The 57,671-nt window shown below is 46.7% G+C and carries 59 protein-coding genes, 2 tRNA genes, 2 rRNA genes, 1 pseudogene and 2 riboswitches (2 of these 66 only partly in view); of the genes and pseudogenes, 7 read left to right on the top strand and 57 right to left on the bottom strand.

Annotated elements, in window-relative coordinates:
• The 43 genes from QFZ78_RS23410 to QFZ78_RS23200 form a co-directional block, all read right to left on the bottom strand.
• On the bottom strand, window positions 1–812 hold the 5' portion of the coding sequence (locus QFZ78_RS23410) for a flagellar hook-basal body protein (protein WP_307551107.1). The gene continues 82 nt to the left of window position 1, outside the view; only the first 812 of its 894 coding nucleotides appear in the window; its start codon is at window positions 810–812; its stop codon lies off the left edge, out of view.
• 28 nt (window positions 813–840) lie between these two features.
• Complete coding sequence (mreB, locus tag QFZ78_RS23405; protein WP_029195639.1) at window positions 841–1,839, bottom strand: rod shape-determining protein; 999 nt, start codon at window positions 1,837–1,839, stop codon at window positions 841–843.
• A gap of 167 nt (window positions 1,840–2,006) precedes the next feature.
• Complete coding sequence (spoIIID, locus tag QFZ78_RS23400; protein WP_047682268.1) at window positions 2,007–2,297, bottom strand: sporulation transcriptional regulator SpoIIID; 291 nt, start codon at window positions 2,295–2,297, stop codon at window positions 2,007–2,009.
• A 269-nt stretch (window positions 2,298–2,566) separates the two neighbouring features.
• Window positions 2,567–3,301, bottom strand: a complete 735-nt coding sequence (locus QFZ78_RS23395; RefSeq protein WP_307551104.1) for a M23 family metallopeptidase — start codon at window positions 3,299–3,301, stop codon at window positions 2,567–2,569.
• Window positions 3,302–3,383: 82 nt separating this feature from the next.
• Window positions 3,384–4,436, bottom strand: coding sequence for a stage II sporulation protein D (gene spoIID, locus QFZ78_RS23390; RefSeq protein WP_307551102.1), 1,053 nt, complete (start codon window positions 4,434–4,436; stop codon window positions 3,384–3,386).
• 226 nt (window positions 4,437–4,662) lie between these two features.
• Window positions 4,663–5,982: a UDP-N-acetylglucosamine 1-carboxyvinyltransferase gene (gene murA / locus QFZ78_RS23385; RefSeq protein ID WP_307555856.1), complete on the bottom strand. Its 1,320-nt coding sequence runs from the start codon at window positions 5,980–5,982 to the stop codon at window positions 4,663–4,665.
• A gap of 198 nt (window positions 5,983–6,180) precedes the next feature.
• Entirely contained in the window at window positions 6,181–6,441 is a 261-nt protein-coding gene (locus QFZ78_RS23380; RefSeq protein WP_246321231.1) for a DUF1146 family protein, read from the bottom strand.
• Between the two features lie 19 nt (window positions 6,442–6,460).
• A complete protein-coding gene (locus QFZ78_RS23375; protein ID WP_307551100.1) occupies window positions 6,461–8,989 on the bottom strand; it encodes a S8 family peptidase in 2,529 nt (842 codons plus the stop codon).
• Window positions 8,990–9,306: 317 nt separating this feature from the next.
• A complete protein-coding gene (locus tag QFZ78_RS23370; RefSeq protein ID WP_307551099.1) occupies window positions 9,307–10,818 on the bottom strand; it encodes an NADH-quinone oxidoreductase subunit N in 1,512 nt (503 codons plus the stop codon).
• A 4-nt stretch (window positions 10,819–10,822) separates the two neighbouring features.
• Entirely contained in the window at window positions 10,823–12,445 is a 1,623-nt protein-coding gene (locus QFZ78_RS23365; protein ID WP_307551097.1) for a complex I subunit 4 family protein, read from the bottom strand.
• A complete protein-coding gene (nuoL, locus tag QFZ78_RS23360) occupies window positions 12,435–14,366 on the bottom strand; it encodes an NADH-quinone oxidoreductase subunit L (RefSeq protein WP_307551095.1) in 1,932 nt (643 codons plus the stop codon). Before nuoL ends, QFZ78_RS23365 begins: the two co-directional genes overlap by 11 nt.
• A gap of 15 nt (window positions 14,367–14,381) precedes the next feature.
• Window positions 14,382–14,693, bottom strand: coding sequence for an NADH-quinone oxidoreductase subunit NuoK (gene nuoK, locus QFZ78_RS23355; RefSeq protein ID WP_029195649.1), 312 nt, complete (start codon window positions 14,691–14,693; stop codon window positions 14,382–14,384).
• Window positions 14,694–14,695: 2 nt separating this feature from the next.
• Complete coding sequence (locus QFZ78_RS23350) at window positions 14,696–15,226, bottom strand: NADH-quinone oxidoreductase subunit J (RefSeq protein WP_307551093.1); 531 nt, start codon at window positions 15,224–15,226, stop codon at window positions 14,696–14,698.
• A complete protein-coding gene (nuoI, locus tag QFZ78_RS23345; protein ID WP_029195651.1) occupies window positions 15,219–15,671 on the bottom strand; it encodes an NADH-quinone oxidoreductase subunit NuoI in 453 nt (150 codons plus the stop codon). Before nuoI ends, QFZ78_RS23350 begins: the two co-directional genes overlap by 8 nt.
• A gap of 101 nt (window positions 15,672–15,772) precedes the next feature.
• Window positions 15,773–16,777 carry an NADH-quinone oxidoreductase subunit NuoH gene (nuoH, locus tag QFZ78_RS23340; protein ID WP_307551091.1) on the bottom strand — a complete coding sequence of 335 codons (1,005 nt, stop codon included), beginning with the start codon at window positions 16,775–16,777 and terminating at the stop codon, window positions 15,773–15,775.
• Entirely contained in the window at window positions 16,777–17,877 is a 1,101-nt protein-coding gene (locus tag QFZ78_RS23335) for an NADH-quinone oxidoreductase subunit D (protein WP_307551089.1), read from the bottom strand. The genes nuoH and QFZ78_RS23335 overlap by 1 nt, the downstream gene beginning before the upstream one ends.
• Before the next feature lie 3 nt (window positions 17,878–17,880).
• Window positions 17,881–18,624: an NADH-quinone oxidoreductase subunit C gene (locus tag QFZ78_RS23330; RefSeq protein WP_307551087.1), complete on the bottom strand. Its 744-nt coding sequence runs from the start codon at window positions 18,622–18,624 to the stop codon at window positions 17,881–17,883.
• 302 nt (window positions 18,625–18,926) lie between these two features.
• Window positions 18,927–19,445, bottom strand: a complete 519-nt coding sequence (locus tag QFZ78_RS23325; protein ID WP_189020038.1) for a NuoB/complex I 20 kDa subunit family protein — start codon at window positions 19,443–19,445, stop codon at window positions 18,927–18,929.
• Window positions 19,430–19,795, bottom strand: coding sequence for an NADH-quinone oxidoreductase subunit A (locus QFZ78_RS23320; RefSeq protein ID WP_307551085.1), 366 nt, complete (start codon window positions 19,793–19,795; stop codon window positions 19,430–19,432). Before QFZ78_RS23320 ends, QFZ78_RS23325 begins: the two co-directional genes overlap by 16 nt.
• A gap of 229 nt (window positions 19,796–20,024) precedes the next feature.
• A complete protein-coding gene (locus QFZ78_RS23315) occupies window positions 20,025–20,429 on the bottom strand; it encodes a F0F1 ATP synthase subunit epsilon (RefSeq protein ID WP_307551084.1) in 405 nt (134 codons plus the stop codon).
• A gap of 78 nt (window positions 20,430–20,507) precedes the next feature.
• Window positions 20,508–21,905, bottom strand: coding sequence for a F0F1 ATP synthase subunit beta (gene atpD / locus QFZ78_RS23310; protein WP_307551082.1), 1,398 nt, complete (start codon window positions 21,903–21,905; stop codon window positions 20,508–20,510).
• A 45-nt stretch (window positions 21,906–21,950) separates the two neighbouring features.
• The gene (gene atpG, locus QFZ78_RS23305) at window positions 21,951–22,808 is read right to left on the bottom strand and encodes an ATP synthase F1 subunit gamma (RefSeq protein ID WP_307551080.1); all 858 of its coding nucleotides are present in this window, start codon (window positions 22,806–22,808) and stop codon (window positions 21,951–21,953) included.
• 128 nt (window positions 22,809–22,936) lie between these two features.
• The gene (gene atpA / locus QFZ78_RS23300) at window positions 22,937–24,451 is read right to left on the bottom strand and encodes a F0F1 ATP synthase subunit alpha (RefSeq protein WP_307551079.1); all 1,515 of its coding nucleotides are present in this window, start codon (window positions 24,449–24,451) and stop codon (window positions 22,937–22,939) included.
• Window positions 24,452–24,469: 18 nt separating this feature from the next.
• The gene (locus QFZ78_RS23295) at window positions 24,470–25,012 is read right to left on the bottom strand and encodes a F0F1 ATP synthase subunit delta (protein ID WP_307551077.1); all 543 of its coding nucleotides are present in this window, start codon (window positions 25,010–25,012) and stop codon (window positions 24,470–24,472) included.
• Complete coding sequence (gene atpF / locus QFZ78_RS23290) at window positions 25,009–25,494, bottom strand: F0F1 ATP synthase subunit B (RefSeq protein WP_307551075.1); 486 nt, start codon at window positions 25,492–25,494, stop codon at window positions 25,009–25,011. Before atpF ends, QFZ78_RS23295 begins: the two co-directional genes overlap by 4 nt.
• Window positions 25,495–25,579: 85 nt before the next feature.
• Complete coding sequence (gene atpE, locus QFZ78_RS23285) at window positions 25,580–25,795, bottom strand: F0F1 ATP synthase subunit C (protein ID WP_025850351.1); 216 nt, start codon at window positions 25,793–25,795, stop codon at window positions 25,580–25,582.
• Between the two features lie 85 nt (window positions 25,796–25,880).
• Entirely contained in the window at window positions 25,881–26,654 is a 774-nt protein-coding gene (gene atpB / locus QFZ78_RS23280) for a F0F1 ATP synthase subunit A (RefSeq protein WP_307551069.1), read from the bottom strand.
• Between the two features lie 26 nt (window positions 26,655–26,680).
• Complete coding sequence (locus QFZ78_RS23275; protein ID WP_307551067.1) at window positions 26,681–27,052, bottom strand: ATP synthase subunit I; 372 nt, start codon at window positions 27,050–27,052, stop codon at window positions 26,681–26,683.
• Complete coding sequence (locus tag QFZ78_RS23270) at window positions 27,045–27,269, bottom strand: AtpZ/AtpI family protein (protein WP_307551066.1); 225 nt, start codon at window positions 27,267–27,269, stop codon at window positions 27,045–27,047. The genes QFZ78_RS23275 and QFZ78_RS23270 overlap by 8 nt, the downstream gene beginning before the upstream one ends.
• Window positions 27,270–27,482: 213 nt before the next feature.
• Window positions 27,483–28,619, bottom strand: coding sequence for a non-hydrolyzing UDP-N-acetylglucosamine 2-epimerase (gene wecB / locus QFZ78_RS23265; RefSeq protein WP_307551065.1), 1,137 nt, complete (start codon window positions 28,617–28,619; stop codon window positions 27,483–27,485).
• Between the two features lie 95 nt (window positions 28,620–28,714).
• Window positions 28,715–29,344, bottom strand: a complete 630-nt coding sequence (upp, locus tag QFZ78_RS23260; protein ID WP_029195667.1) for a uracil phosphoribosyltransferase — start codon at window positions 29,342–29,344, stop codon at window positions 28,715–28,717.
• A 220-nt stretch (window positions 29,345–29,564) separates the two neighbouring features.
• Entirely contained in the window at window positions 29,565–31,388 is a 1,824-nt protein-coding gene (locus tag QFZ78_RS23255) for an ABC transporter substrate-binding protein (RefSeq protein WP_307551061.1), read from the bottom strand.
• A 138-nt stretch (window positions 31,389–31,526) separates the two neighbouring features.
• On the bottom strand, window positions 31,527–32,777 hold the full coding sequence (locus tag QFZ78_RS23250; RefSeq protein ID WP_307551059.1) for a serine hydroxymethyltransferase: 1,251 nt from the start codon (window positions 32,775–32,777) through the stop codon (window positions 31,527–31,529).
• 65 nt (window positions 32,778–32,842) lie between these two features.
• On the bottom strand, window positions 32,843–33,448 hold the full coding sequence (locus tag QFZ78_RS23245; protein WP_373461134.1) for a TIGR01440 family protein: 606 nt from the start codon (window positions 33,446–33,448) through the stop codon (window positions 32,843–32,845).
• A gap of 40 nt (window positions 33,449–33,488) precedes the next feature.
• On the bottom strand, window positions 33,489–33,947 hold the full coding sequence (rpiB, locus tag QFZ78_RS23240; RefSeq protein WP_057303723.1) for a ribose 5-phosphate isomerase B: 459 nt from the start codon (window positions 33,945–33,947) through the stop codon (window positions 33,489–33,491).
• Window positions 33,948–34,050: 103 nt separating this feature from the next.
• Window positions 34,051–34,131, bottom strand: a riboswitch (ZMP/ZTP riboswitch).
• A 76-nt stretch (window positions 34,132–34,207) separates the two neighbouring features.
• Complete coding sequence (locus QFZ78_RS23235) at window positions 34,208–34,801, bottom strand: low molecular weight protein arginine phosphatase (protein WP_307551055.1); 594 nt, start codon at window positions 34,799–34,801, stop codon at window positions 34,208–34,210.
• 58 nt (window positions 34,802–34,859) lie between these two features.
• Window positions 34,860–35,420 carry a manganese efflux pump MntP gene (locus tag QFZ78_RS23230; protein ID WP_307551053.1) on the bottom strand — a complete coding sequence of 187 codons (561 nt, stop codon included), beginning with the start codon at window positions 35,418–35,420 and terminating at the stop codon, window positions 34,860–34,862.
• A gap of 64 nt (window positions 35,421–35,484) precedes the next feature.
• Window positions 35,485–36,558, bottom strand: coding sequence for an L-threonylcarbamoyladenylate synthase (locus QFZ78_RS23225; RefSeq protein WP_307551051.1), 1,074 nt, complete (start codon window positions 36,556–36,558; stop codon window positions 35,485–35,487).
• A 62-nt stretch (window positions 36,559–36,620) separates the two neighbouring features.
• Window positions 36,621–37,385 carry a stage II sporulation protein R gene (gene spoIIR, locus QFZ78_RS23220; RefSeq protein ID WP_307551049.1) on the bottom strand — a complete coding sequence of 255 codons (765 nt, stop codon included), beginning with the start codon at window positions 37,383–37,385 and terminating at the stop codon, window positions 36,621–36,623.
• A gap of 138 nt (window positions 37,386–37,523) precedes the next feature.
• On the bottom strand, window positions 37,524–38,405 hold the full coding sequence (gene prmC / locus QFZ78_RS23215; protein ID WP_307551047.1) for a peptide chain release factor N(5)-glutamine methyltransferase: 882 nt from the start codon (window positions 38,403–38,405) through the stop codon (window positions 37,524–37,526).
• Complete coding sequence (gene prfA / locus QFZ78_RS23210; RefSeq protein WP_057303717.1) at window positions 38,405–39,481, bottom strand: peptide chain release factor 1; 1,077 nt, start codon at window positions 39,479–39,481, stop codon at window positions 38,405–38,407. Before prfA ends, prmC begins: the two co-directional genes overlap by 1 nt.
• Before the next feature lie 34 nt (window positions 39,482–39,515).
• Complete coding sequence (ychF, locus tag QFZ78_RS23205; protein ID WP_307551044.1) at window positions 39,516–40,616, bottom strand: redox-regulated ATPase YchF; 1,101 nt, start codon at window positions 40,614–40,616, stop codon at window positions 39,516–39,518.
• 78 nt (window positions 40,617–40,694) lie between these two features.
• Window positions 40,695–41,429 carry a PilZ domain-containing protein gene (locus tag QFZ78_RS23200; RefSeq protein WP_307551042.1) on the bottom strand — a complete coding sequence of 245 codons (735 nt, stop codon included), beginning with the start codon at window positions 41,427–41,429 and terminating at the stop codon, window positions 40,695–40,697.
• A 103-nt stretch (window positions 41,430–41,532) separates the two neighbouring features.
• A riboswitch (cyclic di-GMP riboswitch) is annotated at window positions 41,533–41,619 on the bottom strand.
• Window positions 41,620–41,898: 279 nt separating this feature from the next.
• On the opposite strand from QFZ78_RS23200, the gene tadA reads away from it, so the two are divergent.
• On the top strand, window positions 41,899–42,336 hold the full coding sequence (tadA, locus tag QFZ78_RS23195) for a tRNA adenosine(34) deaminase TadA (RefSeq protein WP_307555854.1): 438 nt from the start codon (window positions 41,899–41,901) through the stop codon (window positions 42,334–42,336).
• Between the two features lie 138 nt (window positions 42,337–42,474).
• Here the strand turns inward: tadA and QFZ78_RS38630 are convergent, their stop codons facing one another.
• Window positions 42,475–42,555, bottom strand: a complete 81-nt coding sequence (locus QFZ78_RS38630; protein WP_373460450.1) for a DUF1697 domain-containing protein — start codon at window positions 42,553–42,555, stop codon at window positions 42,475–42,477.
• 167 nt (window positions 42,556–42,722) lie between these two features.
• On the opposite strand from QFZ78_RS38630, the gene QFZ78_RS23190 reads away from it, so the two are divergent.
• A tRNA-Arg gene (locus QFZ78_RS23190) sits at window positions 42,723–42,796 on the top strand.
• 104 nt (window positions 42,797–42,900) lie between these two features.
• Here the strand turns inward: QFZ78_RS23190 and QFZ78_RS23185 are convergent.
• Window positions 42,901–43,593, bottom strand: a complete 693-nt coding sequence (locus QFZ78_RS23185) for a stalk domain-containing protein (protein WP_307551040.1) — start codon at window positions 43,591–43,593, stop codon at window positions 42,901–42,903.
• 537 nt (window positions 43,594–44,130) lie between these two features.
• Here QFZ78_RS23185 and QFZ78_RS23180 point away from each other — a divergent pair.
• The 5 genes and pseudogenes from QFZ78_RS23180 to QFZ78_RS23165 form a co-directional block, all read left to right on the top strand.
• Window positions 44,131–45,138, top strand: a pseudogene (locus QFZ78_RS23180) (MFS transporter); the annotation flags it as partial.
• Between the two features lie 28 nt (window positions 45,139–45,166).
• Window positions 45,167–45,340, top strand: coding sequence for a hypothetical protein (locus tag QFZ78_RS38625; protein WP_373461061.1), 174 nt, complete (start codon window positions 45,167–45,169; stop codon window positions 45,338–45,340).
• A 132-nt stretch (window positions 45,341–45,472) separates the two neighbouring features.
• Complete coding sequence (locus tag QFZ78_RS23175; protein ID WP_307551036.1) at window positions 45,473–46,003, top strand: sigma-70 family RNA polymerase sigma factor; 531 nt, start codon at window positions 45,473–45,475, stop codon at window positions 46,001–46,003.
• A complete protein-coding gene (locus QFZ78_RS23170; RefSeq protein WP_307551035.1) occupies window positions 46,000–46,446 on the top strand; it encodes a hypothetical protein in 447 nt (148 codons plus the stop codon). The genes QFZ78_RS23175 and QFZ78_RS23170 overlap by 4 nt, the downstream gene beginning before the upstream one ends.
• A 22-nt stretch (window positions 46,447–46,468) precedes the next feature.
• Window positions 46,469–47,680, top strand: a complete 1,212-nt coding sequence (locus QFZ78_RS23165; protein WP_307551033.1) for a hypothetical protein — start codon at window positions 46,469–46,471, stop codon at window positions 47,678–47,680.
• A 265-nt stretch (window positions 47,681–47,945) separates the two neighbouring features.
• Here QFZ78_RS23165 and QFZ78_RS23160 read toward each other — a convergent pair whose 3' ends face one another.
• The 12 genes from QFZ78_RS23160 to QFZ78_RS23105 form a co-directional block, all read right to left on the bottom strand.
• Entirely contained in the window at window positions 47,946–48,113 is a 168-nt protein-coding gene (locus QFZ78_RS23160; protein WP_307551031.1) for a small acid-soluble spore protein P, read from the bottom strand.
• Window positions 48,114–48,275 carry a hypothetical protein gene (locus QFZ78_RS23155; RefSeq protein WP_307551030.1) on the bottom strand — a complete coding sequence of 54 codons (162 nt, stop codon included), beginning with the start codon at window positions 48,273–48,275 and terminating at the stop codon, window positions 48,114–48,116.
• Between the two features lie 20 nt (window positions 48,276–48,295).
• The gene (locus QFZ78_RS23150; RefSeq protein ID WP_307551029.1) at window positions 48,296–48,643 is read right to left on the bottom strand and encodes a hypothetical protein; all 348 of its coding nucleotides are present in this window, start codon (window positions 48,641–48,643) and stop codon (window positions 48,296–48,298) included.
• A gap of 129 nt (window positions 48,644–48,772) precedes the next feature.
• Window positions 48,773–48,859, bottom strand: a tRNA-Ser gene (locus QFZ78_RS23145).
• Between the two features lie 83 nt (window positions 48,860–48,942).
• Window positions 48,943–50,223, bottom strand: a complete 1,281-nt coding sequence (gene serS, locus QFZ78_RS23140) for a serine--tRNA ligase (protein ID WP_307551027.1) — start codon at window positions 50,221–50,223, stop codon at window positions 48,943–48,945.
• A gap of 94 nt (window positions 50,224–50,317) precedes the next feature.
• Window positions 50,318–50,896 carry a pyridoxal 5'-phosphate synthase glutaminase subunit PdxT gene (gene pdxT / locus QFZ78_RS23135; protein ID WP_261303411.1) on the bottom strand — a complete coding sequence of 193 codons (579 nt, stop codon included), beginning with the start codon at window positions 50,894–50,896 and terminating at the stop codon, window positions 50,318–50,320.
• Window positions 50,896–51,777: a pyridoxal 5'-phosphate synthase lyase subunit PdxS gene (gene pdxS, locus QFZ78_RS23130; protein ID WP_307551025.1), complete on the bottom strand. Its 882-nt coding sequence runs from the start codon at window positions 51,775–51,777 to the stop codon at window positions 50,896–50,898. The genes pdxT and pdxS overlap by 1 nt, the downstream gene beginning before the upstream one ends.
• Window positions 51,778–51,898: 121 nt before the next feature.
• On the bottom strand, window positions 51,899–53,245 hold the full coding sequence (locus QFZ78_RS23125; RefSeq protein ID WP_307551023.1) for a D-alanyl-D-alanine carboxypeptidase family protein: 1,347 nt from the start codon (window positions 53,243–53,245) through the stop codon (window positions 51,899–51,901).
• 116 nt (window positions 53,246–53,361) lie between these two features.
• Window positions 53,362–54,819 (bottom strand): IMP dehydrogenase, encoded by a 1,458-nt coding sequence (guaB, locus tag QFZ78_RS23120; RefSeq protein ID WP_307551021.1) that lies wholly within the window; start codon window positions 54,817–54,819, stop codon window positions 53,362–53,364.
• A 163-nt stretch (window positions 54,820–54,982) separates the two neighbouring features.
• Complete coding sequence (locus QFZ78_RS23115; protein ID WP_307551018.1) at window positions 54,983–56,185, bottom strand: putative glycoside hydrolase; 1,203 nt, start codon at window positions 56,183–56,185, stop codon at window positions 54,983–54,985.
• A 104-nt stretch (window positions 56,186–56,289) separates the two neighbouring features.
• Window positions 56,290–56,406: ribosomal RNA gene (rrf, locus tag QFZ78_RS23110) — 5S ribosomal RNA — on the bottom strand.
• A gap of 68 nt (window positions 56,407–56,474) precedes the next feature.
• Window positions 56,475–57,671, bottom strand: a 23S ribosomal RNA gene (locus QFZ78_RS23105) (it continues 1,723 nt past the right edge of the window).

The following is a 57,671-nucleotide window of genomic DNA, read 5'->3' as shown; positions in this document are numbered from 1 at the left end:
CGAAGCGCTGACATCATATCGACCATCGATTGCGCGGAGTCGACATTAGAGCGTTCTATGAAGCCTTGACGAACCTCTACTTGGTCACCTACAGCAACCTGCGTTACAGTCGCTTCGTCGCCTGGATTAATGCGCAGCAGCCCGTTACCTTCACGCAACAATAGATTCGGATTCTCTGCACGCGAGAGCATCAATCCTACGGGTTGGCCAGTCGGCCCCAGAAGCGGAAGACCATTCCCGTCAAGGAACTCACCCTTGTCTGTCACCTTGAAAGAGTGAATCGGCTGACCCGCTCCATCAATCAACAGCAGGGGTTGTCCATCTCGGCCTAGCACAAGGTTCCCGTTGGCATTAACTAGCTGGCCTGCAGTATCAACGGTGAACTTTCCGTTCAAGGAATACCGCTGCTCACCATCCGCGTTCAACACCGTAAACAGTGCCTGCGGCTGGAACATGCGTTCTCCGTCCGGACTCACGAACTTACCTGAAGCATTAAAAGTCATACCAGGCACTTGTATGTTCGAAACAAGGGCAAAATCGAAGGGGTTTTGCGTTTCCTGCAAATCGCCCTGCGCATGAATGGAGATACTCTCCTCGGAGAATACACCTAAACTCATCCTCCCAAGGGGAGCTGTCGAGGCACCTTGTCCACCGCGAATCGTCGATATCAGCATCTCCGGGAACGATCGAGACAAAGCATTGCCTTGTTTAAATCCTGGGGAATTAATGTTGGCAATATTATTCGTAATGGTATCGTGTCTGCGCTGTTCGGAGATCATGCCTGCCGCCGCGGTATACAGTCCTCTTAACATCTCTTCACCTCTTGGGTAGTATGTCTAATTAAAATTTACGTTTGGTAACCTTATCTAAGTTATCGAGCATAATGCCTGTTCCTTTAACGACACAGGACATCGGATCTTCCGCAATTAATACAGGTACTTTCAGTTCGTCCGCCAGCAGTTGGTCGAGCCCATGCAGCAAAGCTCCGCCACCTGTCAAAATAACACCGCGGTCAATAATGTCTGCCGATAGCTCTGGAGGTGTTCGCTCCAATACACTCTTCGCCGCAGTCACGATGGAGGATACTGGATCCCACAGCGCTTCCTGAACTTCACTGGAGTGAATCGTGATTGTAAGTGGTAAACCGGATACCATATCTCTACCGCGAATATCCATCTCTTGATCTCTACCGTGTGGATATACCGTTCCGATTTTCAGCTTAATATCTTCGCTCGTCCGTTCACCAATCAGCAGCTTGTACTTATTTTTGATATATTTCGTGATCGCAATATCGAATTTGTCGCCTGCAATCTTAATGGAGGAGGAGGTGACGATGTCACCCATGGATAACACAGCCACATCCGTCGTCCCTCCGCCGATATCTACAACCATATTGCCGCTAGGCTGGAAGATGTCCATGCCGGCACCAATTGCTGCTGCCTTCGGTTCTTCTTCCATGAATACCTCTCGGGCACCGCTGCGCTCAGCTGCTTCGCGAATCGCCTTCTGCTCAACCGAGGTGATGTTGGTAGGGGCGCAGATCAGTATTCTCGGATGAGAATACCAATTCTTGCCCCCTACTTTTGCGATAAAATGCTTCAACATCATTTCCGTAATATCAAAGTCCGCTATAACGCCATCTTTCAATGGACGAATCGCGATAATGTTGCCTGGAGTTCTACCCACCATGCGGAAAGCTTCTTCTCCAACAGCCAGCACGCGTTTCGTATCGCTTTCAATCGCTACTACGGAAGGCTCATCGAGCACGACACCGCGTCCTTTTACATGAATAAGCACATTTGCCGTGCCGAGATCTATTCCAATATCCTTGCTTAACATTTCTAGTTAATCCTCCCTAAACCTACCGTCCATCCCGTGAAGAATCGGCGCTCTTGTATATAGTTCTAATTATAAGCTAAATTCGCTATAAATGCATTAATTCCTCTTTTTGTGTGAAATTTCGACACGGGAAGTATGAAGGAAACCTATCGGGATGAAGGGTACTTTTAGGACTTGACCGTGACCAGGTTTTCGGAAAGCTTCGGATTTCGAGTTTTTCGGTACTTAATTTTCGTCGCTTCTCCTCCCCTAAGGTGCCTGATGGATTTGTGATACTCCAGAATGTGCTTCACCTGATTGGCCAGGTCCGGGTTGATTTCCGGTAGTCTTTCCGTCAAATCCTTGTGCACCGTGCTTTTGGAAACGCCGAATTCCTTCGCAATGGTGCGAACCGTATTCTTGGTCTCGACGATACAGGTACCAATCTTAATGGTTCGCTCTTTGATGTAATCGTGCACTCCCCTCGCCTCCCTACTCGAGATAGTTTGGTAAAGTATATGAGGGGCATGCCTAGATATTCTACGTAGCCAAGCCTGACAAGCCCATTTCCCATATTTATTTTCAAAATAATCAAGAATAATCGTTTCTGGCGTCCTTCGGACAAGCATTTTTGGTAAAAGTGAAGCGAAGCAAAGCAAAAACTACTCCCATATCCATGCAAAAAAGCAGCAGGATGTACCCGCTGCCCTTATTTCTATGTAGGCGGTCGCCTACGCCTCGAAACTGATTACTGCTTAGCGTTTAAAAGTGTTTCTGGATTAATCGCTGCATTATCGCTAACTTGGCGGACTTCAAAGTGCAGATGCACGCCTTCCTCTTTCTCGAACTCGTTGCGTCCTGCTTTTGCGATGATGTCGCCTTTTTTCACTTCAGCGCCTTTGGCTACTTTCACCTCGGACAAGCTTTGGTAAACACTGATCAAACCATTGCTGTGCGTAATTTCAACGAGACTGCCAACAACCGGATTCTGTTCAACCGCTGTCACCTTGCCACTCAGAGCAGCTAATACTTCGAAGGCAGCGCCATCTTTGGCTTTCAAGTCAATAGCAGTATGCGGCGTCAATTGATCGTTATATTGGATCATTGCCGTCTGCTTCACTTCATTCGTTGCATTCGTGTCATAGAAGGGGATGGAGACATCGACCAGTGTTCTGTCTTTAACAGGCCACTGAATCGTTTCGGTTTGTGCGTTGACCGCGACCGCCCCGTCCGGTGCTTTGGTAGTGTCTGTCGCTTTGTCGCTGCTAACCTTAATGCCCAGATCTTCTTGGCTGACTGTCTTCGTCCCGGCGTCCTGGTACACCCACATTAAGGTTAAGATAATTGCTGCTGCTGCCATATACGTTGCTGGGAATACCCACTTCTTAGCAAGCAACCTCTTCCATGTGGATGTCGTACTTTGCGCTCCTTGTGCAGTTTTAGGAGCTTCTTCGTTTTGAAAACCTTTGTTTTGATCATTCATGGTTATCACCTCATCAACCATTCTTGACACATTTAAAGGTTTTATACTTGAAAAAAGATATTTTTATAGAAACGTTAAAGAATTACGATTTTCGGATAAAAGGTGTCGCTTTTTCGATAGAGATGCCTGTGTAATAGTAGGTTACGATTTGCTCCGCGGTTTTACCTTCCTTCGCCATACCATTGGCGCCCCATTGACTTAAGCCAACACCGTGGCCATATCCGTAGGTGGTAATCGTGATTTTGGAGCCTGACCATTTCCACGTAAATTGAGAGGATGCTAGTCCTAGCTTCTCTCGTACTTCACGACCTGAAAATATTTTACCGCCAATAGTTATGGTTTTAATCCGGTGGCCGGCCGACCACGCCAGCACTTTCATATTTTTGGTGCTCGTACCTGTTGTTGCTATACTCGTAACGCCTAGCTTCTGAAGCATACTCTTGTAACTAAAATCAACGGTTTCTTGATAGCGAGAAGATAGCTTTAAATCCCAGGGGCTTGGCACACTGCGCAGGTAGGGACTCTTGAACGGCCAGTAATCTTCCGAGTTTTCGGTGTATCCATTACTTGTCGAGAAAAAGGTGGCGTTGATAGGTTTATGCTCATAAGTGAGGATTAGATCTTTCGTTTCGTTCACGGCTCTATCGATTTTGGCCATATTCGTCTCGTAACGCTTGTCCCATCTGTCTCTTAGCTCTTGTTCCGTGAGATAAGCTTGATGCGCAATTGTGTCAGTCACAAGTGCATCGCTAACCGGCATGTTGCTGTAATCCTTCTCTAGCACTCTACGCACGACATAAGTCCTAGCCGCCATAGCCTGCGCTTTGAGCGCCTCCAGTTCGAATTCAACTGGCATTTCGGCGGCAAGCACACCTTTCACATACTGTTCCAGCGGTACCGTCTCAATTATTGCTTTCTTGGTCAGATACACGGGTATCATTAGGCCTTGTTCGTTGATTGTTTCCTTGGTCAGTCCGTTTTTCGCAATTTGGATGGGAGGTATCGCGCTGCCATCCGGAATCTTCTTAACTAGCAATCCTGGAACAATAATAGTCACACATAGCATGGAAGATAGGCAAACAGCCATCCAAAGGATGACCCCTTTGCCCAGCACGCGTTTCTTCTTGAACATCATCTAAGCAGCCTCCATAAGCGCGTTTACTAGCACGTAGTTGATATGACTTAGCTTATGAGAGGGATTGCTAGAATAGAACAATGGACTATCTGGTAAAATGCGATGCTAGAGCATTCGGCGTTCAGCAGCTTCGTAAAGTAGACGTGATATAGTAATTACCATGTTGTAATTTCTACAACAAAAAAAGAACCATCGGAGTTCCCCCCAATGGCTCTTCGAACCAATCCTAAGCAAGCGTCGGCTGGATGTTGAAAAAACCCAACTCCGCAGCTTCCTGCTCCACTTCTTGCGGCACCGATCTGTAAATATCGGCACCTAGCTCACGCAGTACGTCGGTAATATCAACATAGCCGCGATCAATATGGTGAACGCCTGTAATCTCGGTTTCACCTTCTGCAGCTAACGCCGCTAGAATAAGCGCCGCCCCTGCACGCAGGTCTGTTGCGCATACTTTCGCACCCTGCAGCTTGGCATTACCACTCACGATAGCTGTACGGCCATCGACTTTGATATGAGCGTTCATGTTCGAGAATTCCTCGACATGCATGAACCGATTCTCGAACACGGTCTCAGTCACGAGACTCGTGCCGTCTGCCACCATCAGCAGCGCCATCATTTGCGACTGCATATCGGTTGGGAAGCCCGGATACGGCAGCGTCTTCACATCAACCGCGCGAAGCGGCCCCGAAGCGCTGACACGAATACCGTTCTCATCTTCTTCGATGATAACGCCCATTTCTTGCATTTTAGAAATAACAGGTCGGAGATGGTCGCCAATAGCGCCCTCCATATACAGTTCACTACCAGTAATAGCTGCGGCAATCATATATGTACCCGCTTCTACGCGATCCGGAATAACCGTATGTACAACCCCACGAAGTTTCTCTACGCCTTCTATGCGAATAACACCTGTTCCTGCCCCACGAATCGTTGCGCCCATGGCATTCAAGTAATTCGCCAAATCGACAATTTCCGGCTCTTTAGCAGCATTCTCAATGATGGTTGTGCCTTCAGCGAGCGTAGCTGCCATCATGATGTTCTCAGTTGCGCCTACACTGGCTACATCGAGATAAATCTTGGCACCCTTCAGGCGCCCTTTCACTTTAGCTTCGATATACCCTTGACCCAGTTCAATATCGGCACCCATTGCTTCAAAGCCTTTGAGATGCTGATCAATTGGCCTAGTGCCAATCGCACAGCCGCCAGGGAGCGAAATTCTCGCTTGACCAAGCCTTGCTAACAAAGGACCCATCACGAGGAAAGAGGCTCTCATTTTACGGACTAGATCATAAGATGCTTCACATGTGTTAATGTTGTGAGCACGAACTCGAATAACCTGACGGTTATATTCCACTTCAATACCTAAGCTTTGTAATACTTTATTAATGACTAGTACATCGTCAAGGGGAGGCGCATCATGGATGACGCTTTCACCTTCCGAACCCAGAATGGAAGCTGCAATAATCGGTAGAACCGCATTCTTTGCTCCGTTGATTTTCACATTGCCAGCTAACTTTCGGCCACCGCGGACGATAATTTTGCTCATCATGGTCCCTCCGCGCACTTATTTTAAATTACATGGTTTTGCACATTTCCTAAGTTTATCATTTCAACCCTTACAGTTACAACTGTGTTCTTTTGGTATTCCAACAGCCCTACATAGAGTTCGGATAAGGTTTCGTTTTTCATTCCGTTCTATTATCCATTGTTGACAACAAACTTGCGCATTATTCGAAAAATGTGATTAAAACATCTTACCAAAGCCCATGGACAGGCCTAAATATTGGATGAAAAAGCTCGCGACCAGATGTCCGAGTGCAATAGAAAGCAAAATTTGCAGCATAATCGCTTGTGCGGCCTTAGGCCTTTTGAGCAGGACATCGAAGCGGAACGCTTGCAGCGCCCACCACGATAGGCCAATACACATGATGTAGACAGCAATATCCACCATATTCATCATCGAAGCATATTTCGCCGCTTCATTCCATTTGTCTGTATCTGCCATAAGTCACTCCTCTTCGGGTTTACCGATTGATTACTTTAGCGAGCAGTGTTACGAATTCAGCTCGTGTTGCTTGCTCATCAGGCCGGAAGGTGCCGTCCGAATAGCCGCTTATCCAACCATCCGCCGACATTTGCTTCAGGATCCCCACACCCCAATACGTATCGTTCACATCGCTAAAAGGTGAGTTGCCCCGTTTTTTCCCTGTCATATTCATGCTGCGTGCAAGCATCTGTGTCATCTCCATACGTGTAAGCGTACGGTCAGGCCCGAATGTTCCGCCTGGGTAGCCGTCCACAATATTCGCTTGAACCGCTTTGGCTACGTACTCGTAAGCCCAATGCGAAGCATCCATATCGCTGAAACGCAGCTCCTGACGCTTAGACAGCTTCAAAGCTCGCGTCAATACCGTTGCTGCCTCCGCACGTGTAATGGGCTGATTTGGAGCAAAACGATAGTTCCCATAACCGCTAATCACACCTTGCTCTGTAAGCTGGCTAATGGCGTCCTGTGCCCAGTGCCCCTCAATATCGACAAATCCACTCACCAAGGTGTAACTGTCTACTTTAAATCGATACATTTGACTCATAAACCATTGATTGGCTTGAAGTTTAATGTAATAGGTGCCTGCGGGTAGGGTTTTCTCGATAAAAAATTGGTCAGAGCCATAATCATTTCTATAAAAACCTTGTTCCTTCAAAGAACTATCATATAAGGTTGCATACAAAATGCGAGATGTCGGAATGTTCGTTAAACGCACTTGAGCTAAGCTGTCTTTGCTCATGCGGAATTCGAACCAATCAAAGTCATCGTTTTTGCTAAATACACCCTCATACACGGAATTCATCGCAGCAAAAGTAGCTTGGTACGATTTATCATTCGGCTCATTCGGATCGATCAGCTTTGGCGTGTATTCAATTTCTAGCGTGTACTCACCCGTAATCGGCTCCGAGTAATCCTTCACATTGCTTATACGAATGTAATAATGACCTGGAAGCAAATCCATTTGCGAGCTGACTTCGAGACCTCCGTCACCGGCTTGGTCAATCGTAATCGACTTCTCCCCTTCTTTCTGAAAAAGGATCATTGGATCTATGCGCCCTGTATCTACGGATAGCCTTACGCGCATTGCACCTGAGTGTTCTAAGGGTATTGCAAACCAATCCAGGTCTCCTTTTTGATGAAAAGTACCACGGATAGATTGACTCCGGTCAGGTAAAACGAATGCTTTATACTGCTTATCATTATCCTCAAATGGATCCTTATAAATAGCAAAATCCGTTCGCATCGAGTAATTTAAAGCTGTCTTGCGGGAACGATCCACCGTCTGCAGCTGCACGTACGTGCGCCCTTTGGTCACAGAGACCATGAAAGGCTGACTTCCGTCCGAGGTACTACTCGCGATAAACGTTTCTCCGGAATCAAATCGCACTCGGACACCCGAGCTATCTGCACTGTTCAACCATAATTTAATAAACCCATCAAAGGGCGCATCAATAGCGTACCAATCTTGGTCTTGTGCCGAGCTAATTACAGCTTTAACAGCCGTATGAACCGGCAATTTGGCAGCCTGATTCATATTTTCGTTAGGCTCAAAGTAATCCTCAACGTACGGCTTCGTAAGTGCCAAATCCACTCTTAACAAGCCATAGCCCGTTTTGGAATCCCAGCCCCCTGACGCCAAGTCTTCTGCCGTCTGCTCGAGCTGCGCGCGAACTTGATACACGTTCATACTCGGGTACTTGCCCCTTACCAAAGCTGCTGCTGCTGCAACCTGTGGTGCAGACATGGAGCTTCCATCTTGATACTGATAGCCGCCCCCGAGTGCTGTTGTGTATACATCCCAGGGCGCCACAAGATCCAGCTCCGGCCCAAAGTTCGAACGAGGGTCAGCAAGCCTTTCTGAGTTAACGCCCCCTACAGCTAGAACAGTTGGATAGGCCGCAGGGTATTTCACACTTGTACTTTCATTGCCAACAGCGGCAACGAGCAGTACATTACGATCCTCTGCATACTGCACAATGCCTGCCATATAATCGGAGTATTTGTTCAGCCCTAGGGAAAGCACTACGATTTTCGCGCCGTGATCCACTGCGTACTTGATGCCTTCACCAAGCTTCGCTTCGCCGCCTGTTCCGTCGGCCTCCAACGCTTTGATTGGCATAATCTTGGCATTAGGGGCTATGCCTGCAATCCCTTTATCGTTATTGAACGTGGCCGCAATGATACCTGCTACGTTCGTTCCATGTCCATTATCATCTTGAGGCTTTTTCGAAGGCTGAAGCAGGTTCACGCCATCTACTAAATTACCTATTAAATCAGGATGTACAAGATCAACGCCCGTATCGACGACCGCAACTACGATGGGCGTCCGGGAATCTCCTGCTGCAGCCCATGCTTGATCGATGTGAATCATGTCCAGATAGGTTTGTTTCACCCTCATAGGATCCGTCGACACCGGGTAGGCTGCTTCTACTTTAGTTATCATCCCTGTAAGTTCCACAACAAGCATCATCAGTACGATGAGCCAAAGGTGTCGAGTACGTTTCATGAATTCACAGGTCCTTTTTCTTGTATGATCTTTTTTCCTTCTCTATCTATACCACATTACCCGTCTTCTCGATACATATAACGGTTTTTCGTCGCAAAAAGTTCAGATCTTTGAGAAAAATATTTTTGTACGTAGGTACGGGACGGTGGTCAATCATTCTCCTGTATATTGTACATCGAAATGACAGACCGTGAAGCCTATGGAATTATTTGCTGCAAAAGTGCCAAATGTCTCATTCATCTGTAATCAGCCGATTCATTTAAATCCAAAAAAAAGCCTTCCCCCGCTTTTAAGCAGGGAAAGGCTTAATCATACATTTACATAATCAGAAAATCCTTCGTCAAACTGAAAATGGCTTCAATACCTTTCAGTACAACGTGTGGAACAACGCCCAACGCCACGCTGATGAGAGCACATAACCAAACCGTTATCCCTAACGGAATCGATACCTTAATCTCGGCAGGCTCGTAATCGCTGCGCATAAACATTTGGCGTACGATGCTGAAATAGTAGTAGAAGGATACCACGCTAGTAGCGATCATCAGTGACCCTAACCAATAGTGTTGGGTCTGCATCGTTCCCAGGATGATGTAGAGCTTCCCGAAAAACCCGCCAGATAAAGGAATACCGGCCAATGAAAGCACGATGAGTACCATGGCTACGGCTGTTATAGGGGCCCTGTAATAGAGGCCAGCGAAACCCTTCGCTTCGGTATGGCCTTCTGCCTGCTCAATAATCATCAGCACAGCGAAAGCTCCGATATTCATAAACAAGTACGCGATCAGATAGAAAATAAATTCAGAGAAGTTCGCGTAATGGGTACCGGAAAAGTAAGTTCCGATCGGAACGAGTAAGTAACCTGCATTGGCAATTCCTGAGTAGGCCAAAAGCCTTTTCATATTTGTTTGCTTCAGTGCAATGAAATTACCGGTTACCATCGCGATGGCAGCCATCACCGATATGGCCAGGAACACATCCGATTGAAAACTGCTGTCTTCAAAGCTGCTAAACCCAAACAACACGTAGAATACGCGGAATAGGATGGCGAAGCCAGCACCTTTGGACACGACAGCCAAAAATGCCGTCACTGGCGTCGGTGCGCCTTGGTACACATCCGGTGCCCAGCTGTGGAACGGAGCAGCGGCGATTTTGAAGCCGAAGCCAGCTAACAGCATGAAGAATGCTACATAAAGCAGCGGCTCGTAAGCAGTTACGAGTGATGGAAGCGCAGCACCAATCTGCGATAAATTGCTGGAACCGACCATCCCGTATAAGAAGGACATGCCATACAAGATGATCGCAGATGAAATACCGCCCATGACCAAGTACTTGAAGGCACCCTCGTTAGATTTGTTATCTTTCTTCTTCATAGCCACAAGCAAGTAAGAAGTAATACTCAACAGCTCCAACCCAACATACAGCGTGATAAGGTCACCCGAGGATGACATAATCATGGCACCGAGCGCGGCGGGCAGATAGAAGTAGTAATACTCCCCGACATGTGGAATGGCCTCTTCTTTGATGAAGCCTAAGCTCATCAAGACAATGAAGCCAGTACCTAATAAAGTGAACAATTTGAGCAGATTCGAGAAATCATCCACTCTGTAGCTATTATTGAGCAGCCCAATAGCCTCTTCTGGATTCAACTGTAGAATAACGAATACCGCAGAAATAGCGATGCCAACCAACGTCAGCCATCCAATGATGGAGCGACTAAGCCTGTTTGGGAGGACCAAATCCAAGAGAGATAGGATGATCGCGGTGGCAACCAGCGAAAGCTCAGGGAGCAGATGCACTAAATCAGCGACATGGAGTCTTATCTGTTCCACTGGTCTAACCTCCTATCTTCCCGGCTACGCTGTGGATCAATTGATCCAAGCTGCCTATCGTTTGCTGAAGCGGCTGACTCAGCACGCTTGGATATACACCGAGCAAGAGAATGAACGCCACCAATGTAATCATCGGCACCGCCTCAATTAATCTGGCGTCGCGCATGCCTTGCAGCTGCAGATTCGGCTGTTTAGGGCCGAACGTGATATTCAGCACCCCGCGCAGCACGTAAACCGCGGTGAGAATGATCCCGAGTGTACCGACTATCGCGTACACTCGGTGCGTTTCGAAGAGTCCGAGAAACGCGAGGAACTCACTGACGAAGCCGGATAAGCCCGGCAATCCGAGCGATGCCATACCAGCGACCAGCAGAATGCCGCTGATAAAAGGTATGGACGACGCGAGACCGCCTAGTTGGTCGAGCTGCGTCGTTTGGGTTCGCTCGTAGATGCTGCCTACGAGCAAGAACATCAGGGCCGAGATGAGGCCGTGTGAGATCAGTTGGAACACAGCGCCCTGCAGGCCCGATACGTTAAACGCGGCGAGACCGAGAAGGACGATGCCCATGTGGCTAATACTCGAGTAGGCCAACACGAGCTTGAAATCCTTTTGTACCATGGCGAGAATCGCGCCGTACACGATGTTAATGACGCCGAGGAGCGCCAGCATCCACGCCATCTGCTTGGCTTCCCCCGGGAAGAACAGAATACCGAATCGGATGAGGCCGTAGGCCCCCATTTTCAGCAAAATCCCGGAGTGAATCATAACAACAGCAGGCGGAGCCTCTGTATGTACTTTGAGCATCCACGTATGGAACGGGAAGATCGGCAGCTTAATGCCGAAGGCGACCAGCAGCATAATGAACACGGTCCACTTCATGGCCCTGCTAAGGAAGAACGGTGTTCCTTCTTGATTTACATAAGCGGCGGGATCTTGCAGCAAATTATGTGCAATCGTATGGATGTCGCCGCTATAGTAAATGACAGCTTCTGTCTGCGAAGGCACCTGGTTGAATCCAGCCGTACTGACGAGAATTAAGAACGCGATCAGCATGATCGCCGAGCCAAGTCCATTGTAAAGCAGGAAGCGATTGGCAGCTTGCTCCCGATTCATATACCCCCAAATACCAATTAAGAAGAACATCGGTACGAGCGTAATTTCGAAGAACAAGAAGAACAAGAATAGATCCTGTGATAAGAAAACTCCGAACATGCCGGTTTCAAGCAGCAAGAATAGAATGTAATACGTTTTCCAGCGTTTCTTAATATACACCGAAGCTAAAGCAGCCATTGACGATACAAGAGCGGTTAGAAACACGAGCGGCAAGGAAATGCCGTCAACCGCCAACGAATACTTAAACTCGAAGAAATACGAAGTAATTTGCTGAATTCCCTCGTGATTAAGCGGAACTTTGATCCAGTCGAGCTGTTCTTTATACTGAATCGGATCACCCTGATAATTGTAATCACTATACAACCACGCCGCCAAAATAAGCGGGATCAGTGTCGTGACAATACCAATTGTTTTAATCAAACGGCCTTGGTCACCACGGATGAAGAGCAAGACCAGAACGCCAAGCAGAGGCGAGAAGGCGATCATACTTAGGATGGGTATACTAGCCAGCATGGATGAACCTCCTTCCTGCGATGGCGAGTACCAAAATCAGCATCCCCAAAATCATGATGACACCATAGGTTTGTAGTTGACCATTTTGGAGACGCGAGCCTAGACGACCTAGTCCGACCACAGTGAAGGCAACCAAACGCACAATACCGTCAACGATATACACATCAATCAGTTCGAGTATCCAGCCTAAACCGCGAAGCGGTTTTACAATGACACCGTCGTAGATTTCATCAATGAAATATTTGCGATTCAGCAGCGTATACAGCCACGGCATTTTACCGGAAACCACATCGCGCGGAATGGAACGTTTGAGATAAATGAGATAACCGAGACCAATACCAAGCACACCAGCTAGTGTGGACAAAATAATGACGGTCCAATTGGCCTTCTCATCATGTTCATGTCCTGTCAACCACTGACTGAGCCATTCGTTAAACGGCGTATTCACAAAGCCTGCAACAATAGCAAGCACTGCAAGTACAATCAGAGGTGTCGTCATCGTTGCCGGAGATTCATGGGGTTCATGAGCGGTATGTGCTGCATGTCCATGATCATCGTGACCATCATCAATAGTCTTTGCTTTGCCTCTAGGCGAGCCCATAAACACGAGGAAGAATAGACGTGACATATAGAACGCTGTGAAGAAGGCAGCAATGACACCGACCCAGAATAAAAGCTGATTATGCTCGTATGCTTCTGTCAATATCATATCTTTCGACCAGAACCCTGCGAAAGGGAAAATACCTGAGAGTGCCAGCGTGCCTATCGCGAATGTCAAGGTTGTGATTTTCATTTTGCGGGATAAGCCGCCCATTTCGTTAATGTCTTGCGTATGAACAGCGTGAATCACACTGCCTGCGCCCAAGAAGAGCAGCGCTTTGAAGAAGGCGTGCGTGAACAAATGAAACATTCCTGACGTATAGGAGACACCTATCCCCAGCGCCATCATCATATAGCCAAGTTGACTCACCGTCGAGTAGGCGAGAATGCGTTTGATATCGTTCTGAGCAATACCAATTGTGGCCGCAAAGATCGCTGTGAAACCACCCACATAGGCAACAACAAGCAAAGCATCCGGCGATGCGTGGAAAATGTCAAAGGTACGCGCAACGAGGTACACCCCAGCGGCAACCATCGTTGCTGCGTGGATTAGCGCACTTATCGGCGTTGGACCTTCCATGGCATCTGGCAGCCACGTGTGCAGCGGGAATTGACCAGACTTACCCATCGCCCCGATGAAGATCAGAATAGCAATCCATGTGATGATCGTTGGGTCGATTTTACCCGTTGTAAAAGCATTATGAATAGATGTGAAATCAAGCGCATGCCCTGGCATGTACCAGTAAAGCAGCAGAATAGCAATAAAGAGGCCCACGTCACCGATACGGGTAACGATGAATGCCTTTTTCGCAGCAGCCTTCGCCTCTGGCTTAAAGTACCAGAATCCGACGAGCAGGAAGGAACATACCCCTACAAGCTCCCAGAAGATGAACAGCTCCAGCATATTTTCTGAGATGACAAGGCCAAGCATGGAGAAGGAGAACAAAGCGATATAGCCAAAAAACACATGAATTCGCTCGTCGCCTTTCATATAACCTTTGGAATAAATATTCACCAGCAAAGACACCAGTGTTACAATCACGAGCATCAAGGCGTTCAAATTGTTAACCTCAAAGCCCATATTCAGCGTGAAATCGCCCACTTGCAGCCAATTCAGCTTATTCCACGTGTAATCTTCCACTTTACCGCCAATTCGTTCAACGAAAATCAGCAAAGCCACGATAAATGATGCCAGCATGGCGAAAATACTGATGTAAATACCTAGATCTTTTAATTGACGTCCCATAGCCGTAAGCGCTAGAAAAGCAAGCAGCGGAAACAACGGAATGAGCCAGGCGTACTGTGAATAGTCCGATACCATATCCTTGTTAGCCTCCTAGCGCTTCATAGAATCCAAATCCGTAACTTCTACTGTCCCTTTATTTCTGTAAATGGTAATGAGAATCGCGATCCCGACAGCCGCCTCAGCAGCTGCTATGGTGATGTTGAAAAGCGAGAATATTTGCCCGGTTAGAGCAGGATGATCACCAAGCTTCGAAAAGGCAATCAAATTCAAGTTCACCGCATTCAGCATTAGCTCAATCGAAAGCAGGACGATAACCCCGTTCTTCTTCGTTAACGCACCGTATAAGCCGATGCAGAACAGGATTGCCGCCAGCGTGAGATAGGGAGTAATAATATTGCCCACAGCTAATCCTCCTCTCTCTTCGCGACCACGATGGCACCGATAAAGGCTACCGTCAGCAGCACCGACATGATTTCGAAAGGAATAACGTACTCGTTATAGAGCAGTTTTCCGATTTCTAGTGTGTTATCCTTGCCAGCATCCAGAGTACCTGAAGCGACGAAGGTCGTTTTTTGAATGGCATAAAATAATACTCCGAACAATCCCAAAGCACCAATAATCGCTAGGCCTTCATGCCAAGGACGCTTAGGCTCTTCTTCTTCCCCTTGTCTGTGCTTCGTCATCATGATTCCAAAGATCATCAGAATGGAGATCGCACCGGCATAAATCAACACCTGCACGAATGCTACAAACTCAGCCTCCAGAATGACATACAACCCCGCCAAACTAATAAAGGTAAGGGCAACGGCAATGACCATATGAACGACTTTGGTAAATGAAATCATGAAGATGGCTCCGCCAATTGCAAGTAGAGCGAAGACGAAGAAAGCCCAGCTTGAACCGTTGGATAAGAAATCACCAATTCCGCTAAACATCTTTTTTGGCCCCCCCTTTTGGCAAGGCTGAGTTGTTCTCTTGACGGATATTTTGCGTGTTCTCGCTTAACCACTGCATATTTTTGAACAGATCATCACGACTGTAGGTACTCAGCTCAAAATTGTTCGTCATGACGATCGCTTCCGTCGGACATACCTCGGTGCAGAGATCGCACAGGATACAAATTTCGAAGTTAATATCGTACGTATCGATAACCTTCCCTTTTTTCTCAGGGTCTGGATTCGCTTTACCCGTTAAAGTAATACACTCTGTCGGGCAAACGCGCGCACATTGATTACAGACTATGCATTTCTCTGGATCAAAATATTGAATACCGCGAAAGCGGTCCGGCATTTTAATCGGGACGTCAGGGTATGCGTACGTTATTTTTTTCTGTGTCATACTTTTAAACGTTACGCCTAAACCTTTCATTATGCCCTTCATTCGTTTCCCTCCTAAGAGTTTTGCTTTAGCAAAACTGGCTTCGTAAGCGTGGGCTTAGAGTTTCCGTAGGAAACTTGCATCGTAAGCTTGCTTTATAGTTGCTACATGATGGTCATTACGATCGCCGTAATCAGCATATTGACCAGTGCTAGTGGAAGCAGCACTTTCCAGCCGAATCCCATCAGTTGGTCTACCCGTACCCGAGGCAGCGTCGCGCGCAGCCAGAATAGGAAGAACACAACAGAAGAGAATTTCAGCAGGAACCAGATAATACCCGGAATGAAATCAAGGAATGGGAACGGCGAGTGCCATCCGCCCAGGAAAATCAAGCTCGTAAGGGAAGCAATGACGAACACGTAAACATACTCTGATAGCATGAAAAAAGCGAAGCGGAAACCACTGTATTCCACATGGTAACCAGCAACAAGCTCAGACTCCGCTTCCGGTAAGTCAAACGGCGTTCGATTGAGCTCCGAGACCCCGGCTATAACGAAAATGATAAAGCCTAGAATCTGGGGAATGAAATTCCAATGCCAGAAACCGCCTGTTTGATGATCAACGATTGTATGTAGATTTAAACTGCCTGTCATCATGATGACACCAATAACGGAGATGACGAGCGGTACCTCATAACTAATCATTTGAGCCGCGGAACGCATACCGCCTAGCAGCGCATATTTGTTATTCGATGCCCAACCGCCGAGGATGATACCAATCGTAGAAATCCCCGTTAGGGCTACATAAAAGAGCAGACCAACATTCAAATTCGCATTAAACAACCGATCCGAAAATGGAATCGTCGCAATAATCGTGAACGAAGGGATAAACGTGATGATAGGCGCCAGAATGAATAGCTCGCGCTCTGCTTTTTTAGGAATCGTATCCTCTTTGATTAGAAGCTTGAAGACGTCCGCAACACTTTGCAGAAGCCCAAAAGGCCCCGTTCGGTTCGGTCCGATCCGCATCTGCATCCAACCGATAACTTTACGCTCGAAATAGATCGCATAGGTTACGAAGCCTAGGACCAGCATCAGCATAACGATGCCCCAGAACAGGAAAACGAAGAAGTTCGTCCAAGTTAGACTCTCCTCCAATAAATTCACCATTAGGCATCCACCTCCCCAACGACAATATCGATGCCGCCTAGAATCGTTATCAAGTTGGTCATCGACTCACCGACAAGCAGCTTGGGCAAAATTTGCAGATTCACAAAGGAAGGTCTGCGGAATTTCAGACGGAAAGGCTCTGCTTTGCCCCTGGAAATAATATAGCAGCCAATTTCCCCACGCGGAGACTCGATAGCCGAATACACTTCCCCTTCTGGAGGACGAATGACTCTAGGTACCTTGCCCATGGTTTCGCCTTGCTCAGGAAACTGCTCCACAGCTTGCTCCAGGATACGAAGCGATTGCTTAACTTCCTCCATCCGAAGCAAGTAACGATCATAGCAGTCACCGCCGCTGCGAACAGGTACGTCGAACTGGAAGCGGCTGTATAGGCTGTACGGCTGCGTTTTGCGGATATCCCAATCTACACCCGTACATCTTAAGTTAGCGCCGCTAAGGCCATACGCAATGGCTGTATCAGCATCATACTTGCCTACACCCTTGATACGGGACAGAAAAATCTCATTCCCCGTTACTAAAGTGTGATACTCTTCCAATTTACCGTACATATAAGGAATAAATTTTTTAACCTTATCGATCCAACCTTCTGGAGCATCCCACTTCACCCCGCCTACACGCATGTAGTTGTAAGTTAGACGAGCTCCGCATAATTCATTGAACAGATCAATGATAATTTCCCGATCACGGAACGCATATAAGAACGGGCTCATCGCACCGATGTCCAGCAAATAAGTACCCCACCACACCATGTGTGAGGCGATACGTTGAAGCTCCATCACGATTAAGCGAAGGAACTCCGCTCGTTCTGGCACTTCAAGCTGCATCATTTTCTCTACGGCATTCACAAGCACGTAGTTGGTTGTCATCGCCGATACGTAATCCATGCGGTCCGTGTAAGGAATAATTTGTGTATAGCTAAGGTTCTCAGCTAATTTCTCTGTTCCTCTATGTAGATAACCCATCACGGGTATTGCTTCTCTAATAACTTCTCCATCAAGCTTCACGATCACGCGGAAAACCCCGTGCGTACTAGGATGCTGTGGACCAACGTTCAACAGGAGTTCTTCTGTCCGTAACACGAGCTACACCTCCGGGTCAAGCGGTTCGTAATCTTTGCGCAGTGGATGGCCGACCCAATCGTCAGGCATCATGATTCTTACTAAGTTAGGGTGACCTGGGAAATCGATACCCAGTAGGTCATACACTTCCCGCTCATTCCAATCCGCGGTAGCCCATACTGGAGCCACAGAAGGAATGCTCGGTTTCTCTCGATCTGTTTTCACTTTCACACAATATTCCTGCTTGTTTGTGAGCGAAAGGAGATGATAGGCCACCTCTAGGTGAGTCTCTTGGTCCACACCCGAGAGATTGCGCAAGTAGTTGCAGCGAAGCTCTTCATGATCCCTGAGCGTCCGTGCAGCCTGCAGCCAGCGTGAGCTGTGAATGACCACGTAAGGGCGATGCGCGTCCCTTTCGTTGATGAAAGCGTCGACGACGGTGTCTTCGCCAACGTCGGCTTTCAAGATAGCAACCAGCCGATCAAGCAGCGGCTGGTTCGGTGAAGGCTCCTTCGGCGCTTCAGGCTCCGCCGACTCCGTCTTCGCCCCGCGCGCGCTAGCTCGCGCAGCGCGTGCTTCTGCGGCGGCCTGTGCTTTGGCCGCCTTCTCGTCGTCCCCAGCTTCCGCAGACGCTGGGGTTGGTGCTTCTGCCGACGCGGGCTCGCCCGTCGGCTCAGCGGCCGCCCGCGCAGCTTGGCGGGCGGCTCTCGCCGCGGCACGCTCCGCTGCCGCGTCACTGCTTGGCGCTGCTAGCGCGTTGGCGCTCACGGCTGCATCGCTGCCCTTTGCTGCGCCCGCGTCACCGCTTCTTGCAGCTTGCTCTGCGAGCTCAGCCGCAGGCGCGTCGCTCGGCTCGCTCGTCGTCTGCGCAGCCGGGTCAGCCGCCTGTATCTCCGCAGCGCGATCTACCGCGGCCTGCAGGTCCGCGCTAAGCGGCGTCTTACTCGCGCGCGCCTCCGGCGTAAGATCGCCCACTTCAGCGATTGCTTCCTCTAAGGGCGATTCATTCACTTTCTTACCATCAGCAGTTGGAGACGGGCCTACCTTCTCCTCCAGCTTCTTCTCATCACTCATCGATTGGTCACCTGCTTCCCAGTCTTCGCTTCATAGCGAATCTTCTCCTGAAGCTTGTTTATCCCATAAATGAGTGCAGCCGGGTTCGGTGGACAACCCGGAATATAAACATCAACCGGAACGATTTGGTCAACTCCCTTAACAACGGAATATGACTTTATATAAGGTCCACCTGCCGTAGCGCAGGACCCCATCGCAATGACCCACTTTGGTTCAGGCATTTGTTCGTAAAGACGGCGCAGCAAAGGAGCCATTTTCTTCGTTACAGTCCCCGCCACAATCATGACATCAGATTGTCTAGGAGACGTACGGAAGATGACTCCGAAACGGTCTAAATCATAGTGAGATCCGCCTGTACCCATCATTTCGATGGCACAACAGGCCAGACCGAAAGTTAACGGCCAAAGCGAATTACTGCGAGCCCAAGCTTTTACTTGCTCCAGTGTCGTCATAAAGACATTGCGATTTAATTCTTCCCGTTCTTCGGGAGATATTGACTCTAGACTGAAGTCCATTGCAGCACCTTCTTCTTCCAAGCGTATATTAATCCAATGGCTAGCAAGGCTACAAAAATACACATTTCCACTAAGGCAAAAAGTCCAAGCTGGTTAAACGCAACAGCCCACGGATATAGGAACACGGTCTCCACATCAAAGATGACAAACATCAAAGCAAATAAATAATAACGAATGTTAAACCGGATTTGTCCCTCACCTACAGGCTCGTTTCCACTCTCATACGTCGTATACTTCTCCTCGACAGGTTTACTCGGTCTTAACCATTTGCCTACCGTTAGCGCTACCACAGGGAGAAGAATACCTAACCCTAGAAAAATCGCTACTATAACATAGTTATTTGTATACATGTGAATGTAACCGCCTCCATTCGTATTTGCTTTTCTTGTGTGTCCTGTTAGTTTTGGTAATATTCACCTACAATATTATAACAAAAAGCCTTTTGGGCGTCGATGACTAATTCCAAACCCCACTTTTCATTCCTAGTGAGTAGATTTTCCATAATTATCTTTAATTAATCTTCCTGTTCGAAAAAAAGCGGAGGAACCTAAGTTCCCCCGCTTTTCGTTCAAACATCTATTATTTCCCGGACACACTGATACGATTTAATGCTCTTTGAAGAGAGGCTTCCGCACGTTTGAAGTCAACGTTGTCTTGCTTAGTTTCAGCAAGACGTTTCTCCGCACGTTCTTTCGCTGCTTTCGCACGATCGATATCAATATGTTCTGGTAGCTCGGCGCTTTCCGCCAGTATAACCACCTTATCCTTGCGCACTTCCATGAAACCGCCATTCACTGCGATAACTTCGTCTTTAGAGCCCGTTTTCTTCACAGTAATCGGTGCAATTCGCAATGGAGTGACCAGTGGAATGTGATTCGGCAGAATTCCAAGCTCCCCTTCAACACCCTTCACGCTAACCATGTTCACTTCTTCAGCGTACACTTTGCGTTCCGGGGTAACAATTTCCAGTAGGAATGTACTCACTTGGATTCTCCTCCCTTAGCGTTTACCGTAGGTAAACTATCTTCGTAAGCGTTGCCTGATCGTTTTGCTCGGCAAAAGTTACAGTGTTTTTGCTTTCTCGATAGCGTCCTCGATCGTTCCCACGTTGTGGAAAGCAACTTCAGGAAGATTGTCGTGCTTACCTTCAAGAACTTCTTTGAAACTGCGCACGGTATCCTTCAATGGCACGTACAAGCCTGGGAATCCGTTGAATGGCTCAGCAACGTGAAGCGGCTGGGACAGGAACAGACGGAGACGACGCGCACGAGTAACGACCAATTTGTCCTCATCAGACAACTCATCCATACCCAAGATCGCGATGATATCCAGAAGCTCTTTGTAACGTTGAAGAACTTGTTTAACGCCTTGTGCTACTTTGTAATGCTCTTCGCCAAGTGTTTCTGGCGTCAAGATACGGGAAGAAGATGCAAGTGGATCTACCGCAGGGAAGATACCTGCTGCAGCAATACTACGCTCCAAGTTCGTTGTTGCGTCCAAGTGAGCGAAAGCCGTTGCAGGAGCCGGATCCGTATAGTCATCGGCAGGAACGTAAATCGCTTGAATAGAAGTAACGGAACCTTTTTTCGTGGACGTAATACGCTCTTGTAGTTGACCCATCTCTGTTGCTAGAGTCGGTTGGTAACCTACTGCTGATGGCATACGGCCCAGCAAAGCGGAAACCTCAGAACCTGCTTGTGTAAAGCGGAAGATGTTATCGATGAAAAGAAGAACGTCTTTGCCTTCTTCATCACGGAAGTACTCAGCCATTGTCAAACCGGACAAAGCTACGCGAAGACGCGCGCCTGGAGGCTCGTTCATTTGACCGAATACCATCGCTGTTTTTGCAATAACGCCGGAGTCTTTCATCTCGTGGTAAAGGTCATTACCTTCACGAGTACGCTCACCAACGCCTGCAAAAACGGAGATACCGCCATGCTCTTGTGCAATGTTGTGGATCAACTCTTGCATTGTAACGGTTTTACCTACACCCGCGCCGCCGAAGAGACCGATTTTACCACCCTTAACATAAGGAGCCATAAGGTCGATAACTTTAATTCCTGTTTCAAGAATCTCTGCTTTTGTCGACAAGTTGTCGAAAGCTGGAGCTTCTTTGTGAATGCCGCTTGTAAATGTACGGTCAACGCCTTCGATACCATCGATTGGCTCTCCCAATACGTTAAACACGCGACCAAGTGTTGCTGCGCCAACCGGAACGGTAATTGCAGCTTTAGTATCTTCAGCTACTGCTCCACGTACAAGTCCATCAGTCGAGGACATTGCGATACAACGAACCAAGTTGTCACCAAGGTGAACTGCTGCTTCGACTGTCATAGTGGATAGTACGCCATTATCATTTCTTTCAATCTTGATGGCATTCAAGATTTCAGGGAGTTGTCCGCGTTCGAACTCAATGTCGACGACTGGCCCTGTAATTGTTACAACGCGCCCTTTGCTCATGGTTTCCCTCCTAAGAAAAGCTTTGCTTCCGTAGAAGCTTTAATATCATGCGTTCGCGCTCGCTCCGGCAACAATTTCCGATATTTCCTGGGTAATCGAAGCTTGACGCGCACGGTTGTAGGCTAATGTGTAGCCGCTGATCATTTTCGTTGCATTCTTCGTAGCGGAATTCATCGCTGTCATTCTCGCACCGAACTCACTTGCTTTACCTTCCAATACTGCACTGTAAATAAGCGTTTCGGCATATTTAGGCAGCAATACTTCCAGTACGCCTTCCGGTGATGGCTCATACTCATAACTAGCAGCAGCCACGCCAGTAACTTCTTCCATAGGAAGCAGGCGGATCATGGTTGGAATTTGGGTAATCGCATTTTTGAATTGGTTGTATACCACGAACAACTGGTCGTACGTACCGTCCTCGAAGTTCTTCACTGCTGCAGTAGCTACAGCTTTGATATCCGCGAATGTTGGTGAATCCGGAACACCTGTCACTTCTTCCACAACTGGCATGTTGCGTTTGCGGAAGTAATTACTACCTTTACGTCCGATTACAAAAATCGAATATTCAGCTGTTGATTTATGGTTTTCACGAATCTCGGTCATGACCTTCCGCAACACGTTAGCGTTGTAGCCTCCAGCCAATCCACGATCCGAGGTGATTACTAAATAGCCTGTCTTCTTCACTTCGCGTGACTGCAGCATCGGATGTTGGATCCCTTTGCTTCCAGCTGCAATGCTTTGAACGACTTCTTTTAACTTATCGGAGTAAGGACGTGCTGCTTCCGCAGAACGTTGTGCTCGTCTCAAATTCGCTGCAGAGACCATTTCCATCGCTCTCGTAATTTGTTTCGTGTTTTGTGTGGACTTGATTTGGCGCTTAATCTCGCGCATTCCTTTTGCCATACCTGCTCACCTCTCTTTTGAGGCTTAGAAAAGCCTTCATTCGAAGACCTGAATTCAGGCGATCAGCCTGCCCAGGATTAACACGGTAGGCAGAACTTCACTTCAACAGGAAGCTCTGCCATCATGATTTATACAGAAGCTGCGAAGCTCTTTTTGAATTGAACAATTGCTTCTACCAGCGCTTTATCGTTATCCGGAGTGATGTCCTTCGTATCACGAATGCTGTGTAGAATTTCTGGACGGTTCGATTCCAAGTAAGCCAAGAATTGACCTTCAAAACGCGTTACGTCTTGAACAGGAAGATCATCCACATGCCCTTTAACAACCGTGTAAAGGGAAGCAACTTGCTTTTCCAAAGACATCGGTTGGTGAACACCTTGTTTCAAAATTTCAAGCGTACGAACACCACGGTCCAAACGCGATTGAGTAGCTTTATCCAAGTCAGATCCGAATGCAGCAAATGCAGCAAGCTCACGATATTGTGCCAAGTCAACACGTAGTGTACCGGCAACTTTCTTCATCGCTTTCGTTTGTGCAGAGCCCCCTACACGGGATACAGAGTTACCAACGTTAACCGCTGGACGCTGACCTGAGTAGAACAAGTCGGATTCTAAGAAGATTTGTCCGTCCGTAATCGAAATTACGTTCGTAGGAATGTATGCTGAGATATCGCCTGCTTGTGTCTCAATGAAAGGAAGTGCCGTCATGGAACCGCCACCTAACTCATCATTCAGTTTCGCAGCACGCTCTAGAAGACGGGAGTGCAAGTAGAAAACATCCCCTGGATAAGCTTCACGACCCGGTGGACGACGAAGCAAGAGAGACAACTCACGGTAAGCAGCTGCTTGTTTGGACAAGTCATCATAGACGATCAACACGTGCTCGCCTTTGTACATGAAGTACTCACCCATTGCGCAACCTGCGTACGGAGCCAACCAAAGCATTGGTGAAGGCTCAGAAGCAGAAGCTGTTACAACGATTGTGTAGTCCAAAGCGCCAGCGTGACGAAGTGTTTCAACAACACCTACGACTGTGGATTGCTTTTGACCGATAGCAACGTAGATACATTTAACGCCGTTGCCTTTTTGGTTGATGATCGAATCGATTGCGATCGCTGTTTTACCTGTTTGACGGTCACCGATGAGCAACTCACGTTGTCCACGGCCAACTGGTACCATCGCGTCAATCGCTTTGATCCCTGTTTGCATAGGCTCATGTACCGATTTACGGGCCATAACGCCTGGTGCTGGGGATTCGATTGGACGGAATCCAGTTGTTTCGATAGGACCTTTACCATCGACTGGTTGACCCAATGGGTTAACAACACGGCCGAGAAGCCCATCACCTACAGGAATTTCCATGATGCGGCCAGTACGTTTAACTTGGTCGCCTTCACGAATATCTTTGTAAGGCCCTAGAATAACGATACCTACGTTGCTTTCTTCCAGGTTAAATGCATACCCTAGAACGCCACTTGGAAACTCAAGCAGCTCGCCTGCCATTACGTTTTCCAAACCGTGAGCACGAGCGATACCATCACCAACTTGAATAACAGTACCTACTTCAACCACTTGCAAATCGGATTTATAATTTTCAATCTGTTGTTTAATTAGTGAACTGATTTCTTCCGGTTTGATACTCAACGAACTTCACCCCTATTCTTACAGTGCTTGTGTTAACGATTTTTGCAAACGTTCTAGTTTACCGGACAAGCTGCCATCGTACAAACGATCACCGATACGTACTTGAATGCCTCCAAGTAAAGCGGGGTCAATCACCGTTTGAATACGAAGCTTTTTGCCTGTCACTTTTCCAAAGTGATCTGCAATGTCTTGAACCTTATCTTCGGATAGTTCAAATGGCGTATAGACAATAGCGGATGCCTGCCCAAGCGCTTCATTCGCAATTTTTACATAATCCGTATATAAAGTCGTCAGAAGTGCTTCCCTTCTTCGGGAAACGAGCATTTGCAAGGTATTAAGGACCGTCTCTGAAACTTTGCCCTCAAAAGTTTTTTGCAGCATATCCGTTTTTACCGATACGGCAACATTCGGATGCTGAAGCAGCTTTTTAAAGTCCGCATGATCCTGCAAGGAAGCTACAACAGCTCCCAGGTCATCCTCGACTTGTGCAATAATGCCGCGTTCCGAAGCGAGTTCGAACAGCGCCTTGGCGTATCTCTTCGCTACGACGATGTCACTCATGCGTTGTCCCCTACCTTTTTGAGGTATTGGTCAACGATGCCTTGTTGAGCTGCTGCATCTACTTCTTTCTCAACGATCTTAGAAGCAATTTTCACGGAAAGTGCTCCCACTTCGCTACGAAGCTCAGCAACTGCTTTGTTCTTCTCTATGTCGATCGCACGAAGGGCATCTTCCTTCAATCGGGAAGCTTCCTCTTTCGCTTGGGTAATAATTGTCTCTGCTTGTTTATTGCTAGTATTTCTAGCTTCTTCAATCAGATCATATGCTTCTTTGCGTGCTTCTTGGAAAGCTTCTTTCTGCTCTGTAACAAGCTTCTCAGCTTCCTGACGATTTTTATCGGCGGAACCTACTTGTTCTGCAATCAGTTGTCTGCGCTTCTCCATAATATCGACAAGCGGACCAAATGCATACTTATTAAGCAGCAAATACAAAATCAAAAAGGCAATAATCGCAAATACAAACGACTCCCAGTGCCAACCCATTCATGTCACTCCTTTCGGTCATCTCAAGCAAAACGAAGGCGTGGATGGCTTAGGCCGTCCGCGCCAAACCTACTCATCTTTGAGATTAAGCTCCAAAGAAGATCAAGAATCCAAGTACAACACCGATAATCGGAACAACCTCTACGATACCAACACCGATAAACATAGTTGTTTGCAAAGTTCCGCGAAGTTCCGGTTGACGAGCGATACCCTCAACTGTTTTACTCACGATCAAACCGTTACCAATACCTGCACCTAATGCGCCTAAACCAATTGCTAAAGCTGCTGCTAAAAATTCCATTTTGTAAATCCTCCTCATTAAAAGTAAGTTTTAAGTTAGTCTAGATTATCTCATCTCAACCTGTATCAGTTGAATTGGACTTCGATTAATGCTCTTCGTGTACGGTAGACTGTGAAATGTATACCATCGTAAGGATGGTAAACAAGAACGCTTGGATCGCACCTACGAAAATACTGAATGCTTGCCAGCCAATCAAGAGTGGAATACCGAATCCGCCAGCCATCAAGATGGTTGCAATCAACACTTCTCCTGCGAAAATATTTGCATACAAACGCAAGCCAAGTGTAAGCGGTTTGGAAACCTCCTTGATGATATTCAAAGGGAAGAAGAACCAAAACGGCTCAATATAATGTTTCAAATAATGCTTCGTATTACGTGTAAGACCCAAAAAGTGGGTAATAACGAACACGATGATTGCTAGACCAAAAGTAACGGAAACATCCGCTGTTGGTGATTTCCACCAAGCAATTTCTGCGTGTTTACCTTTTGCCTCCAACTCATGAATCGTTGCATCAGACAGAATCGTCTGACCGAACAACTTAAACTCACTATGATGCTCAGTAACGATACCGAATGGTAGACCAAGTAAGTTAGCAACAAAGATGAACATAATTAATGTCACGCCCAATGAAATGTAGGCTTTCGCGTACTTAAGCGGCATTGTGCTGGCAATTAGATTATGAACAAATTCAACAACCCACTCTAAGAAATTTTGCATTTTTGATGGGCTGGTAACCGAAAGATTTCTCACGGAAACAAGAGAAACCGACAATACAATAACGAAAGTGACTAAAATCGCCAAGAACGTCGATAGGTCAATATTTAAACCACCAAAGTGTAGCACGGGAAACTCATGCATTTACCTTTTCACCCCTTTCCATGCACTCACGATTTACGTTTAAAAATAAAAAGAATACCCATCAGGAGTGTAACCAATTGGATATAAAATAATCCAATAATGGTGAAAACTACACTGACTTGCTCTGGAAACTTTACTGCAACCATCATGGCTATGATGGCCATGCAGGCTCTGGATACAAATCCAGCGTTCAAACGCTTCGGAGCCGCACTTTCACCTTGCAGGGATACGGATTTAATTTTCATCATAAGCATCCTAGCATTAATGGCGCTTACAATGGATCCTACTAGAAATCCTATCGCATAAGTCCGATAAGACGGAGCTATACTCCAAATGAGCAAGCAGACAGAGATGCAGAGCAGCTCTGCTCGATAAAGGGTTTTCATGTGGTCATTCATGTCGGTCGTCCTCCAAGAACTTCTTAAGCATCATCACTGCGGTGCCAATGCCCAGGAAAAAACCGATCATCACGCCAGTTATGATCCACCCTTTTGAACCACCGAAATACTTTCCACATACATATCCTATAGCTGTACAGATTACAACTTCTAATCCGATAGCAGATACTAGACCCGCAGCACGCCATGGATTGTCATCTGGCCTTGGTGATTCCAAAATCGTCAACGCCTTTCGTTTCTAGAGGGATTTTGGGCCATGCAGGTGAATCCTCATATATTGTATCGGAGCGGTCTTTCTTTTGTCAATTGACATAACTTCACAAGTCTCTTTGTGAGAAACTCCTCAGAGCCTTGCGGCTCTAGGGTTTGCGAGATTCCAAACCAAACAGTACAACTGTACGCTGTAGCGTTTGTCATGATTTTGTCACGGTTAGAATGCTTCCGGACGCTCAGAGGTCTTGCCGAAGTGATAAAGTATCGCTTGCACGATGCGTTCGGACGATTTGCCATCCCCATAAGGGTTGGCGGCTTGACTCATTTTGTTGTATAAATCTGGATCCGTTAGAAGCGCGCGAGCACGCTCATAGACCACTTCCTCATCCGTTCCAACGAGTTCGAGCGTACCTGCCTGAATACCCTCCGGACGTTCTGTCGTATCGCGCAGAACTAGAACCGGCACACCAAAAGACGGCGCTTCTTCTTGAAGACCACCAGAGTCTGTCAGGATCATATGGGCGTGCGGATAGAAGTTGTGGAACTCGAAAACGTCAAATGGGTCTACCAGCTTGATGCGTGGATGATTGCCCAGGATCTCATGTGCAGGTTCCTTAACTGCAGGACTTGGATGCACGGGATAAACGATCGCAATATCTTCGAACTCATCCGCAATACGTTTGACAGCACGGAAGATTTGACGGTGAGGCTCACCTTGCGCTTCACGGCGATGCGCCGTCATCAAGATTAGCTTACGGCCCGCTGCCCATTCCAATACAGGGTGTTCAAATTTCTCTTGTACCGTGTATTTAAACACATCCGTAACCGTATTCCCCGTCACATATATCTGGGATTCAGATTTATTTTCTTTCCGCAGATTATCAGCCGATTGCTGCGTTGGTGCAAAGTGTAGATCCGCTAGCACTCCCGTTAATTGACGGTTCATTTCCTCTGGGTAAGGGGACATTTTGTTCCACGTACGAAGCCCTGCCTCGACATGTCCCACTTGGATTTGCTGCATGAATGCCGCATAGCTTGCAAGGAATGTTGTCAACGTATCGCCATGCACGAGAATGAGGTCAGGCTTAGCTTCTTGGAAGACAGGCTCCAAACCTTGCAGTACACGCATCGTAATTTCATTCAGCGTTTGACGGTCTTTCATGACGTTCAAGTCGAAATCAGGTTTGATTTTGAAAATATCCAGCACTTGGTCGAGCATTTGTCGATGTTGAGCTGTCACACAGACAAGGGACTCAATATGTTCAGGATGCTTCTCCAGCTCCAAAATAAGCGGAGCCATTTTAATCGCTTCGGGTCTTGTTCCGAAGATCGTAATCACTTTTAAACGTTTCATCGGTTTCTTCTCCCCTTAGAGCTTTCTGTAAGAAAGCTAACTTCGTAAGCATTAACCTTAGAGCTTTGCATAGCAAAGCTATCTTCGTAAGCCAATTATTTAGTGCCGAACAGACGATCTCCTGCGTCACCAAGTCCCGGTACGATATAGCCATGATCGTTCAAGTAGTCGTCAACGGCGGCTACGTAAATATCAACATCAGGATGCTCTTGTTGAACAGCTTTGATCCCTTCTGGTGCTGCAATTAAACACATCAGCTTCATTTGTGTACAGCCTCTGCGTTTCAGCACTTCAATCGCCATATTCGCGGATCCGCCTGTGGCCAGCATCGGGTCAATGACAATTAACTCCCTCTCCAGAACATCCGTCGGCAGCTTCACATAATATTCGACAGGCTGAAGCGTGTCAGGATCACGGTACAGGCCAACATGTCCAACTTTAGCAGCCGGAATCAGCTTAAGTATCCCGTCTACCATACCCAAACCTGCACGCAGGATCGGAATGAGTCCCAGCATTCTGCCCGAAATAATACGGCAATCTGCTGTAGTCACTGGCGTTTTCACCTGTACATGCTCAAGTGGAATATCTCTCGTAATCTCATAGGCCATTAATGTCGCAACCTCGTCTACGAGATCTCGAAAATCCTTTGTTTTCGTATTCTCATCCCGAATATAAGTTAGCTTATGTTGAATTAGCGGATGATCACAAATAAATAACTTCCCCATAATTTCCTCCTAAAAACTGCGCTTTATATGTATTTCACAAAAAAATATCGTCATGGAACGACAAACCTCGTCCATTATATCATATGTTATCCAACTTATCCTCTGTAAAACCAAAGCTCCCGTGAATATCCTTTAGACAAGAAAAAACCACTAGGATTATTCACCCGAGCGGCTTTGGTATAACATGATATTTATTATTCTTGATCTGTCACTTCTCAATTCAATCAACGATTTCGGGGCAGAACCAGATGCTCTTGAAATCAAACCAACCGAGCGTATTGAAAGAAATACCTTGAAGGTGTGGGCTATACACTAATTGTTGGGTCGTATGAAGAAGAAATAAGACCGATTGGTTTTGCGATAATAATCCTTGCATGGAGCGGATTCGTTGCAAACGCACCTGACTGTCAGGCTCTGCTTCGATGGAGGCAATTGTTTCATCGAACGTTCTGCGCTGCTCATCGGTCGCGTATACGCGCAGCGCCAAGTTGCCTATCTTATACATCTCAATCAGACAACGGGCCTCATCGTCATCTGCGACAACCCCGCCGACAACGATATCTGCACATTGCATCCTATGCACCTTGGACATTTCCTCAAAAGAATATTCCTGTAGAACTACCTGAATTCCGATTTCGAGGCATCGAGCATGAACCCATTCAGCTAGGGCACGGTTTTTCGGGGTGAAAATCATCGTTATCGGCTGGTCTTCATATCCGCATTGACTTAGTAATTCTCTAGCACGTTCAGGCTGGTCATCATCCGGCAGTTCGACTGGCGAACCGGTCGGCAAGAAATCCGCGGCAGGTATCGCATTATATAGTCCCAGTTCCTTAATCATACCGCTACGGTTAAGAACTAGCTGCAGCGCTTGACGAAAACGGATATCCTGCTGAGGCCCTTCCTTTCGTAAATTAAAGACTAACATGCTGGAACCCAGCATCATGATTTCTTTTTTGCACCAATGTGCCGGTGCCGGCTGTTTAGAATGACTGAGCTTGCCCATTTGGAAGTTCAGCTGCTGCCACCTTCGCTCACTTACCATTTCCGGCACGCAAAGCAGTTCGATCCGATCCAGGTGGGCGGACTCCCGGTAATAATCCTCGAATGCTTCGAATGTTACGCCTCCTTCATCATACCTCGTAATCCGGAACGGACCCGTCCCGACGGGCAGCATGCCCGGATCACTCACTTTCTGAGCACTGTACACATCAGCCGGTACGATCGCGGCCTGATAGGAACTTACGTAGTGAGGAAACATATAATTCGGCGCATTCAACTCGACTCTTACGGTCAGCCGATCCACTGCGCGGATGTCTCTGACGGATTCCAGCAGCCATCGGTTTGGAGAATCTTCCGTGCCTAGCTTGCGTACCCGATTAAGTGAAAAGACCACATCTGCCGATGTCATCTCACGACCATGATGGAATCGCACCCGTTTACGCAAATAAAACGTCCAGATCGTTGCATTCTCATTACATTCCCACTCATGGGCCAAACCTGGCTCTAAGCTGCCGCAAGCAGGATCAAAATAGATCAGCGTATCGAAAGCCTGCTTCACGAAATGGAGATCACCAGAGAATAGCACATCCACAGGGTCTAGGGTCAAGACTCTCATCTGCATTGGCAATCGAAGGGTTTCAGGATCGCCAGACTCCAGGGTCCCTCTATACCCGAAGTAACTTCCTAACCAAGCTAGGAATCGATCCATGACTCCTGGATCCAATCCTTCTATTTGAAACAAACTCATCGCACTGTTCAAATTCCCCTGTTCAACATGCAATTTCGCTTCAGTAAACAATAGATCCTCGACGGAAGCCAGAAAACGGATCATAGAACGGTTGCCGCGCCCGCGACCCGGTGTCCAGGAAATCCATGCCATCTCAATCATCTTACGAATCAGTATTTTCACATTGCGTTCCGTACAATACAGGTAACCGGCTATTTCTTCAACGGACACGGGCACATCCATATCGATTTGTTGAAAATTGTGAACCCGCATGATGGTTGATTTCAACTGCACGTACTGTAAAACAAGCTGCATGGATGCAACCTCCTTTTACACGAATTATCAAGAAGTATAGGTCTGCCCCCATACTTTCGTCAACAGCCCCTGGACCGATAAAAGGGTAAAAAAAAGCCGACTCCAGAGAGCCGGCCTGAACATATTTTCAAATTACAATTAATAAGTTAAACCTGGGTAAAGCGGATACTGAGCTGTCAGGTCTTTCACTAAACCGCGTGCTTTCTCCAAAACAGCTTCGTCTTTCGGATTTTTCAGGGTAAGTCCAATCACTTTCGCGATTGTTTTCATTGCTTCTTCATTCATACCACGGGATGTTACAGCCGGTGTACCTAGACGGATACCGCTAGTAATGAACGGGCTTGTTGGGTCAAAAGGAATCGCGTTTTTGTTAGCTGTAATACCAATTTCGTCTAGAACGTGCTCAGCATCTTTACCCGAAATGTTCAAGCTGCGCAAATCGATCAGCATCAAGTGGTTATCCGTACCGCCGGAAACAAGGTTAATACCTTCAGCTGTTAAAGCAGTCGCCAATGCTTGCGCATTGTTGATCACGTTTTGTCCGTATGTTTTGAAATCTGGTTGCAGAGCTTCACCGAAGGAAACAGCTTTTGCTGCAATAGTGTGCATCAAAGGACCACCTTGGGTACCTGGGAAAACGGCTTTATCGATCGCTGCTGCCCAAGCTTTGCGCGTAAGAATCATACCGCCGCGAGGACCGCGAAGCGTTTTATGCGTTGTTGTCGTTACGAAATGTGCATGCGGCACTGGGTTCGGATGCAGACCAGCAGCAACAAGACCTGCGATATGAGCCATATCGACGAAGAACAGCGCGCCTACATCATTAGCGATAGAAGCCAAAGCTTCGAAATCGATCGTACGCGGGTAAGCACTTGCGCCAGCTACGAGCATGCGAGGCTTGTGTTTGAATGCAGCTTTACGAACATCGTCGTAATCAATGCGGAAATCTTTCTCGCTTACACCGTAAGCAACGAAGTTGTAGAGAATACCGGATGCATTCACGGGGCTGCCGTGCGTTAAGTGACCACCATGTGCCAGGTTCATACCCAGTACCGTATCTCCAGGGTTTAGAGCTGCCAAGTAAACAGCCATGTTGGCTTGTGCGCCGGAATGCGGTTGAACGTTCGCGTGCTCAGCACCGAAAAGCTCTTTTGCGCGATCGCGAGCGATATCTTCAACGATGTCTACGTGCTCGCAGCCGCCATAATATCTTTTGCCTGGGTAACCTTCTGCATATTTGTTCGTTAACACTGTACCCATAGCTTCAAGAACAGCTTGGCTAACGATGTTTTCAGATGCAATAAGCTCAATTTTGTCACGTTGACGGGCAAGTTCAAGGTTCATGGCTGCTACAATTTTAGGATCTTGTTTGCTCAAAAAGTTTGTCATATTAAATTCCTCCTACAGGGTAGTCTTATCTGATAAGTCTTAATTCCATTTGATATGTTAAAAGTTTAACAATCCGCATCGGGTGCGGCTGTTTGATAGAGTTGTTCCGCTTCATCAGGTAGGTATACAGCTCTTGTACCGCCAATCAGCTTAGGCCGGGTAAAAGCCATCGTTACATAGGCATGGCCAATATTACGCACTGGCGGCCTTGCTGGCACAGCAACTGGGCGCAGATGCATCCCGATGAGCGTGCTGCCAATATCGATTCCGGCATGTGCCTGAATCGTCTCGACAACGATCGGCTTCGTGAAATGGCGATACGCATAGGAGGCCATCGAACCTCCGGCCTTTGGCACTGGAATGACTGAGACTGGCTCAAGCTGAGGCGCACGCAATAGCAGCTCTTCCTCAATAACGATTGCACGGTTCAAATGCTCACAGCATTGAAAGGCTAAGTGCAGCCTGAACTCGCGGCTTATGCGCTGCGCCGTTTCGAAGAGCGGCTTAGCCGCATCAAGCGTACCTGATGTACCGATCCTATGCCCGAGAATTTCACTCGTGCTCGTTCCGATAATCAGAATGTGACCTGATCTTAGATTGCCGACTTTGACCAATTCCCGAAGATTCGTTTCAAAAGCCTCGGCAACATTAGAAAGAATGGAATCTGTCATCATGATCCCTCGTTTCTGGAATTTTCCGTTAGGAAATATGCTATGGATGCAATGTGAAACGGTCTTCGATACTTTGCACTTTGTTAATACGATTCTGGTGGCGAACACCTTGGGAAAACTCGGTTTCGAGCCAGATTTTCACGATTTCCTCCGCTACACCCGGTCCAATAACACGTTCCCCTAGGGCAAGTACGTTCGTATCATTGTGCTCGCGCGTCGCTTTCGCTGAAAATAGATCGTGTACGAGTGCACATCGGATACCCGGAACCTTATTCGCGGCAATCGACATCCCGATACCCGTTCCACAAATCAGAATCCCTTTGTCAGCTTCGCCTGATACCACTTGCTCACAAACTTTAAGCGCATAGTCGGGATAATCGACCGAATCTGCACAGCTGCAGCCGTAATCGACGACTTGGTGACCTAATGACTCAATAAAAGGAATGATAACATCTTTCAAACGATAGCCTGCATGATCCGCACCTAAGGCAATTTTCATGAATAGAACGCTCCTTTGCTTGTTCGAATTCGACCATCCTATTATATCCCAAAGCTCACCAGAAAACGAAAAAAAGAGCGGACACGCTAGAAAACGCGCGTTGCTCTTTTGCCCAGGCGACCGGCCGTATAGCTCAATGCTCCATTGTGGTTACTCCCACTCGTCGCCAGTTACATTGAGTCTTGATTGATACCTCTATTTTATCGCATTCTACCCCATGTGTAAAGATGTATCCGCAATTCGTATATCTGAAACCTGAGTTATTTGGAGTCTTCGTTTCGTGCACGTATTTTCTGAACCAATTTATCTAAACTCCCGCTGATTTCCTCTGCCGTTCGTCGGTAAATCTCTATGGAGCCTCCATACGGGTCAGAAATATCAAAGTCGGGAATCGCATGTTCAAGTTTAAAAATGCGGCTTCTTTCTTCAACAGACACGGCTTGCGAAAGAGCCTGTTTGAGCTGAAGCTCTGTAACGAGCTGCTCCCTTTCCTCAATCGCCTGTAAAATACGAGCATCATCCTCGACGTACTCTTTGAGCGTAAAAGTTTTCTCAATCGCACTCGGAAACCGCTGGATGACCGTGCGTTTATGCCCCATCGTCATAGTCAAAATGAGATCAGCCCAATTCACTTCAGACTCTTGGATCGCCAAAGAACTAATGGACTCCTTGAAGCCCGCTTCCTGTAAAAGCGATGCACTATTTCGGGAAATTGGACCGCCCGTCACCGCGGATACCCCTGCTGAACGAACCTCCGCCGCAAGTCCTTCTTGGTGCACCCTGATACGCAGCAAACCTTCTGCTAATGGACTGCGGCACGTATTTCCTGTACAAACAAATAGAATTCGCAACATGATTCCCTCCTAATCGTAAACATAAGCTAAGACGAAAACTTTCTATACCAATATTGTATCACAGTAAAAACTTGATCCCAAACGTGAGCAAAATAAGTCCGCCAAACGCCTCGCCATACTCGCCTACCCAGCCGCTTACCCGTCTGCCAACCAACAATCCGGCAATAGATAGCAAGCCTCCAAACAGACCAAAGATCAGCACCGTCAACACAATATCCGTTGCGAACATACCAAGGGATACACCCACGGAAAATGAATCAATACTGACACTAAGTGAAAAGATCGTTAGACCCCAAATTGTCCTATGATCAAAAGAAGCCGCTTCTTCTCCACGAATCGAACTATATACCATATGCGAACCCAAAAGAATAAGCAAACATCCCCCGGCCGCTGTAGCGACATTCCCTAGCAGCAAAGAGACATATTGCCCCATAAACATCCCCATCAAAGGCATAAGAACGTGAAAAATACCAATCACGAAGCTAATTTTCATAATATCAATCAAACGAATACCCTTCATCCCTATGCCAATCCCTAAGGAAAATGCATCCAGGCCCAAAGCAATCGCCATAATAATAATTGTTACCAGCTGCCCAAATTCCACCCCAGATGCGAGCATAGCGCTATCCCCCTTGTCCACGTTTCTCTCTCAAGATATGCGGACAAACAGGGAATCATGCTAGCTAAACACGTACAAGCCGGTGACCTGCTGCTTTACGAAGTCGATTCATAATCGCAAGGCCAATCCCCGTTTCTGGACAACCCTCTGCAGCAATATATTGAATGCCTTCTTGATCAAATTGCCTTAAGGCAGCATATAGATCCTGAGCAATTGTTTCCGGTTGCGATAATGATCCGCAGGCAATAACCAAATCAGCATCGTAACGAGAAGCTCTCTCCTCAAAAGTAAGAATACCCGTTGATTCATCACGTGCCTTGGCCGCATCAATATCGTTTTGAATCCATTCAGCAACAACTTCTGCATCTTCACCTTGAACGATATGCATAAATCCTTTTGGTGCGTAATGTGTATACTTCATCCCCGGAGCACGCGGTGTTTCGGAATCTTGTACCTCTTCCCGCTCTGGCTCATGAATCCGAATAGCAGGCAGTGCCGATTGCAGCTGCTCTGACGTAACACCGCCAGGACGTAGAATGTATAGCTCACCGCCTATAAGCTCGATCACAGTCGACTCGACACCAACCCCAGTTGCTCCACCATCCACAATCCCGCCAATCCGACCATCTAAATCATCTTTGACATGAGAGGCGAGTGTTGGACTAGGTCTGCCTGAGCTATTGGCACTCGGCGCGGCTATAGGAAGTCCCGCTTCACGAAGAAGCTGCAAAGCCACTGGGTGATCCGGAATTCGCACGCCCACAGTCTTAAGACCAGCGGTTACTAACGGCGAAATGCCACCTGTTTTCACAGGCAGCACAATGGTAAGAGGTCCCGGCCAGAAAGCCTCCATAAGCTGGCGATGATCCGCCGTAACACGGTCAGATAGAATTAAACTCGAGAGCTGTTCGACACTGGCAATGTGAACAATCAGCGGGTTATCTGAAGGCCGACCTTTCGCAGAGAAAATCCTTTCGACAGCTGCCGTATTCGTAGCGTCTGCCCCAAGACCATATACAGTCTCTGTAGGAAAGGCTACTGTTTCACCACGTTGGAGAAGCAGGGCAGCTTCAGCTAAATCCCCACCTATCTCGGTCCCTATACCCTGATCCACTTTCCAGTATTTTGTCACGATCATCTATCATCCTAACTTCAAAATAAAATTCTGATCCTAAATGGTAACAGGTGACTTATCTTAGCTTAGCTGAACCACGATACGATCTTCTTCACCATTTCCCAGATAAAAAACTTAACTTGTGGCTGCTTAGCATCAACGGATTCCGTTTTTTCTTCCACTTGTGCATCCTTAACCTCTTTAGCGACAGGGTTAGACTTGTCAGGTTTAGCCGTAGGTGCAACTTTACTGTCTTTCTGTACTGATGTAGGTGTAGGAGATGACTTTACCTTTCCAACATCCTCTGTATTCGCTACAACAGCAGCCGATGCTACCGCTTCTCCAGATAAGGAATCCACGAAACATAATGGCGGAAACAACACACACCACCAGTTCTGACCTTCCCCCGTTCCAATCGTCACGCGCAGCGCTTCATATTCTCCCGCTGGGTACACTTCATTTCCGTACATTTTTGTTGGAAAAGGGACTTTACCGAGCTCAACTGTATGTGAATAGCTATAGCCACGTGCTTGAATCATTTGTCCAACTAGTATATCAAACTCGGGCAAGTGGGCTTTTACTACTTCTCTTGCGTCATCCAGCGATTGGGGTCCAACGACCCACTCCTGCATACGAGCAATAATAGCATCACGAATCTCGCGTTTCAACGCTTGATCCTGCGCCGAATCGGAGTTTGCTAGAATACGTAAGCGAATAGATTCTTCCGGTATCGTAGGCGAAATAACAGCCGCATTTGAACGATTCGATTCCCAACAAGTTATCATAACAATAAGTGCAAAAGCTACTAATAATAAAGATTTATAAGTTTGACGATTAGATCTCTTAACCATGAGGAAAAGCCCCTTTCCCTTCGCTTCTACTAGCCAGTATGGGCAATAAGAGGAGGAGCTAAACCTAGTAATCTATTTAAATTTGTGAAAAATGATAGAGTTGGAGTGTTCGTTCCTATTGCTACGAACTCCCACTATTTATAGTGATCTGATCGCGATCACATGGCGATCAATGCCCTGGAGATCCGACACGAACCGGATCTCGTCCCAGTCAGCGGCGGCGCGCAGCATCGCCGCCACAGCCTCCGCCTGCCGAATGCCCACCTCGAACCCGACCACAGTCGGGATTCGCGGCAGCTGCGGCAGCTGTGAGATCATCCGGCGGTACAGGTCGAGTCCCTCGACACCGCCGAATAAAGCCGTGTGCGGCTCAAACAGCCGCACCTCCGGCTGAAGCGCCGGCAGGTCGCCATCAGGGATATACGGTGGGTTAGACACCAGTATATCCGGCGCGATCCGGCGCGCAATAAAGGGCTCGAGAAGGTCCCCCTCGAGCCACTCCACCCGCGCAGCCACGCCGTGGCGCTGCGCATTCACGCGAGCCATCTCCAGCGCTGCCGCGGAGATATCGCTGGCCGCCACGCGCCACGCAGGGCGCGCGTGTGCCACAGTCACCGGGATCGCTCCGCTCCCGGTGCCCACATCCGCAAGCAGCGGAGCGCCTTGCGCGAACAAACGCGAGCCCTCGTGGAGCAAAGCTTCCACGAGCAGCTCCGTCTCCGGGCGCGGAATCAGCACGGCCGGGCTAACCGCAAAAGGAAGGCCGAAGAAATCCTGCTCGCCGATAATATACTGCACCGGCTCACCCGCGGCCTTCCGATCGACTAGCTGGCGCCATGTTTCCGCCAGCTCAACAGGAAACTGTTCCGGAAAACGGAACAGCAGCTCCGTCCGACTGCAGCTGAGCAAGTGCTGCAGCAGTAGTTCCACACAGGAAGCAGCCTCGGCTACACCGAGCTTCCCTAAAAAAGAAGAAGCCTCTACAAAGGCTTCTCTTAAACTCTTAGCAGCTGTCGACATCACATTGCCTGCTCCCCGTTATCCAAAGCATCGGACTGCGCTGCAATCGTGAGCGCCGAAACGATCTCTGCCATGTCACCATTAAGCACAGTTTCTAAGCGATGCAAAGTCAAACCAATACGGTGATCGGTAATCCGGCTTTGCGGGAAGTTATACGTACGAATCCGCTCGGAGCGGTCACCCGTACCAACCTTGCTTTTACGCTCGCCCGCATATTTCGCTTCCTCTTCCTCACGCATTTTATCGGAAATACGTGTACGAAGTACGCGAAGTGCTGACTCTTTATTCGAGTTCTGCGATTTCCCATCCTGACAAGTCGCTACGATACCCGTAGGTACATGCGTCACACGCACAGCGGATTTCGTCGTATTAACCGACTGACCGCCCGCTCCACTGGAACAGAATGTATCCACGCGAATATCCGCATCATGGATGACAATCTCTACATCTTCCGCTTCCGGCATAACCACTACCGTCGACGTTGAGGTATGGATACGTCCACCTGATTCCGTTACAGGAATTCGTTGTACACGGTGCGCCCCACTCTCATACTTCAACTTACTATAAGCGCCTTTACCGGTGATCATGAAAATAATCTCCTTAAACCCGCCCAAGTCGTTCACAGAAGCATCGAGTATCTCCGTTCTCCATCCTTGCGCGTCCGCATAGCGCGTATACATGCGATACAAATCACCCGCAAACAATGCAGCTTCGTCGCCGCCTGCCGCACCGCGAATTTCGACGATTACGTTCTTATCATCATTAGGGTCTTTAGGCATCATGAGCATTCTAAGTTGTTCTTCCAACTTGGCGGCTTGCTCGCTAAGCTCATCAATCTCCATTTTGACCATTTCACGCATTTCATCGTCCAGCTTTTCGTTTTGCATCACTTTCGCATCGGCCAGCTGTTCGCTCACACTCTTATATTCGTTATAAGCATCATATGCTTCTTGAAGATCAGATTGCTCTTTAGAATATTCTCTAAGCTTCTTCGTGTCACTCGTTACATCCGGGTCACACAACAGTTCGCTTAATTTATCATAGCGGTCCACAATGGACTGAAGTCGATCCAACATATCGGATCACTCCTTTCTTTACTTTTTTTATTAATTACACATTAAATCTGAAATGCATGACGTCTCCGTCATTCACCACGTACTCTTTACCTTCGAGACGCACTTGGCCTTTTTCTTTCGCACCATTCATCGAGCCTGCAGCTGCCAAATCATTATAAGAGACGACTTCAGCACGAATAAAACCACGTTCGAAATCGGTATGAATAACACCAGCCGCTTGAGGAGCTTTCGTTCCCTTGCGGATTGTCCATGCTCTTACTTCCTGTACCCCAGCTGTGAAATACGTGTACAAGCCAAGTTTTCTATAAGCTGCTTTAATCAATCTATTCAAGCCGGACTCTTGAAGTCCCAACTCTTCGAGGAACATCGCTTTTTCTTCTTCTTCCAACTCGGCGATTTCGGATTCAACCTTCGCACTGATCGATACCACTTCGTTGTTTTCGCTCTCAGCAAATTCTTTCACAATTTTAACAAAAGGATTTTCGTCTGCTGTTGCTACTTCATCTTCACTCACGTTTGCCGCATAAAGCACGGGTTTCATGGTCAATAAATGAAGATCGCGCACGAGAAGTTTCTCATCTTCGCTGAGATCCAAACTGCGTGCCGGTTTATCTGCATAAAGCGCTTCTTTAATACGCTCCAAACACTCCACTTCAGCAACAACCTTTTTGTCGCCGCCCTTGAGGTTTTTGCGCGAACGCTCAATCTTCTTCTCTACCGACTCAATATCTGCCAAAATTAATTCAAGGTTAATCGTTTCGATATCCCCGATCGGATCCACTTTACCGGAAACGTGGGTAATATTATCATCTTCAAAACAACGAACAACATGCACAATGGCATCCACTTCACGAATGTGTGCCAAAAATTTATTTCCAAGCCCTTCACCTTTGCTCGCGCCCTTTACCAAACCGGCAATATCAACGAATTCAAAGGCTGTCGGGACAATGCTCTTAGGCACAACGATCTCTACCAGCTTCTGCAATCTCTCGTCTGGTACTTCAACTACCCCAACATTCGGATCGATCGTACAAAACGGATAATTCGCAGATTCTGCCCCCGCCTGTGTAATTGCATTAAACAATGTCGATTTTCCTACGTTCGGTAGACCGACGATACCTGCTTTCAAAGCCATTGTAGTTACAACTCCTTAATTTTCGAAAATCATCCTTCTTATTATATAGCACTTGGAACGCAAAAAAAAGCCTGAAGGCTATTGATTCGCCGCAGACTTTTTTTCCGTTGCTCTTTTAAATTGCGCTTCCCGCTTCTGTACGAAGTAAGTTTCGATCTGATTCGTAAGGATAAAACCCCTTAAGGCATTGGTTTTCTCCTGTGGAATGTCGATATAACTTGCCCCGTAGTAGAAACCATTTTCAACCTTTTCTTTTCTTACAATTTCCATCGAACAAGGCATCGTAAAGCCCAAATCCAGTTCAACTTCGAGCTGTGAATGCTTTTGAACGATCTTATCAATCATAGAATTATCATTCATGGTAAATCCTAAGCCATTAATGGATATATTTTTAATTGAAATGCCAAGTGGATTTTCAAATTGATGTTTATTTCTTTTATTCATATCCTGAAGTCCGAATAAGAGACCTGTATGTTTCACATCCACACGTGGAAACTCCCGTTTTTCTGCGAATTTTTTACGATTTTCTGGTGGATTAATGACAATGACGGAGCCGAATTCTTTGGCAACAACGGTTGTATTCATCACAAACAAGCCGGATTTGGTATAAACCGTCATTTTCGCTTTATCACCAAGTTGAAAGACATCGTATTCCGGTAATTCCACCTCAATAATGTCTCCAAGTGCATAGGTTAGTACGCCAGTGGCTACGAAATCGTCCTTTCCCAACATAGCCTTACTATCGATTAGAACATCAGCGTCATATCCCTCCTTGCTTCCGTAATATTTCATAACGTTATACCCGTTGGCCATTATAATTAATACCTCTCCTTTTACTCAAGTTATTCCCTATATAAAAATAAACTGCCCCTTTATGTAGGAGCAGCCTATTACCTTAATCAAGAAAGCATCGATTTTCGGTAACCAGGCTGCCATAGTTCCAAAGAACCGTAGACCCTCAGCTTTGCGTCCTTGCTTTTCAACAAGTTTGCCATTTTCGAACCTTGCTATTTATTTCTACCTATTCTCGCTCTATATGGTCTAAAAGACCTACTAATATCTATCATTATACCTAGCACAGTTGCTATTATCAACAAAATTCCTTGCATAGCTGTTCTTTTTGTTGTATGTAATGTAGAAAGATTAAATATCCACAGCTTTTCAAGTTATCCACAAACCTATCCACAGGTTGTTAACAACGGAATGAATGTTCGATTGTTATGCACATGTGGATAACAATATATTAGCGAGGTGTCCCCCTGTGGATGAACATATCCCCTGGATGAAAGAAGCGATTCAAGAGGCTCTCAAAGCCGAAGCCATCCTAGAAGTACCGATTGGAGCGGTCGTGGTCCATCAAGGTCAAATCATTGGCCGAGGCTACAATTTGCGTGAAACAACCCTAGATCCTCTCGCTCATGCCGAAATGATCGCCATTAAACAAGCGAGCGAACATCTGCAAGCCTGGCGGCTTTTGGATTGCCAGCTCTACGTCACCCTAGAGCCTTGTCCGATGTGTGCGGGTGCGATTGTCCAATCGCGGATTCCTCAGGTTATCTACGGAACCATTGATCCGAAGGCTGGCTGCGCCGGAACGCTCATGAATTTGCTGCAGGAGGACCGGTTCAATCACCGTGTCGATGTCGTTAGTGGCGTCTTGCAAGAAGAGTGTTCGACGATGCTGACCCAATTTTTCCGTAAATTACGCGGTAAAGCTTAGAAGTTCCTGCATCTAATTCTGCGTCGCCGCTGCCAACTCAGCCAGTTTATTTATCGTACGCAAAATGACGGAAGGTGAAACACCTACGGCTTTGCTGATCTTCTGCTCGATACGCTGGCGCAGCGGTTCCTCCTCCTCCTACGACACAAACAAGACATTACCGGTTTGCAAATACGTTTGCACCTGAGCAAGTCCCGCTGCATCCAGTGTCTTTTTCAATCCGCCATCTTGATTTTGTTCTTTCCTCTACGTTAATAATTAAAGGAAATTAAATTTAATCCCTAACCTATTCTTCATTCAAATGAACATTCCTTGTCCCAAAGAAAAACCACCCTATTCAAAAGGTTGCGCCACGAAAGGCTTCGTGCTATCATAATTCTTACCTTGCGCCCGTAGCTCAGCAGGATAGAGCAACAGTTTCCTAAACTGTAGGCCGGATGTTCGAATCATCTCGGGCGCGTATACTTTCAAAAATCAAAGAAAACGCCAGGTAACGGTTATTAGCCGCTGACCTGGCGTTTATTGTTTTTTAGAAAATACACTGCCTTTAAATTGGATCTATTGTTAGGGGCAATGATTACTTTTTAAAGCTGCATTCATACTTTCTTTAAATTTGTTGATATATTGCTCAAACCCTTTGGAGTCCGAACTGCCGTTTCCGTTGTATGACTCTGCTGCATCTTGCATCTGTTTTGCGTAATTGGTCATAATTTCCCGACAAATAGGTCCTGAAACAGGTAATGTAGAAGTTGGTGTTGGTGTAGGGACCACTGGTAGCTTATTGGGAGTCGACATGTCTGTTGTATCGTTTATCTGCTGGAATCTCCACTTTTTTATATAATCAAACTCTGGTGTTTTGTTCTTGAGAAATTCCTCCGCATCCGTTCGATTTATTGCAATAAAACTCATGACTCTATTATTATGTATGGTACTTACAATCAGCATATCAGCGGGTGAATTGGCAACAAATCTAGATAGAAAGATGATATTATCGTTATTTTTATTTGAATCATTGGATAGTTCTAGATCTATTTTCATATATGGACCATGCTCATTGTAAATAAGTTGAACATTCTTGGCACTATGTTCTTTGGCTTTCGTGTTAAATGACTGAATGCTATTGGCATAGTCTTTTGTAGGATTAGGGAAAGTAAGGTCAACGTTATATTTCTCAGAATCCCACGTTACAGAGGCACCGGTTTGTTTCAATAGATAAAGTGGCACTAGGGTACGACCATCACGTAAAGTAGCTGGCACCTTCTACATGAAGCTCTTTTCCTCCAAACAAAACGTTAACGATTGGATTCGCCATTAAACTCACCGTGAATACTTGAAGCATTTACTACGCCAGCAAAGCAAAGAAACAAAAGAACGGTTGCAATCATTTTCTTTTTTGTCATATACATTAATCCCCTTTTTAAATTTAACGGAAAGTCAGTCTTTAGTATTTCGACATTTGGATATATATCCCTATTTACGGTTTTTTAAACACCAAAAGAACCTACCGCTTTCATGTTTCATGACGGCAGGCTCTTTTATATATCTACTAGTCGGTACAAACGGTCAGTCAACAGCTGCTTTCAATTTACAAGGCGCACCAGTTTCCATCAATCATCCATTTTTGTTAGAGAAATCATGAGGCACGGTAAGGAATATCCAGCCGATTTCCGCTCGTTGTCTTATTTTGCAAACATCCAGTCATAGCCTTGCCGCAATCGATGTTCTATAATAAACGATAGATTTGTTAGTCCTCATTTCAAACCAAGAATTAATTCGAAAGGAGCTTCCACTTCGATGACAAGCATCAAAGCTCCATCCTCCTATCGCATTCCGCTCTTCTGTATCGTCACACTTCTCTTCTGGATGTCGATGTATACGAGCGTTCCCATTATGGCGCCTTACGTAGAATTCCTTGGCGGGAACCACCAGTTGGCCGGATGGATTGTCGGTATGTACGGGATCTCCCAAATGCTGCTGCGAATTCCCGTAGGTATCATGTCAGACCGATTTCATAAGAGGAGGCTATTTATTACCTTTGGCCTGCTATTTACGGCTATAACCGGTTTAGGACTATGGATCACTCATGATTTCACATGGATCCTTATTCTCCGAGCACTGGCAGGCGCAGCCGCGGCAACCTGGGTTGATTTTACCGTATTATTTACGAGTTACTATAAGCATGAAGATTCAACGAAAGCGATCGGAACGATCTCCTTCTTCAATTCACTTGGGCAGGTTCTAGGAATTCTTGCGGCTGGATGGGCGGCAGATTCCTTCGGCTGGGAGGCTGTCTTCATTTTGGGAGCTGTGCTAGGCTTGATGGGTATGATTGGATCACTTTTCCTTGTAGAAAAAGTTGAGCTCGATGCGCCTAAAATTACGATGCGCGGTATCGGTGACGTTGCGACTGACCGTACGCTGCTGTTCGTGTCCTTACTCGCTATCTTGTCGCAAGTCCTCATATTCGCAACGGTTTTCGGATTTACGCCCGTTTATGCAATCGAACTTGGTGCTGATAAATTCTCCTTGTCGATGCTCTCGTTATTTGCCAACATACCGGTAGCGCTAGCTTCCTTATTTGGCGGGCGGCGATGGGCTGTCCGGTACGGGGAAAAGCGCATGATTGTATGGGGTTTTATTCTTATGGGGATATTTACGTTTACGATTCCTTTTACGCATCACCTTTGGGTGCTGATGGTTACACAGGCTTTTGCAGGCTTTGGTCGCGGACTTTCTTTTACGGTACTCATGGGGATGAGTATTAAACATATGCCAGCGGATAAGCGGGCGACGGCAATGGGGTTTTTTCCAAGCCATTTATGGACTCGGCATGTTCATTGGTCCCGTTCTTATGGGCATAATCGGAGATTGGTTCTCTCTGGATCAGGGATTTATTGTGCTGGGTGTACTTGGCGTATTGAGCGCACTTCTGTCTCATTGGTTCGTACGAAGTGCGCCTCCTAAACATCAAGTCAAACCTAGCAGTTCTACTGCAGCACTTTAACATGGGGAACGGATCTTGAAGATTCGTTCTTTTTCTTTTTGAAAGCGTGCAGGGGTACTGAAGGTAACCTTCGTCTATTCATGCGGAGAGGAGGAGAAGCATATTCAGGAACAAGCACTCGTAAAGCGCATATTGAATGGCGATGAGGCAGCATTCCGTGAGCTTGTAACAACATATCGTCACCATTTGTTCCAAACGATCTATGCCATTGTACGTCATGCTAAGGATGCCGAAGATTTATCACAGGATGTTTGGACCCGGATTTATTTCTCCCTCCCTCAGTATCAAATGAAGGGTCTGAAAACTTGGATGACTCGCATCGCGGTGAACCGGGCTATCGATTTCAAACGATCGGCCAGCAGGCGTAAGGAAGAAATGACGGCTGAGATGGGGGAACCCATCCAATCCTCTGGCACTCATCGTTATTTTGAGCATGGTGTGGAACATGAAGTGATGTTAAATGAGACGACTGAGCTCGTGCGTAAGAAGCTCCATCAAATCCCTGCCAACTATCATGAAGTATTAACGGCCTACTATATTCATCATCACTCGTATCAAGATATTGCCAATGCTCATGGGGTAACGGTCAAAACGGTAGAATCCAAGCTATATAGAGCCAAGCAGTGGCTCCGTAACAATTGGAAGGAGGAGGAATTCTTGTGAACCATTATAATGAACAAGCGTGGAAGCAATATGTGGAAGAGCGTCTGTCACCCGATACTTTAAGTGGGATGGAGCTTCACCTATATCAGTGTGATGAATGCTTGACGATGTATATGACATGTTTGGAACAAATGGAAACTGTACTTCCGATCATGGAAAGGGATACGCAAGGGTATGTGGATGCCATCATTGCTCGTACAACAGGAACTAAGCGCTCTTGGTACCACTCTACAATGCTGCATTACGGTATTGCGGCAGCGGCTACACTCATCCTGGTTGCTACCGGCTTCTTTCACGGAATTTCGCAGGAATTGGACACTGTAGGTTCATTTAAACCTGCTAACTCTATAAATACCTCTTCCTCCCTACAAACAGATAAACCGATATCGGACCAATTGTTAAATAAAACACTGACGTGGCTAGACACGTTACAAAATAAATAAAAACAAGGAGGTTATACCTTTAATGCCTAATAAAAGCAGCCTAGTCGCTTTCCTGCTGTCCTTCCTACCTGGAGCAGGTCATCTATATATGAACCGCTTATTCCGCGGGCTCCTATACGGTGGTGGATTCTTTGGATCGTTATTCCTTATCTTCATCGGAGTCGCTTTTTTAAACGCCCCGGATGACTTCCTGATTCTTCTTGCCTTACTGGCCGCCTTAACATGGGTTGTGAATATGCTGGATATGATTATCTTCCTGCTACGCTCACAGCCCTATCGCTTGCCTGGCTCTTACGGGTCTGAGCAGTATGAGCAGAAAGAGCAGCCTTCGTGGGACGCCAATCCTTATTCCACTCGAATGGCTGGTCAACAAGAAAAAACAAAAATTATGCTGCTCTCCTTCATCCCTGGACTCGGACATTATCAGCTTGGGTTAATGCATAGAGGACTTACGGCGATGGTTTCCTTCTTTGGGGTTGCGATATTAGTATTCTTCGTCACCATCATGACGCATAACGAAGGCTTTACTGCCTTTCTGTTGGCCTTGCCAGTTCTGTGGTTTTATACGATGTTTGATGCACTGAAGCAACAGGGGCATAAACAATCGGGGTTAGAGCTCGTAGATCGCAGTATTTTCGAAGACTTCCATTTGGGGGATGACTACGGACGCAAAAATCGGACATTGGCAACGATTATCGCCATTTTTCCAGGTGCAGCTCACTTGTACCTCTCTATGACGAAACGCGGCGTCCAGCTCATGGCGATCTTCCTTTTCTCCATCTATATATTAGATGTACTCCGATTGTCTCTGTTTTTATTTTTGATCCCGATTCTTTGGTTTTTTAGCTTTTTTGATGCCTTGCAGAGCATTACGAAGTACGAAAATGGTACACTGATTGATAAACCGATTATCGAGAATTGGACGGCTTATCAACGCCCCATTGGCATGGTTTTGATCCTACTAGGCAGCTACTATGTCTTGAAAGATGTTGTTGTTCAATTTATGTATCAAATTCTACCTAGCGCAAGGAATTACATGTATTTAATTACGGATTTCAGCCAAACCCTCATAGTAGCCCTGCTGCTGATCGGTGGCGGCGTACGTTTGTTAATGAACCGTAAACAACACGTTACTACGTTTTCGACATTTACGGATGATGCTCATCCATCGCACCAACCATCGAATCCAATGCCTCAACACTATCTAGAAATCGACGAAAAAAAGAACCCCTAAGGGTTCTTTTTTGTCGGTGTTGATGATTTCTTTAAACCATGTTACATGTAAACCTTAGGAAAATCTGCTTATAAAACACGGTAAGTGTCTTTGGCACATCCCCTCCAGCCTGATTATAACAGGTAGAAAAGTCCTCTATGCAACGGTTGTTTCCCTTTCGCTAATTGCTCCAACGGAACCACACCTCTCTGCTCACCGACAAAATATAGTATGTCCGGCTTTGTGGATTTTAAACATTTTGTAAATATTTTTTCTTCGCGATTAGTTAGTTTTCGTGACCGCGGCCTTCTGCATGAGCAGCCCTCGAGTGATTCTGATTCTTCACTTTCTTAGATCCGGAAAGAGGCTCTGGACTATTATTGCGATCACTATTCTTTACCGATCCATTCTCAATAAGATTATCACCTGCGGAATATGATTTTGGTTTAGACATTTATTTGTCTCCTCTATTCTTATCATGGTTTAATGCATCTTGATGTCTATGATCATTGACTTGCTGCTGCGCTTGCTGAGCCTGATGGCTGTTAACAGGGCTAGCCTCAAAATCTTTAGCTACATTCTGCAAATTCTTATCAACCGCTCTTTGTTTGGTCATTGTGAACTCTCCTCTACCCTTTAGGCGTGTGTAACTCTCTGCAAGGCTTGTGCGCATTCATGGATATGGCGAACGTAATCATCCACCAGATTCTGCACAATTTCGCTGGTTTCATCAATGTGTGTAGTGCCCTGCTGCACATCAGTCAGTTCAACCTTAACCTCTCTGTCGTCCACGTAGGTGACTTTAAAATCGATTGTATAGCCCGTATGCCCCGCCGCCATAATATGAACCCTCAGTGCCTGAGGATCGGCCTCATCGGCCCATACACGCGCCTGATCGGTTGGCTGAAGCGTTGTCGGGAGTACCGTCATCCACTCATTTACCAATTCAGCTTGATCAATCGTTAGCTTGTCAGCTTTGCTCATAGGTAACACCTCCACATGTATAAAATGCGGAGCCCACCCGTCTTTTATCCATGTAAAAAAACAACAAAAAAAGCCACACGATTCGTGAAAGAATCGCATGACTTCTTGGTTGGGGTATTACCATGGTTACGGAGAGGGTGGGATTCGAACCCACGGAGACCTTGCGACCTCGGCGGTTTTCAAGACCGCTGCCTTAAACCACTCGACCACCTCTCCACGATAGGTGTCTCCGAGTAGGGAGACAACCTTGTGCAGTGACAAAAAGCATTGTAGCACAGATCTTATAGGAGAATCAAGTGCTATTTTTTTGTAATCACTTTGACATTGTTCATGTAAGGAATGAGAACCTCAGGAACCTGAATCGAACCGTCAGCTTGCTGGTAATTTTCGAGAATCGCAGCCACCGTACGACCAAGCGCAAGACCTGAACCATTCAGCGTATGTACAAACTCCGGCTTCGCCTTCGCATCTCTGCGGAAGCGGATGTTCGCTCTGCGAGCTTGGAAGTCTTCGAAGTTACTGCAGCTGGAGATCTCACGGTATGCGCCGCTGTTAGGCAGCCATACTTCCAGATCGTACGTCTTAGCCGACGTGAAGCCGATATCCCCTGTGCAGAGTGACAACACACGGTAAGGCAGTCTCAGCAGCTGTAGAACGCGCTCAGCATGCCCTGTAAGCTTCTCCAGCTCATCGTAGGAGTCTTCGGGCTTAACGAGCTTAACGAGCTCAATTTTGTTGAATTGGTGCTGTCTGATTAAGCCGCGTGTATCTCTACCTGCAGATCCAGCTTCTGAACGGAAACATGCACTGAAAGCAACAAAATTAACCGGAAGCTGCTCATTCGTGAGAATATCTTCCCGATGATAATTCGTTACCGGTACTTCCGCTGTCGGAATAAGGAAATAATCCGAATTCTCCAGTTTAAACACATCTTCCTCAAACTTAGGAAGCTGTCCGGTCCCCGTCAAGCTATCGCGGTTAACGATATATGGAGGCAGCATCTCTTCGTAACCATGCTCATCGCTGTGCAGGTCCATCATGAAGTTAATCAGTGCTCGCTCCAGCCTTGCGCCAAGCCCTTTGTAGAAAACGAAACGCGAACCCGTCACCTTCGCCGCAGCTTCGAAATCCAGTATGCCCAGCTCTTGCGCTACTTCCCAATGCGGCTTCACTTCGTAATCGAATTGTGGAATCTCGCCTACACGGCGCAGTTCCACATTCTCTTCTTCCGTACGGCCTACAGGAACGCTTGGATGGGGCATATTCGGGATGGAGAGCAAGATCTGTTGTAAGGACTCGTCCAGTACGCGAATCTCGTCATCGAGCTCTTTAATGCGGTCTCCGACGACTTTCATTTCTTGGATCAGCTCATCCGCATTCTCGCCGGATCTTTTGCGCCCAGCTACCTCTTGGGATACTGTATTTCGGCGGTTTTTGAGCTGCTCAGTTTCTTGTAAGAGCTCTCTACGCTTCAAATCTAATTTCGTGAAGCCGTTCAACTCTTCAATTTGTTTACCGCGGTTTTGCATTGCAGCTTGCACAGCTGCCAAATCACTTCGAAGTAACTTTACATCAAACAAGGAGATTCCTCCGTTAGCGCAAAATGGTTAGAATATGGAAGCAAGCACCTTTACCGGCTATAATCCGGTGATATCAAGGTGCTTGTACCATCAATTATGCTTGTCTTTGCTTTACCATGTCTAAGAAATAGCTGTGCAGACGAAAGTCGTCTGTCAGCTCTGGGTGGAACGACGCAGCAAGGAGATGCCCTTGCTGTGCTGCGACAATCTGGCCGTCATACGTAGCCAGTACATCTACCCCAGGTCCCACCTTCTCGATCAGTGGGGCTCGAATAAAGACCGCGCGAACGTTCTCGTCGATGCCTTTGATCGGCAAGTCCGTCTCAAAGCTTTCGCGCTGACGACCGAACGCGTTGCGAGCCACCGTGATATCCATCAGCTCAAGGTGAGCTTCCGGCTGTCCGGTGATCTCTTTCGCGATGACAATCAACCCCGCGCAGGTGCCGAAAATCGGCTTGCCCGCGGCAGAAAATTCCTGAAGCGCATCAATGAAACCATAGGTGCGCATTAACTTGCCGATTGTCGTACTCTCTCCACCAGGTAAAATAATCCCATCAAGATCAGCTAACTGCTCGGTTCGTTTGACAACGACGCCTTCGGCGCCAGCCTTCTCGATCCCACGAATATGTTCTGCTACCGCGCCTTGCAGCGCGAGAACTCCGATCTTCGTCATTACCAGCCGCGCTCCTGCATACGCTCGGAAGCTTGAAGCTTGGAAATTTCGATTCCCTTCATAGGGGCACCCAGGTTTTTGGAGATTTCTGCAATTAATTTATAGTCTGTGTAGTGAGTTACAGCTTCAACAATCGCTTTCGCGAATTTCTCTGGGTTATCGGATTTGAAAATACCAGATCCAACAAATACACCGTCAGAACCAAGGTGCATCATAAGCGCTGCGTCAGCAGGTGTGGAAACACCACCAGCTGCGAAGTTAACAACAGGCAATTTACCTGTTTCGTGAACTTGTAGAAGCAACTCATAAGGAGCGCCAAGTGTTTTTGCTTCAAACATCAATTCATCCTTGGACATCCCTTGGATTTTCCGAATTTGACCTTGAATTGTACGCATATGACGAACAGCTTCTACGATATTACCAGTTCCTGGCTCACCTTTGGTACGAAGCATGGAAGCACCTTCACCGATACGACGCAAAGCTTCACCAAGATCGCGGCAACCACATACGAAAGGAACCGTGAAATCACGTTTGTTGATGTGGAATACTTCATCCGCAGGTGTAAGTACTTCACTCTCATCGATATAATCAACGCCTAGGGATTCAAGAATTTTCGCTTCAACGAAGTGTCCAATTCTTGCTTTCGCCATGACTGGAATGGATACTACACTCATCACATCTTCAACAATTGAAGGGTCAGCCATACGGGATACGCCACCAGCTGCACGAATGTCAGCGGGAACGCGCTCAAGCGCCATAATAGCGGATGCACCAGCTGCTTCTGCGATTTTAGCTTGCTCAGCGTTCATAACGTCCATGATGACGCCGCCTTTTTGCATTTCGGCCATTCCAGTTTTAACGCGGGAAGTTCCTGTTTCCATTCTTTATTTCCTCCTATAGCTTGTATGCCAATTTCATGCAGTTTCCTACACGATTCGATTGTAAATCTTCTAAACAATTATTTTACATGAAGGAGGGGTAATATACAACCCATTTTCTGGTCTAGGAGCCGCCTTTAATCCCTTTAAACATATCGCTGAAGAAGTTTTTGAAGGAGCGGAACAAGAGACGAATCCAGCTGCCTTTTTGAACATCATCATTGGCAATTAGATCAACCGTTTTTTCTTGCCCATTGTAGCTTACCTTCACTTTGCCGAGCGTATCGCCCTTCGTAATAGGTGCTACGAGCTTGCTCTCTTCAAGAGGCTCTGCCGTAATTTTAAAATCTGTATCTTTCGCACCTTTTCGAGCGATGAACGTTAGACCCGTCTTTGTCACTAGAGGCACTTGTGTTTGAACACCTTTCTTAATGTTTACGATTTTCAAGGAATCTATTTCTTGCTTCGCATTTAGGAAAGGTTTTATTTCGAAATTATTGAATCCATAATCGAGCAGCTTTCTCGTTTCGTTGAAACGTTCCGGTTCTGTTTTGGTACCCATAACAACAGTGATAATACGCATTCCGTTTCGTTCAGCTGTCCCTGTAAAACAGTACCCTGCATCATCGGTAGAACCCGTTTTCAAACCATCCAGTCCTTGATAAGCATACTTTTTCAAATTGGTGTTGCTCTGATTTCCTTCTAGCATCCAGTTCCAATTAATCATTGGTGTTTTATCTGTAGCTCTTAATTTTAAAGTTGGGATTTTCGTAAATTCAAGAATTTCTTTATGATCCTTAAGGATATTATAGGCAAGAATGCCGGCATCTCGCGCAGTCATTTTGGTCTCACCTTCAATAGATGCTGGTGGATTTTTGAGATCGGCACGTGAAAGCCCAGTAGCGCTAATGAAATGAGCCTTGTCCGACATACCTAGTTGTTTGGCTTTCTCGTTCATCATCTTCGCAAAATTCTCTTCCGTACCTCCTAGCAATTCAGCAAAAGCCACGGAAGCGTCATTCGCAGAATAGATCGACATCGCATTAAACATATCTTTGAAAGTCAGGGTTTCATTTTCCGCAATCAGTTGTCCAGACCCAATCACGTCCGCAGCATTTTTGCTTGCAGTCACTGGCGAATCCCATTTGAATTTACCTTCTTTAATACTCTCCAAAGCCAGATACTCAGTCATCATTTTGGCCATACTTGCTGGTGGGAAAGCTTCATCGGCATTTAATTCATAGAGCACAGCTCCTGTGCTCGCTTCCATAATAATCGCAGATTTAGCTACTGGTTTAGGTTCATTGAGTGCAGGCGTTGCTGCTGTTGAGGCTGCTGGTGCAGTCGTGGTTGCTGGTGCTTTGGTATCCTCGGCATATGCTGGTTGTATATGTAAAAGTAAGGATTGAGCAATTAAACTGACACCTAACACCAAAGCAACCTTTTTCTTTGTAAAACTTAAAAATCTCACAATTTCACTCTCCTAATGATGTAATAATACGTTATATTGTACCACACCCCATTAGACAAAAAAAAGAAGACGTAGGTTCATTTCCCACGCCTCCAAATTCATCCATATTGTGACAATTATAACGAGTAATTAGGTGCTTCTTTGGTAATTTGAATATCATGCGGATGACTTTCTTTTAAACCTGCACCCGTAATTCGAATAAACTGGGTATCATTAATAAGTTCTTGAATATTGCGAGCACCACAGTACCCCATACCTGAACGTAGACCGCCCACTAGTTGATACACTGTATCCGCCATTGGCCCTTTATAAGCGACACGACCCTCTATACCCTCAGGAACAAGCTTGCTCTCGTTCTCTTGGAAATAACGGTCCTTGCTGCCTTCCTTCATCGCCCCTAATGAGCCCATACCCCGATACACCTTGAATTTACGCCCTTGGAAAATTTCCGATTCACCAGGACTCTCATCCGTTCCAGCAAAAAGACTACCGATCATAACCGCACTAGCCCCGGCCGCGATCGCTTTGACAACATCACCGGAGTACTTAATACCGCCATCTGCGATAATAGGAACGCCAAACTCTGCTGCAGCTTGCGCACAATCATAAATAGCTGTAATCTGAGGAACACCAATCCCTGCAATAACCCTTGTTGTACAAATGGATCCAGGACCAATTCCTACCTTCACCATGGATGCTCCAGCCTTAATGAGGTCACGTGTACCGTCACCTGTAGCTACATTTCCTGCGATGATTGGCAGTTCCGGATATTGTGATCTAAGCTTTTTCACGGTTTCTGCGATATTAATGTGATGACCATGCGCAGAATCTACGACAATCACGTCAATGCCCGCTTTAACAAGAGCTGCAGCTCTCTCCATAACGTCCTTAGAAACACCTACAGCTGCGCCTGCGAGTAAACGACCCTGTGCATCCTTAGCGGAGTTAGGAAACTGAATGGCCTTCTCAATATCCTTAATAGTGATTAAACCTTTAAGCTCAAAATTCTCATCGACCAAAGGCAATTTCTCAATTTTATGTTTTTGAAGAATGCCTTCTGCTTGTTGAAGTGTGGTCCCCACAGGAGCCGTAACCAAATCTTCCTGAGTCATTACTTCTTTGATTTTGATGGAATAATCATGTACAAAGCGCAGGTCGCGGTTCGTTAAAATCCCCACCAGCTTGTTTGCTTCATTCACAATCGGTACACCAGATATACGGTATTTCGCCATCAACTCTTCCGCGTCATAAACATGATGCTCGGGTGTTAGTGAGAAAGGATTCGTGATAACGCCACTCTCTGATCTCTTAACACGGTCAACATGCTCAGCTTGAAGCTCAATCGGCATATTCTTATGAATAATCCCGATACCGCCTTCTCGTGCCATTGCAATCGCAAGCGCAGATTCCGTAACAGTATCCATAGCAGAGCTAATAAACGGGATATTTAATTTCACGTGAGGCGCGAGTACGGTAGAAACGTCGATCTCCTTACCGAACACTTCAGACTTTCTCGGCACCAACAATACATCATCAAACGTTAAGCCTTCCTTACCAAACTTGTCTTCCCTCACAACACGTATTCCTCCTTAGAGCTCTCTATGAAAGAAAGCTTTATTCGAATGAATCTTCTCATTCGTTTTGTTTATGATTGCAATCTTAACAAAAGCCTATTTTTCGTGTCAAGGAAAAGGACAAGTCTACCGGATAACCTTCTGCCCGAATAAGTCAATTCCGTTAACGATACGAATACGTGCTGCTCGAGTTCCACAACAAAAATTGTTCCACGCCTTGCTCCCTTGCCGCCTTAATTTGCTCCATAACATCAATAGCCCCATATTTCTTATGTGGTTTCACCCAAGTGGCTGTAAAATCTTGATACCACGGTCTAATTTCCGCAATTTGGCTATCTGATTTCAGTAAAAGTTGGTTCTTCCCATTTGCATCGCTGATTGCTTTACGAATAACCGCATAAGGTTGTAAATCAGGATTCTTAATCCCATATACACCGCTAGAATAATGAGAGGGATACAACATAGGTGAAATATAATGCACCTGCTTACTGATCATCGACCAATCTTGTCCAATACCCATATCATTATCAGACGAAGTTGTTAATCCAAAGACATCGGCAGATAAATAAGTTCTTTCACCAATTTGTTCTTTGGCTTTCTTGAGGAAATTCTCGATTACCTGTGCTTTGGTCCATTTATTAGGGTTATCGAATTTGACCTCCTGATCCACTTTCTTGCCGTTCTCAGGAAATCTCACATAATCAAACTGGATTTCATCAAAACCTAATAAAGCTGCTTCCTTAGCAACTTGAATGTTATAATCCCACACTTCTTCCTTATAGGGGTCAACCCAAGCCGTTCCTTTACTATCCTTCCACACGTTACCCGCTTGAGTCATCATCGCATAATTACTTTTTTTCATGCTTAAATATGGATCTTTAAAAACAACGACTCGCGCAATCGTATATATGTGCTTCTCCTTTAATCTTAGAAGCTTGGCTTTCAAATCACGAATAATAACATGGCTATTAGCCCCTATCTCATTCACCAAAGGAATCGCTGACGGATATGTAACTTGTCCCGAATCGTTCTTAACATCGATAACCATCGCATTCAGATCAGTTTGATCCACAAGGTCAACCAGCTGCTCAAATTTATTACCTACCGCTGACCAGGCAGATACGTAAATCCCTTTTACAATCTGCTTAGTGGGTTTTTGAGGCGTGTTCTTGACGTCATCTAATGACAGTAGCTTCTCTTCATTGCTTGAGATAGGCAATGTCTTTCCTAAATTGTTTAAAGCGCCGAGCGGATCTGTACCATCCTTGATCGAGTCCATCTTCGCAGAGCAGCCACTTACCATCTGTATCAAAAAGAAACCAAGAAGTAAAACACCCAAATATCTCCTGTATATCGATGCACCCATACCAATCCCTCCTCATAGGGCTAGTATGGTTTAATATGTCGTTTTGTACTGATGTAAAAAAAGAGTCTTTCTGGAATTTCTTCCAAAAAGACTCTTTATCTTTTGCTTGGCAACGTTCTACTCTCCCAGAACCCTGCGGTTCAAGTACCATCGACGCTGGAGGGCTTAACGGTCGTGTTCGAGATGGGAACGCGTGGGTCCCCTCCGCCATCATCACCAAACAGTCAAAGCGTGTTTGCGCCTTGAAAACTAGATACGAAACTTGCGTAAAGTTAGAATTTTAGGTTTATTGGTTAAGCCCTCGACCGATTAGTATTCGTCAGCTGCATGCATTGCTGCACTTCCACCTCGAACCTATCAACCTCGTCGTCTACAAGGGGTCTTACATACTGGGAAATCTCATCTTGAGGGGGGCTTCGCGCTTAGATGCTTTCAGCGCTTATCCCCTCCGTACATAGCTACCCAGCGATGCCTCTGGCGAGACAACTGGTACACCAGCGGTACGTCCATCCCGGTCCTCTCGTACTAAGGACAGCTCCTCTCAAATTTCCTACGCCCGCGACAGATAGGGACCGAACTGTCTCACGACGTTCTGAACCCAGCTCGCGTACCGCTTTAATGGGCGAACAGCCCAACCCTTGGGACCTACTTCAGCCCCAGGATGCGATGAGCCGACATCGAGGTGCCAAACCTCCCCGTCGATGTGGACTCTTGGGGGAGATAAGCCTGTTATCCCCAGGGTAGCTTTTATCCGTTGAGCGATGGCCCTTCCATTCGGTACCACCGGATCACTAAGTCCGACTTTCGTCCCTGCTCGACTTGTAGGTCTCGCAGTCAAGCTCCCTTATGCCTTTGCACTCTGCGAATGATTTCCAACCATTCTGAGGGAACCTTTAAACGCCTCCGTTACATTTTAGGAGGCGACCGCCCCAGTCAAACTGCCCACCTGACACTGTCCCCATACCGGATCACGGTACTAGGTTAGAACTCCGATACGATCAGGGTGGTATCCCAACGATGCCTCCACCCAAGCTGGCGCTCAGGCTTCAAAGGCTCCCACCTATCCTGTACAGATCGTACCAAAGTCCAATATCAAGCTGCAGTAAAGCTCCATGGGGTCTTTCCGTCTTGTCGCGGGTAACCTGCATCTTCACAGGTATTAAAATTTCACCGGATCTCTCGTTGAGACAGCGCCCAAGTCGTTACGCCATTCGTGCGGGTCAGAATTTACCTGACAAGGAATTTCGCTACCTTAGGACCGTTATAGTTACGGCCGCCGTTTACTGGGGCTTCAATTCATAGCTTCGGAACCGAGGTCCCTAACCACTCCTCTTAACCTTCCAGCACCGGGCAGGCGTCAGCCCGTATACTTCGCCTTGCGGCTTCGCACAGACCTGTGTTTTTGCTAAACAGTCGCTTGGGCCTTTTCACTGCGGCCCCCTCGGGCTATTCACCCTACCGAGGCACCCCTTCTCCCGAAGTTACG

Source organism: Paenibacillus sp. V4I5, assembly GCF_030817255.1.
Taxonomy (GTDB): domain Bacteria; phylum Bacillota; class Bacilli; order Paenibacillales; family NBRC-103111; genus Paenibacillus_E.
This window is presented reverse-complemented; position numbering and strand designations above follow the sequence as displayed.

Coding starts and splice junctions, on each gene's coding strand:
- mreB (WP_029195639.1), bottom strand. CDS start 1,839: ATGTTAAGCAAGGATATTGGAATAGATCTCGGCACGGCAAATGTGCTT.
- QFZ78_RS23395 (WP_307551104.1), bottom strand. CDS start 3,301: ATGAATGATCAAAACAAAGGTTTTCAAAACGAAGAAGCTCCTAAAACT.
- spoIID (WP_307551102.1), bottom strand. CDS start 4,436: ATGATGTTCAAGAAGAAACGCGTGCTGGGCAAAGGGGTCATCCTTTGG.
- murA (WP_307555856.1), bottom strand. CDS start 5,982: ATGAGCAAAATTATCGTCCGCGGTGGCCGAAAGTTAGCTGGCAATGTG.
- QFZ78_RS23380 (WP_246321231.1), bottom strand. CDS start 6,441: ATGGCAGATACAGACAAATGGAATGAAGCGGCGAAATATGCTTCGATG.
- QFZ78_RS23375 (WP_307551100.1), bottom strand. CDS start 8,989: ATGAAACGTACTCGACACCTTTGGCTCATCGTACTGATGATGCTTGTT.
- QFZ78_RS23365 (WP_307551097.1), bottom strand. CDS start 12,445: ATGCTGGCTAGTATACCCATCCTAAGTATGATCGCCTTCTCGCCTCTG.
- nuoL (WP_307551095.1), bottom strand. CDS start 14,366: ATGGTATCGGACTATTCACAGTACGCCTGGCTCATTCCGTTGTTTCCG.
- QFZ78_RS23350 (WP_307551093.1), bottom strand. CDS start 15,226: ATGTTTAGCGGAATTGGTGATTTCTTATCCAACGGTTCAAGCTGGGCT.
- nuoI (WP_029195651.1), bottom strand. CDS start 15,671: ATGAAGGGCATAATGAAAGGTTTAGGCGTAACGTTTAAAAGTATGACA.
- nuoH (WP_307551091.1), bottom strand. CDS start 16,777: ATGGTGAATTTATTGGAGGAGAGTCTAACTTGGACGAACTTCTTCGTT.
- QFZ78_RS23325 (WP_189020038.1), bottom strand. CDS start 19,445: ATGGACTTCAGTCTAGAGTCAATATCTCCCGAAGAACGGGAAGAATTA.
- QFZ78_RS23320 (WP_307551085.1), bottom strand. CDS start 19,795: ATGTATACAAATAACTATGTTATAGTAGCGATTTTTCTAGGGTTAGGT.
- atpD (WP_307551082.1), bottom strand. CDS start 21,905: ATGAGCAAAGGGCGCGTTGTAACAATTACAGGGCCAGTCGTCGACATT.
- atpG (WP_307551080.1), bottom strand. CDS start 22,808: ATGGCAAAAGGAATGCGCGAGATTAAGCGCCAAATCAAGTCCACACAA.
- QFZ78_RS23295 (WP_307551077.1), bottom strand. CDS start 25,012: ATGAGTGACATCGTCGTAGCGAAGAGATACGCCAAGGCGCTGTTCGAA.
- atpF (WP_307551075.1), bottom strand. CDS start 25,494: ATGGGTTGGCACTGGGAGTCGTTTGTATTTGCGATTATTGCCTTTTTG.
- atpE (WP_025850351.1), bottom strand. CDS start 25,795: ATGGAATTTTTAGCAGCAGCTTTAGCAATTGGTTTAGGCGCATTAGGT.
- atpB (WP_307551069.1), bottom strand. CDS start 26,654: ATGCATGAGTTTCCCGTGCTACACTTTGGTGGTTTAAATATTGACCTA.
- QFZ78_RS23275 (WP_307551067.1), bottom strand. CDS start 27,052: ATGAATGACCACATGAAAACCCTTTATCGAGCAGAGCTGCTCTGCATC.
- wecB (WP_307551065.1), bottom strand. CDS start 28,619: ATGAAACGTTTAAAAGTGATTACGATCTTCGGAACAAGACCCGAAGCG.
- upp (WP_029195667.1), bottom strand. CDS start 29,344: ATGGGGAAGTTATTTATTTGTGATCATCCGCTAATTCAACATAAGCTA.
- QFZ78_RS23255 (WP_307551061.1), bottom strand. CDS start 31,388: ATGCAGCTTGTTTTACAGTACGTGCAGTTGAAATCAACCATCATGCGG.
- QFZ78_RS23250 (WP_307551059.1), bottom strand. CDS start 32,777: ATGACAAACTTTTTGAGCAAACAAGATCCTAAAATTGTAGCAGCCATG.
- QFZ78_RS23245 (WP_373461134.1), bottom strand. CDS start 33,448: ATGACAGATTCCATTCTTTCTAATGTTGCCGAGGCTTTTGAAACGAAT.
- rpiB (WP_057303723.1), bottom strand. CDS start 33,947: ATGAAAATTGCCTTAGGTGCGGATCATGCAGGCTATCGTTTGAAAGAT.
- QFZ78_RS23235 (WP_307551055.1), bottom strand. CDS start 34,801: ATGTTGCGAATTCTATTTGTTTGTACAGGAAATACGTGCCGCAGTCCA.
- QFZ78_RS23230 (WP_307551053.1), bottom strand. CDS start 35,420: ATGCTCGCATCTGGGGTGGAATTTGGGCAGCTGGTAACAATTATTATT.
- QFZ78_RS23225 (WP_307551051.1), bottom strand. CDS start 36,558: ATGATCGTGACAAAATACTGGAAAGTGGATCAGGGTATAGGGACCGAG.
- spoIIR (WP_307551049.1), bottom strand. CDS start 37,385: ATGGTTAAGAGATCTAATCGTCAAACTTATAAATCTTTATTATTAGTA.
- prmC (WP_307551047.1), bottom strand. CDS start 38,405: ATGTCGACAGCTGCTAAGAGTTTAAGAGAAGCCTTTGTAGAGGCTTCT.
- prfA (WP_057303717.1), bottom strand. CDS start 39,481: ATGTTGGATCGACTTCAGTCCATTGTGGACCGCTATGATAAATTAAGC.
- ychF (WP_307551044.1), bottom strand. CDS start 40,616: ATGGCTTTGAAAGCAGGTATCGTCGGTCTACCGAACGTAGGAAAATCG.
- QFZ78_RS23200 (WP_307551042.1), bottom strand. CDS start 41,429: ATGGCCAACGGGTATAACGTTATGAAATATTACGGAAGCAAGGAGGGA.
- tadA (WP_307555854.1), top strand. CDS start 41,899: ATGAAAGAAGCGATTCAAGAGGCTCTCAAAGCCGAAGCCATCCTAGAA.
- QFZ78_RS38625 (WP_373461061.1), top strand. CDS start 45,167: ATGTTCATTGGTCCCGTTCTTATGGGCATAATCGGAGATTGGTTCTCT.
- QFZ78_RS23165 (WP_307551033.1), top strand. CDS start 46,469: ATGCCTAATAAAAGCAGCCTAGTCGCTTTCCTGCTGTCCTTCCTACCT.
- QFZ78_RS23160 (WP_307551031.1), bottom strand. CDS start 48,113: ATGTCTAAACCAAAATCATATTCCGCAGGTGATAATCTTATTGAGAAT.
- QFZ78_RS23155 (WP_307551030.1), bottom strand. CDS start 48,275: ATGACCAAACAAAGAGCGGTTGATAAGAATTTGCAGAATGTAGCTAAA.
- QFZ78_RS23150 (WP_307551029.1), bottom strand. CDS start 48,643: ATGAGCAAAGCTGACAAGCTAACGATTGATCAAGCTGAATTGGTAAAT.
- pdxT (WP_261303411.1), bottom strand. CDS start 50,896: ATGACGAAGATCGGAGTTCTCGCGCTGCAAGGCGCGGTAGCAGAACAT.
- pdxS (WP_307551025.1), bottom strand. CDS start 51,777: ATGGAAACAGGAACTTCCCGCGTTAAAACTGGAATGGCCGAAATGCAA.
- QFZ78_RS23115 (WP_307551018.1), bottom strand. CDS start 56,185: ATGGGTGCATCGATATACAGGAGATATTTGGGTGTTTTACTTCTTGGT.